Below are 55,702 nucleotides of genomic sequence, written 5' to 3' on the forward strand. Positions count from 1 at the left end.
CCAGCCTTGAGCCCGTCTGATCGCAGGTCTACTTCCCTCCCAGTTGCTCTTGGATGTGAGGGCGATGCGATCGAGCAAAGCTCGGGCGAAACAAGCCGCGAGGTCGTGAAGTCATGTCTGGCAAGATCGTAGGATGGGTAGAGCGAAGCGAAACCCATCGTCCTTCCGCGAGGAGGATGCGTGATGGGTTTCGCTTCGCTCTACCCATCCTACAAGCGCTGCGTGCCACAACCTCGATCTCGTAGGGTGGGCAAAGCGCAAGCGTGCCCACGTCCTGTTGCTGATGGAAGGAGATCGTGGGCACGGCGCAGTGCGCCTTTGCCCACCCTACGCCGCCGCTGGGATGTGCACTGGAGCATCGCAACGACAAACGTGGAGAGAACTCGTGCCACACGCCGCTCTCGTGCCCTGACATTGACGCGCCATGACTCGAACGGATCACACGTGCTGGCCGCCGTTGATGTGGATCTCGGCGCCGTTGACGTAGGAGCTGGTGTCCGTGCACAGCACGTAAATGATCTTGGCGACCTCGTCGGGCGTGCCGAGGCGGTGCATCGGGATCTGCTGTTCGACGATCTTCTCGGTGCCCGGCGACAGGATCGAGGTGTCGATCTCACCCGGCGCGATCGCATTCACGCGCACGCCGACGCGGCCGAAATCGGACGCCATCTCGCGCGTCAGCGCGGCGAGCGCGGCCTTCGAGGTGGCGTAGGCGGCGCCCGCGAAGGGGTGCACGCGCGAGCCGGCGATCGAGGTGACGTTCACGACCGAGCCCTTGGCTGCCTTCAATTCCTCGATCAGCCCGCGCGCGATCATGATCGGCGCGAAGAAGTTGACGTGGAAGACATGCGTCCAGGTGTCGAGATCGGTATCGACCGAGCCGAGCCGGGAGCCGCCCGGGCCCTTCGGCGAGATCGCGGCGTTGTTGACCAGCGCATGCAGCGTGCCGCCCTCGAGCCGGTCGCGGATCTCGGCGATCGCGCGCGCGGTGTCCTCGGGATTGCCGAGATCGACCTGGATGTGGTCCTCGGGCCCGGCGTCCCACGGGCAGTCCTCCGGGAAGGGATGCCGCGAGCAGGTGATGACGCGCCAGCCCGCCGACGAGAAGCGGATCACGGTGGCGTGGCCGATCCCGCGGCTGGCTCCAGTCAGGAGCAGCGTGCGGCGCGGCGCATTGGACGAATGCGGCATGGACATCTTTCAGGTCGGCCCAATCTTACGGATACATCCGCGTCTTGGACCACGGTTGGCCGGCCGCGTCACGGCGAAATTCGATGCGGTCATGCAAGCGGAACGGGCGGTCGTGCCAGAACTCGATCCGCGAGGGCGTGATGCGCCAGCCGCTCCAGCCCGGCGGCCGCGGCACTTCGCCGATGACGTGTCTGGCCGCGACCTTTGCGATGGCCTGCTCGAAGGCGAAGCGGCTCTCCAGCGCCTCGGACTGCTTGCTCGCCCAGGCCCCGATCTGCGCCTGCTTGGGCCGGGTGGCGAAATAGGCGTCGGCCTCAGTGTCGGTCACCGGCGTCACGTTGCCGCGGATGCGGACCTGACGGCGCAGCGACTTCCAGTGAAAAAGTAAAGCGGCCTTAGGATTTGCGGCGAGTTCGCGGCCCTTCTGGCTCGCGATGTGGCTGTAGAACACGAAACCCTCGGTATCGAAGCCTTTCATCAGCACCATGCGCACATCGGGCAGGCCGTCAGGGTCGACAGTTGCAAGCGCCATCGCGTTCGGGTCGTTCGGCTCACTCTTGATGGCTTCGTTCAGCCAAGCATCGAACAGCGCAAAGGGCTCGTCGGCGGCGGTGAAATCACCGGATGTTAAGGGTGTCTGGTGTTTCATCGAGGTCGTGTCGGTCATGTCTGGAGTCCGAGTTGCGTCCCGCGGCCCAAAACGCGTTGTTGTCCGCTACCGCCCTATATAGGGCATGGGGACGCGTTGGCCTATCGGCGATCCGGCCGTCCGGCGTTGCCCTGACGATCATTCTCATCGGGCTCGGCACCGGCGGCTGCAGCTTTTCCCGCGGCGACAAGAGTGCCTACGCCAAGGCCGACGACAGTGACCTGACCGGTTCGATTGCGACGCCGGCCAGGGACGCCCCGCCGACCGAGACCGATCTTGCCTTTGCCCGCAACGCCGCTTCCGACGTCCTCAGCAAGGGCGACAAGGATTCCAGCCAGCACTGGGAGAATCCGGACACCGGGGCACGCGGCTCGGTGACGCCGATCGCGCAATCCTATGCCGCTGAGGACGGCCGCAAATGCCGTGATTTCCTGGCGAGCTACGTCAACGGCAAGACCGAGAGCTGGCTCCAGGGCGCCGGCTGCCAAAGCAGCCGTGGCCGTTGGGAGATTCATACGCTAAAGCCGTGGCGGAGCTAGGATTCGTTCGCCTGACTAGTTGCAAAAATGCCACTCCGCCCCCACATGGATGGCAGGTGGGGCGGGGAGCCCTTTGAACAATTCGATTTCTTGAAGGAGACGTGACGGATGCGCGACCCCTATGAGGTCTTGGGGGTGCCGCGGAGCGCCAGCGCTGCCGCGATCAAGAGCGCCTATCGCAAGCTTGCCAAGAAGCATCATCCCGACAGCAACAAGGACGACCCGAAAGCCGCCGAGCGCTTCTCCGAGATCAACTCGGCGAACGAGATCGTCGGCGACGAGGACAAGCGCAAGCAGTTCGACCGCGGCGAGATCGACGCCGAGGGCAAGCCGCGCTTCCAGGGGTTTCCGGGCGGCGGCGGGCCGCGCGGCCGTGCCGGTCCCGGCGGGTTCGAAAGCTATTCGTTCCGCTCCGGCGGGGGCCCCGGCGCGGGCGGGGGCGCGTTCGAGGACATCCTCAACAGCATGTTCGGCGGCGGGATGCGCGGCGCGCGTCCCGGGGCCGGCGGTGCCGGGCAGTTCGAATTTGACACCGGCGGGGTCGGGCTCGATCTCGACGTCAACGTCGCCATGTCCGTCTCGCTGGAGGAATCGGTCGGAGGTGGCGAGAAGCGCGTCCGGCTGCCGACAGGCAAGGAGCTCAACGTCAAGATTCCGGCTGGCGTCACCGAGGGCCAGCAGATCCGGCTCCGGGGACAGGGCGAGAGCGCGCAGGGCCATCCGCCTGGCGACCTCCTGATCACCATCAACATCGCGCCGCACCCGTTCTTCAAGGTCGACGGTGCCGACCTCAGGATCGACCTGCCGGTCACGCTCTACGAGGCGGTGCTGGGCGGCAAGGTCCGCGTGCCCACCCTCGGCAATGCCGTCGAGCTTTCGGTCCCCAAAAACACCTCCAGCGGCCGGACCTTCCGCCTCAAGGGCAAAGGTCTGCCAAAATCTGGTGGAACCGGGGATCTCTTCGTCACCATCAGGATTATGCTACCGGATGGGAACGACGCCGAGCTTGAAGCATTGATGGAGAAGTGGCGGGACCAGCACCCCTACAATCCACGTAGCGGGCTTGGTTAGGCGTTCGAACTAAAGGGGTTCTCCTAAAGGCCTAGGGCATCGTCCGGGAGATGATGCCCATCATATGCCGGAGGCGTGGTAGCGCTTCATGCACTCGACGTGTCGGCTGTCCGGCGGGGCAGCCGATAAAAAGGTGCGGCCTCGAGAGGGGGACCAGCGCGGTACCAAAAACCCCAATCGAGGCCGCCCGCGTCGATCGGCGGATCGAACGCTACTCATAATCGCGTGATCACCCGGTGCGATAATGAGACGCGCCGATGTCTTGATTCCAAATTTTCAATGACGGAATCTAGGCACCGCGCCTTTTGAAGCACGCCCAAGCGAAGCTTGGGCTATGGCGGGTTGTCTAGGTACCGTTTTTCTCGGCCTGATCGTAGACGGCCTGCGCCACCTTGGTCAGCCGCTCGCGGTCGCCGCCGCCGCTGACGACGTAGCCGACGCCGCGCTCGGCCCAGAACAATGCGCCGTCCTTGTCCGTCCTGGCGTAGCGCATTTGCGTCGCACCATTCTCGGTCTTGGCGGTGTAGATCGTGTAGCGCTCGCCCGACGTGCCCTCATACATCAGGAACGAGGCCGGGCCGCTCGGGCCCGGCAAGAGCCGGCCCCCGACGAGCTTCAGCCCGCTCGCCTCCAAATTCGGCGCGAACACGGTCCAGCCGCAGCGCCGGGTCAGCCAGGCCTGCAGGTGGTCGCGCTCGTTGCCGCCGACCTCGACGGGGTGGCGGACCTCGACGACATAAAGGCGGTGGGCGTCGAGCGCGTCCGCCGTAAAGCTCTGGAAGGCCGAGGGCGCGCTGGCGGCGCCATGCGCGACCCAGCCAGCCGAGCCGCCGGCCACGAAAGCGACCAGCACGGCCGCGGCGGCGCCATAGAGCCATTGCCGCGGCCGGCGTTCCAGCCGCTCGAGCTCCAGCCGCGCCGGCACCGGCTCCTGGGCGATGGAATCGTAGCGCGCGTGCAGCATCTCCGCCATGGACCGCCAGGACTGCACCCGTTCGGCGTCCTCGGGGTGGGCGGCAAGCCAGGCCTCGACATCGGCGCGGCGCTCGGCCGGCAGCTCGCCGTCGACATAGGCGTGCAGTTCGTCCTCGGTCACTGGGATATTGCGGTCGTTCATATCGATCGTCTCTGGCTCTGTGGCCCTAAAAGTCGTTCAAAGCTCAACTTCGTTCGCTGCACCGGAAAGCTGCAGGCGAAACACACGCGATGCATCAACCCTGCCATCATTTCACCCGCCTGAGCGCCGGGCGCTCGCCCTCCAGCGAGGCCTTGACGTGGGCGCGGGCGCGGGCGAGGCGTGACATCACGGTGCCGATCGGCACGCCCTGGATGTCGGCGACCTCGCGGTAGCTCATGCCCTCCAGCATCACCAGCAGCAGCACCGAGCGCTGCTCCTCGACGAGCGTCGCCAGAGCCCTCTCGATGTCGCGCCCTTCGGCTTCGGTGCCGCTGGCATCCGGGTTGTTCTCCGTCAGTTGCATGAATTGCGGCCGCCTTGCCAGCGAGCGCCGCCGATTCTTGTTGAGATTGGTCAGGATCGTGTAGAGCCAGCTCCTGACGTCGCCTCCGAGAAACAAGCGCTCCGAACGCAGGGCCCGCACCAGCGTGTCTTGCACCAGATCGTCGGCCGCGTCCGCATCGCGCGTCAGCGCGCGGGCGTAGCGGCGCAACGCCGGGATCATGGCTTCCACACTCTGGCGAAACGCACTCATTGCGGTCTTGACGTCCTGATGTCGGGCGCGAGCGCCCATAGCGATCATAACACCCGAATGGAACGGCTATTCCGGCGCTCGAAACAGCGTTAACGCGGCGTATTAGGGCTGTACCGCAGGGGAGGGCTGGTGTACCTCCAGACCTTACCAAGAGTGCGACGGGACGTTCAAAAATGGCGCAGAATTCAGGTCTGATGCAAGGCAAGCGCGGCGTGATCCTCGGCCTTGCCAACAACCGCTCGATCGCCTGGGGCATCGCCAAGGCATGCCACGCCGCCGGCGCCGAGCTCGCCTTCACCTATCAGGGCGATGCGTTGAAGAAGCGCGTCGAACCGCTCGCCGCCGAGATCGGTGGTCTCGTGCTCGGCCATTGCGACGTCACCGATGCCGCGACCATCGACGCCGCGTTCGCGGTGCTGCAGGAGAAGTGGGGCAAGATCGACTTCCTGGTGCACGCGATCGCCTATGGCGAGCAGCTCGACGGCCGCTACGTCGACACCACGGCAGAGAACTTCTCCAAGTCGATGCTGATCTCCTGCTACTCGTTCACGGCGGTGGCGCAGCGCGCCGAGAAGCTGATGACGGACGGCGGCTCGTTGATCACGCTCTCCTATTACGGCGCCGAGAAGTGGATGCCGCATTACAACGTGATGGGCGTGGCCAAGGCGGCGCTCGAAGCCAGCGTGCGCTATCTCGCCGCCGATCTCGGCGAGAAGAACATCCGCGTCAACGCGATCTCGGCAGGTCCGATCAAGACGCTCGCGGCGTCCGGCATCGGCGACTTCCGCTATATCCTGAAGTGGAACGAGAACAATTCGCCGATGCGGCGCAACGTGTCGACCGAGGACGTCGGCGGCAGCGCGCTGTATCTCCTCTCCGACCTCTCGCGCGGCGTCACCGGCGAGGTGCATCACGTCGATTCCGGCTATCACGTGCTCGGCATGAAGCGCCCGGACGCGCCGGATATCTCGTTCGGCGGGAAGGACTAGCCTTCGAAACGCGATGCCCGTGCCCACGATCTACTATCTTCGCCACGGCGAGACCGAGTGGAACGCGCTCGGCAGGCTTCAGGGCACCAAGGACATTCCGTTGAATGCGCGCGGGCGCGGCCAGGCCGTACAGGCAGGCAGCATTCTCGCCGACCTGTTCAAGCGCGAGGGGCGCGACAAGGCTTCGTTGCCTTACGTGTCGAGCCCGCTCGGCCGTGCGCGCCAGACCATGGAACTCGCACGCGGCAAGCTCGAACTGCCGGTCGCCGACTATGGGCTCGATGATCGGCTGCGCGAAATCGGCTATGGCAGCTGGGAAGGGCTGACGCTGGCCGAGAGCGAGGCGACTGATCCCGACGTGTACGCCCGGCGCCTCGCCGACAAATGGACCGTGGGCCCCGCCGGCGGGGAGACCTATGCCGACGTCCAGGTCCGCGTGCGCGCCTGGTACGACCAGCTGCAGACCGACACCGTCGCGGTCGCCCATGGCGGGACATGCCGGGCCTTGATGGTTTCGCTCGGGCTGGAGACCCCGCTCAGCGCTGCCGAGCTCTATATCGAGCAGGGCGCGGTCTACGTGTTTCGCGACGGGCGGCTGGAGAAGTTCAGTTAGGGGCGAGGCATTGCCCCACCCTCCGCCGTCAAGCCCGGCCATGACGAGCTTGGCGGGCATTTGACCCTCTTTTCAGGGCGAGTTAAGTCAGCACTGACTTACGAGCCTGCGAGCAGCAATGTCCTTCAACACCTTCGGCCACATGTTCCGCGTCACCACCTTCGGCGAGAGCCATGGGGTGGCCATCGGCTGCGTGGTCGACGGCTGCCCGCCCATGATCCCGCTGACCGAGGCCGACATCCAGGGCGACCTCGACCGCCGCCGGCCCGGCCAGTCGCGCTTCACCACCCAGCGCCAGGAGCCGGATCAGGTCAAGATCCTGTCCGGCGTGATGGCGCATCCGGAGACCGGGGTGCAGGTGACGACGGGCACGCCGATCGGACTCCTGATCGAGAACACCGACCAGCGCTCCAAGGACTATTCCGAGATCAAGGACAAGTTTCGGCCCGGTCACGCCGACTTCACCTATGAGGCCAAATACGGCCTGCGCGACTATCGTGGCGGCGGCCGCTCCTCGGCGCGCGAGACCGCGACGCGGGTCGCCGCCGGCGCCATCGCGCGAAGGGTGCTGCCCGACGTGAAGGTGCGCGGCGCGCTGGTGCAGATCGGTCCGCACAAGATCGACCGCGCGAAGTGGGACTGGGACGAGATCGCCAAAAATCCGTTCTTCTGCCCGGACAAGGACAAGGCGGCATTTTTCGAAACCTATCTCGACGGCATCCGCAAGAGCGGCTCCTCGATCGGCGCGGTCATCGAGGTCGTTGCCGAAGGCGTGCCGGCGGGCCTTGGCGCGCCGATCTACGCCAAGCTCGATTCCGATCTGGCGGGTGCGATGATGACCATCAATGCCGTGAAGGGCGTCGAGATCGGCGCCGGCTTCGGCGCGGCGGAATTGACTGGCGAAGAGAACGCCGACGAGATGCGCACCGGCAATGACGGCACGCGCTTCCTGTCCAACCATGCCGGCGGCGTCCTTGGAGGCATTTCCACCGGACAGCCGATCGTGGTGCGCTTTGCGGTGAAACCGACCTCGTCGATCCTGCAGCCGCGCCTCACCGTCGACCGCCACGGCGCCGATACCGAGATCTTCACCAAGGGGCGCCACGACCCCTGCGTCGGCATCCGCGCCGTCCCGGTCGGCGAAGCCATGATGGCCTGCGTGCTGGCGGATCATTTCTTGCGCGACCGCGGGCAGGTGGGGCGCTAGCAAACGGTCTGCTTGTCGCGGTACTAGCCCACCGCCCAGCTTGACGATCCCGCAACTTCGTCCGCAAATGCGGGCATGCAAAACTCCGAGCTCCACCGTATCACCAACTGGCTGATCGACGGCGCGAGGTCGTCCGGAACTCCGGCCGAGATGATCGCCGACGTTTGCGAGCATCTGGTCGCGGCCGGCCTGCCGCTGTGGCGGTTCGGCATCTTCATCCGCACGCTGCATCCTGAAATCTTCGGCCGCAACTTCATCTGGCGGCAGGGCCAGGAGGTCGAGATCGGCACCGTCGATTTCGCGATCCTGGACACGCCCGAATTCGCCGCTAGCCCGCTCCGCATCGTCTTTGAGCAGGGAGTGGAAGTTCGCGGCCGCATCGGCGGTCACGACGGCGGGCGGTTTCCGATTCTCGACGATCTGCAGGCCGAAGGGGCGACCGACTATCTCGCGGTGCCCATGCCGTTTCTCGACGGCTCGGTCCACGCGACGAGCTGGGTGACACGGCATCCCGGCGGCTTCACCGACGATCATGTCGCAGCCATCCGCTCCATCGTGACGCCGCTGGCGCGCGTCAGCGAGATCATCAGCCTGCGCCGCACCGCCGAGATGCTGCTGGACACCTATGTCGGCAACCGCGCCGGCGCGCGCATCCTCGGCGGCCAGATCCGCCGCGGCCACAACGACACCATGCAGGCCGCGATCTGGCTGTCGGATCTGCGCGGCTTCACCGCGCTGTCGGACCGCCTGCCGCCTGAAACGGTCGTCCAGATCCTCAATCATTATTTCGACTGTCAGGTCACCGCGATCCGGGGCCATGGCGGCGAGGTCCTGAAGTTCATGGGTGACGGCCTGCTCGCGGTGTTCCCGATCGACGAATATGTGGGCGATGCCACCCATGTCTGCTCGCGCGTGCTGGAGGCCGCGCACGAATCCCGCGCCAGCGTCGAGGCGCTGGCCTTTCCGGTCGGCGACGTCGTCGAGCGCTTCCGCTTCGGCGTCGCGCTCCACGTCGGCAACATCCTCTACGGCAATATCGGCGGCGGCAACCGGCTCGACTTCACCTGCATCGGCCCCGCCGTCAATCTCGCGGCACGGCTCGAGAAGATCACGAGCCGCCTTGGGCGGACGGTCGTCGCCTCGGAAGGCTTTGCCAATGCCTGCCGCCACGATTGGCGCGAACTCGGCGAGTTTCCGATCGCCGGATTTTCCAAGGCGCAGCGGGTATATGGGCTCGGCGAAGAGACGCCGGTGGCGATGGCGTGACGCGGCGGCAGACGTGATCGTCCGCCGCCGCGCCGGCGCGCGTTAATAAGCCACCTTCATCGCCAGCGTCGCGATCACGATCATGATGGCACCGCCGACGCGGGTTGCGATCTGGGCGAAGGCCATCAGGCCCATGCGATCGGCTGCGCCGAGGATGGCGACGTCGCCGGTGCCGCCGAGCCCGGAATGACAGGCGGTCACGATCGCGGCCTCGACCGGATACATGTTCAGCCACCGGCCGACGAAAAAGCCGGAGGCGACCATCGCCAGCACCGTCGTGGTGCAGACCGCGATGTAGCCGGGATTGAACGAAGCCACGAGCTGCTGCCATGACACCAGCAACGTTCCCATCGCGACCAGGATCGCGAAGGTGAGGTTGGTCGACATGAACTTGTTGATCTGGTAGGCGCCGAGCTCCATCTCCGCCGGCAGCAGCTTTGTCAGCTTGAGCGCGACCGCGGCGATAATCATCAGGATCGGGCCGGGGATGCCGGTATGGGGCGCAAGCACCATGCCGAGCACGAACAGCACGCAGGACAGCACGATGCCCGCGCCCAGCAGGGCGAGGTCGATGGGCTGATCGGCTCGGGCGGGGCCGAGAATGTCGTTGTCGCCGGTCTTCACCAGCATGCCCTGACCGTTGAGGTCGCGGCGCTTTTCCCCCAGACGCGCGAGCAGCCCGGCTGCGACGATGGCGACGACGTTGCCGAGCAAGGCGGCGGGCACCATCTGCGCCACGAGCTCTGCTTGCGGCCGGTGCAGCATCTCCGAATAGGCGATCGACAGCGGCAGCACGCCTTCGGCAAGTCCGCCGCCGATGATCGGGATGATCACGAAGAAGAATGTCTCCTTCGGGCTATGGCCGAACAGCAGCCCGACGGTGATGCCCCCGGCGATCGCACTCAGCGTGCCGATCAGCAGCGGCACGAACATCCGGATGAAGCCTTGCACCAGGACGCGATGGGGCATGCCGAGGATCGAGCCTGCGACCAGACAGGCGATGAAGAAATACTGGAAATTGGCGGTGCGGAATGTCGTCGCGACCGCCTTGAGCGCCGGCTCCGGCATCAGCCCGTAAGCGACCAGCGCGGCCGGCACGAACAGGCACAGGATCGCGGTGCCGCCGATCCGGTTCAGCACCGGAACGGTCTGGCCGAGCTTGCCGAGCAGGAAGCCGATCAGCATCAGCACCGAGAGGCCGCCGATCACGTCGTTGGGAAGCTTGCCGGTGTAGATGGCAGCCGCGCAAACCAGTACGGCCGCAAGATAGACGGTGATCGGCAGCGGGCCGATCTTGAGCGCGGCGCGCGCAGACGACTGAGCGGCCTGCACCGTGTCGTCGAGTTTCATGGTGGTGTCGGTCAAGGAAGCCTCCCTCTGCTGTTTCGTTTTGATTGCCCCTGTGTTCGCTCAGAACCAGGGATTGTCCGCCCAGCGCCGCCTCTCGAAAGCGCCGATGTCGTCGGCAAAGACGAGCGTGGAGCTGATCGCGTCGCGTCCGGTGAGGAACGCTTCCTTCCGCGCGGGCTCGATCGGGAAGGGCACGGTGCCGCCGCCGTCGATGCGGATCAGCTGCTGTTCGAGGTCGATGCTGAGGCGGTTGCTCGCGGGGTTTGCGACGATGTCGGCGATCCCGCCGACGGTGGCTGCGTCGAGACTGATGGTCAGCAGGCCGTTATTGGCGCAATTGTCGCTGAAGATGCCGGCGAAGGTGGTGCCGATCAGGGCGCGGATGCCGAGCTGCTGGAGCCCCCAGACCGCATGCTCGCGGCTCGATCCGCAGCCGAAATTCGCGCCAACGACGAGAAAGCAGGTCTCGCGATAGCCGTCCCGGTTCAGGATGAAGTCGGGGTTCGGCCGGCCCGCATCGAAACGCAGCAGGTTGAAGGCGCCCTCGCCGAGGCCGCTGCGATCGACGCCCTTCAGAAACATCTTCGGCATGATCACGTCGGTGTCGATGTTGGGCGTCCTCATCGGCGCGGCAACGCCGGACACGCGGTGGAACGGCGTCATGGCGCGTCTCCTCCGAGCAGCTCGCGCACGTCGGTGATGCGGCCGGTGACGGCGGCGGCCGCGACCATTGCCGGGCTCATCAGATGCGTGCGCGCACCGGGGCCCTGACGTCCCTCGAAATTGCGATTGGTGGAGGAGGCCGAGCGCTGCCCGGGCGCGAGGATGTCGTCGTTCATTGCAAGGCACATCGAGCAGCCGGACTGCCGCCACTCCACGCCCGCATCGATCAGGATTTTTGCGATGCCTTCGGCCTCCGCCTGCGCGCGGACCTGCGTCGAGCCTGGCACGACGATCGCACGGACGCCCGAGGCGACGTGGCGGCCCCTGAAGATTTGCGCGGCGTCGCGCAGGTCTTCGATGCGCGAATTGGTGCAGGAGCCGATGAAGGCGAAGTCGATCGGCACCGACTGGATCGGCGTTCCCGGCGCGAGACCCATATAGGCGAGCGCCCGCGTGGCGGCCGTCTTGCGGTCCGCGGCCGGGTTGGTGTCGGGGTCCGGAATGAGATCGGTGACGGGGATCGCCTGGTCCGGGCTGGTGCCCCATGTCACCAGCGGGGCGACCTCGCCTGCGTCGATCGTCATCTCGCGGTCGAACCGAGCGTCCGCATCGGAACGAAGCTGCAACCACGCCGCTGTCGCGCGATCCCACATCTCGCCCTTGGGCGTGCGCGGGCGTCCCTTCAGATAGTCGAGCACCTTATGGTCGGGCGCGATGACGACACCGCGCGCGCCGGCCTCGACGATCATGATCGACATCACGATGCGTCCCTCGACGCTCATCTCCGCCACGGCGGGGCCTGCGAACTCCACCGCATAACCGGTGGCGCCGTCCGCGCCGATGCGACAGATGATCTCCATGACGACGTCCTTCGGCGTGACCCCGAGAGGCGGCGAGCCGGTCACGTTGATGCGCATCGTCTTCAGGCGGCGATAGCGGACGGTCGATGTGGCGAGATAGTGCTCGATGTCGGAGGTGCCGATGCCGTAGCCGAGCGCACCGAAGGCGCCATAGGCGGTGGTGTGGCTGTCGCCGGCGGCGATCACCATGCCGGGCATCACGAGGCCCTGCTCGGGCGCGACGACATGCTCGATGCCCTGGCGCGGATCGAGAATGTCGAAATATTCGATCCCGAAATCGCGGGCATTGTCGGCGAAATAGTCGACCTGCCGCGCCGCGTCGGCGTCCGGCATCTGCCGCGTGCGGCGGGCCGCGGTCGGATTGACGTGGTCGACGACCATGAGCGCCGCGGCGGGGTTGCGCACCTTCCGGCCGGTGGCGCGCAAGCCCGCAAAGGCCTGCGGGCTGGTGTATTCGTTCAGGACGGTGCGATCGACATAGAGCAGCACGAGCCCGTCGTCGTCGAGCCTGCGCACCACATGCGCGTCGATGAGCTTGTCGTAGAGCGTGCGCCCGGACATTCCGCCTCCATGGGAGTTCTGACTTTCCCCGACCGTGCAGGCGGCCCTTCTGGAAATCCAATGTCAGCTCATGATATGATTATGCAGAATTTGCATAAGCGAGGCGGGATCATGGAGATCAACTGGCTGCACGATTTCATCGCGGTGGCGGCGACGCGCAGCTTTTCACGCGCCGCAGAGCAGAGGAATTCGTCGCAGCCGGCGCTCAGCCGCCGGATCAAGGCGCTGGAGCTGTGGGCAGGCGCTGCGCTGTTCGAGCGCACGACGCATGCGGTGAGCCTCACGGCCGCGGGCGAGGCGTTCCGCCTCACCGCCGAGGACGTCATCCGCCGGCTTTCAGCGGGCCGTCTGGAGGCCCAGGAGCTGGCGCGGGGCTCGTCGGACGTACTCAAATTCGCATCGACCAACGCGCTGTCGCTGACCTTTTTCCCGGACTGGCTGCGCGGAATCGAGACCGAACTTTCCTTCGTGCCGAGCGTCCAGCTCGTCGCCAACCACATGGAGGCGTGCGAGCGCATGCTGCTGGCCGGCGAGGTGCATTTCCTCCTGTGCCACCATCATCCGGCCGTGGTCGCAGCGGTGACGACACCGCAATTCCGCTCGGCGCATGTCGGCGACGACCGTCTGATCCCGGCATCCGTGCCTGTCTCGAGATCGGGCAAGATCCCGCGCTTCAGGCTTCCCGGAACCGAGGCCGCGCCGACGCAATTCCTCAGCTTCCGGCCCGAGTCCGGGATGGGAAAGATCCTCGAAGCGGTCCGTTCGACCTCGCCGCTGAAGCCGCAACTGAAGCCGGCGTTCACGTCACATCTTGCAAAGCTTCTCGTCACCATGGTCCAGGCCGGCCGCGGCATGGCGTGGCTTCCGGAGAGCCTGATCGCCGACCAACTCGCATCGGGCGAGCTGGTGAGGGCCGGCGGACGGGAATGGGAGATTCCGATCGAGATCCACGTGTTTCGGCCGAGATCGCGGCTGACGCCTGCGGCGGAGGCATTCTGGAAACACGTTCAGGAGCATCCACCCGAACGCAGCCCGGGCAAGGCGGCGCGCGCCCGACGCGGCCGCTAGCGCCGCTACTCCTCGGGCTCTGTCGTGAACAGCAGCGGATAGCCCTTGGCGCGGCCGGCGTCGGTGGCGCGCGTCGCCTTGGTCTCGGCGACGTCCTTGGTGAACACGGCAACGACGCAGGCGCCGAGCTTGTGGGCGGTGATCATCACCTTGTAGGCCTGATCCTCGGTCATGCGGAACTCGGCCTTCAGGATCATGGTGACGAATTCGCGCGGCGTGTAGTCGTCGTTGATCAGGATGACCTTGTGCAGCTTCGGTCGCTCGACCTTGGTCCTGGTCCGCGTCTTCGGCTTGGTGACGGTGTCGTTCATTCCGCCTCCTGGACACGGTGGGCTGGGGTTGCTGCCGGAGCGATCAGCTCGCGGCTTTCTCACCATATTGCAGGACCTGCACCTTCTCCAAGGTGATCAGGCCGCTCGACATCATGCCATCCAGGATGGGCAGGAATGCGTTGATGTTGTCCTCACTGTCGACGATCTCGATCAGCAGCGGCAGATCCTCCGACAATCGCAGGATCTTGGAGGTGTGCAGCCGGCTCGACTTGCCGAAGCCCATCGGGCCGCGCAGCACGGTGGCGCCGGCGAGGTGTCGCTCGCGCGCCGTCATCACGATCGCTTCATAGAGCGGCTTGCCGTCGAAATGATCGCTCTCGCCGATGAAGATCCGGAGCGAAACTGCCTGATTGGGAATTTGCATGCTCAGCTCCTTGTCAAGCGATTGTAGCGGTTCGCCATCATATGGCCGATCCATACCGACACCAGCCAGCAGATCACGGATGCGGCGATGTAGGCGAGCGCGGTGTATTTCATGCCGCCGTGGAACAGGCGGAAGGTCTCGAGGCTGAAGGTCGAAAAGGTGGTGTAGCCGCCGCAGAAGCCGGTCATGACGAACTGCCGGTGCTCGGGCCGCGCCAGCATGCGGCCGTCGGGGCCGGTCAGCGTCGCGTAGAAGCCGATGATCAGCGAGCCCGTGGCGTTGATGAACAGCGTCGCGAAAGGAAAGCCCGGACCGGTGTCGAGCGCCAGCCCGACCAGATAGCGCGTCAGTCCGCCGACGACGCTGCCCGCGGCAACCCAGGCATACAGCATCGCAGTGCGCCAGCGCTCGGAGGAGGGAGAGTTCATCGCACGCTAGCCTCCAAGGCTGTCCGCAAGGAGGAAACCGCAACTGACGGCGGCAAGGCACAGCCCGACCGAGAACACGACATTGCCGAGCGCATGCATCGGCTCGCCGCTGCGCGCAAGCGTCAGCGTCTGCAGGCTGAACGAGGATACCGTGGTGTAGCAGCCGAGAAAGCCTGTTACCGCAAACAGCCACGGATTCGGCGTCGCGAAGATCGAGCCCGGATGGGTCGCCAGCGCGCCGAAAATGCCGATCAGGAAGGCGCCGGTGACGTTGATGGTCATGGTGCCCCACGGAAAGGTCTCGCCCAGCCGCCGCGCGATCGCACCGGAGACGAAGTAGCGTGCGCAGCCGCCGAGGACGCTGCCGATCATGATCGCGATTGCTCCGCTCAGCACGATGAACGGCCTCCCGTCATTGTTTGTCCTCCGTGGCCAGTCCATTGCCGACCGCGAGCAGCCCCAGCAGTGAAACCAGCGCGAAGCCGAGCCCTGCGAGGAACGTTCCGGCCGGACCATAGGCGTCCCACAACGCGCCCGCGATCACGCTCGCGGCCAGCAGGGCAAGGCCGGTGAACAGGTTGAAATAGCCGAATGCGGTGCCGCGCAGGCTGGGCGGTGCGGCGTCGGCAACGAGGGCCGAGAGCAGGCCTTGGGTCAGTCCCATATGCAGCCCCCACAGCACGACGCCGAGAGTAAGGCCCGCCAGACTCGGCAGCAGCGCGAGCGCGAGATCGGCCCCAGCGAGGAAAACGAGGCCCAGCGCGAGCAGGCCGGTCCGGTTGATGCGGTCCGAGAGCGCGCCGGCCGGATAGGCGGAGAGCGCGTAGACGATGTTCATCAGCACCAGCACCGCCGGCACCCACATCGCATTGAGCCCGATGTTCTGCGCGCGCAGGATCAAAAAGGCTTCGCTGAAGCGCGCGAGCGTGAAGACGACGCCGACGGCGACGACGCGCCAATAGACCGCGCCGAGCTGGCGCATCGCGGCGAGATTGAGCGGGTTCTTGGCAGGCTCCCGGCCCGGGTCCGGATCCGGCTCGCTCACCGCGAACGTGATCAGGCCGAAGGACAGGAAGGCCGGCAGCACGGCAAACCAGAAGACGAGGGCGAAATTGTCTGCCGTCCACCACATCAGGCCGATCGCCATCAGCGGCCCGACGAAGGCGCCGATGGTGTCGAGCGATTGCCGCAGGCCGAAGCTCGCGCCGCGCAGGCCGACGGGCGCGATATCGGCGATCAACGCATCGCGCGGCGCGCCGCGGATGCCCTTGCCGACGCGATCGACGAAGCGCGCCGCCACCAGCCATCCGACGCTGGGCGCAAGCGGGAACAGCGGCTTGGTGAAGGCGGCAAGGCCGTAGCCGAGGGCGGCGAGCAGCTTGCGCCGGCCGAGCCAGTCCGACAGCGCGCCGGAAAAGATCTTGGTGATCGAGGCCGTCGCTTCCGCCATGCCCTCGATGAAGCCGACGGTCAGCGTCGAAGCGCCGAGCACGGTGACGAGATAGACCGGCAGCAGCGCGTGGATCATCTCGGAGGAGACGTCCATCAGCATCGAGACGAAGCCGAGCACCCAGATCCCCCTAGGCAGCGCGCTACGTGCAGTGTTCGGTGTCGTCGTCGTCACGTCTTCGCCTTTAGTCACCAGACAACAAAAAACCCGCCACCGGCGGGTTTGTCCATGCTCCCGCCGAAGGCAGGGGCCCAATGATTGCCCCTCCTCAAGCAGGAGTCATCAGCCCACTACGGTCCAACATTCGGGTTCAAGGCCGCCGGGCGGTTATCGGGGGACTCCATCCCCATCTGTGCAGCCAACCTAGCACGGAAATCGGGCTGGACAAGTGGTGCGAGAGCTCTGTCCCGTGACGTGTCGCTCCCGCTTCGCGCATCGTGAGCCCGATCGTGCAAGCGAGTGGGCGTGTTCCGGCGGCGCGAGCGCGGCAATATGGCGGCAGCTTTGCGCAAAGCGCGTGCACTCCTAACCCGCAGATTCCTAACTCGAATGTGAAGCACAAGCGATCTTCGCGCTTTGCGGCAAGGCGATTGCATGTCACCATCACGTCATACGACGGGAGGCTGCGATGCGCTTGCTGTTCTCGATCGGGGCTGTACTGGTTGCCGGCGTGTTTGCCGGAGGGGACGTCGCGGGCATCGCGGCACCGGGGCCGAAATTCGAGCCGCCCAAAACGCAACCGCAGCGGCTTGCGGCCGACAGAGATGCGCAGACGGTCGACGTCGAGCTGATCCTCGCGGTCGACGTGTCCTATTCCATGGACATGGACGAGCTCGCGATCCAGCGCGAAGGCTATGCGCAGGCGATCCAGTCGAAGGAGTTTCTCCAGGCGCTGAAGCTCGGCCCGAACGGCCGGATCGCGGTGACCTACTTCGAGTGGGCCGCCTCGAGCGACCAGAAGATCATCATTCCCTGGCGGCTGGTCGACGGCCCCGAGACGGCCGATGCCGTCGCCGCCGAGATCATGAAGACGCCGATCCGGCGCGCCTCGCGCACCTCGATCTCCGGCGCGATCATGTTCGCGATGCCGCTATTCGACGAGGATCCCTACCGGGGCCTGCGCCGCGTCATCGACATTTCCGGCGACGGCCCCAACAACAATGGCGGCCCGGTCACGGTGGCGCGCGATGCCGCGCTGGAGAAGGGCATCGTCATCAACGGCCTGCCGATCATGGTCAAGGAGCCGTCCTACTCGACCATGGATATCGACAATCTCGATCTCTATTACGAGGACTGCGTCGTCGGAGGTCCCGGATCGTTCGTCATCACGATCAAGGACCGCGACAAGTTCAAGGAGGCGATCCGCACCAAGCTGCTGATGGAGGTGGCCGGCCGCACGCCCGAGCGTCCGGTGATGCGTGTCGCCGACAAGGAGCCACGCGTCAACTGCCTGATCGGCGAGAAGATCTGGTCGGATCGCTGGGGGCGCTGAGCGGCCTGAAGCGCCGACCTTGGTTGCTACCGTTTCTCGTGACGTCGATCGCAATGATGCGCAAGGTCGCAGTCGGCTTTGTGGCGGATTAGCCACAAACCGGGCGAGCCGCGTTCAAGCCGGTTCCAACTCGATTGCCGGCCGTTGCAAAGCAACCTAAGAGTTGAGTGTTGGTTTCTCTTCGTTTCCCATCCCGCACACGCAATTGCCGCATCATTGCCTGCACACATCGCTTCGAAAATTGGCGCCGTAGCCACCCGCTGCGTGGCGATCGCCGCCGCCTGCGCTTCCGTCTCGATGCTGCTGACGGCACGGGCCGAAGCCGCATGCACGCCCGCGGCCGGAAACGACGTGTCGGCCGTCTGCACCGGCGCGACCGCGGGCGGCTACGGCGGTGCCGGTTTCACCAATCTGAACGTCACCGTGGACATCGGCGCCACGGTCACGGCGGGGGCTGCGAGCATCACGTTCAATACCGGGAGCCTGCTCAATCGCGGCACGGTCAGCGGCGTCACGTCGGGCGTTCTCGGCGCCACGGCCACGATCACCAATTCCGCCCTGATCTTCGCGAGCGGGGGCACCGCTATCGATCTCAGCGGCAGCCTGACGTTGACCAATTCCGGATCGGTGCAAGGCAGCCAGAACGGTGTTCGCGCGGCAACTGCGACCATCGCCAATTCCAGCCTGATCGTCGGCACGTCCGGCCAGGCGATCAGCCTGAGCGGCTTTGGCGACATCACCAACAGCGGCAACATTTCCGGCAATTACGGTATTGTCTCGTTTGCCACCGTCAAGCTCACGAACAGCGGATTGGTGTACGGCGACAATGCCGCCTTGGCGGCGAACGGCGCGACGATCGACAATAGCGGTACGATCCTGTCCGGCGGCACCGCCGTCGATTCCGCAGGCGCAACGATCGCCAATCGCGGCACGATCAGCGGCGCCAGCATCGGCATCGCCACTTCCGGCTTCACCTTGAACCTCGACAATTCCGGAAGCGTTTCGGGCCAGTTCGGCATCTTCACCAACGTCGGCAACATCGTCAATTCGGGCACGATCAGCGGCACCGGCGGCACCGCCATCGAGGCATTCGTCAACCTCGCGCTGGTCAATTCGGGCGTGATCAGCGGACAGACGACGGCGATCGTCGCGCCGACCGCCACCATCACCAATTCGGGCTCGATCGCCGCAGCCGCGGCGGCGGCGATCGATGTCACGGCCCTCACTTTGGCCAATTCCGGATCCGTCAGCGGCGTGACGTCAGGTGTTCACGGTGCCACGGCCAGCATCGCCAATTCCGGCTCCATCACCGCCAGCGGCGGCGCTGGCATCGATCTCAGCGGCAGCCTGATGCTGACCAATTCAGGCTTGGTGCGCGGCACTTCCGACGGCCTCAATGCCGCGAGCGCGACCATCGTCAACTCCGGCTCGATCGTCGGGAATTCGCGGGCCATCAACCTAGCCGGCGCCGGCGACATCACCAACAGCGGCAGCATTTCCGGCGGCTCCTACGGCATCGCCTCGTTCTCCAGCGTCAGGCTCGTCAATAGCGGCACCCTGTTCGGAGGCCTCTCCGCACTCTCGGTGAACTCGGCCACCATCGACAATTCCGGTACGATCCTCTCCAACTCGGTTGCGATCGATGCGGGGGGCGCCGCGATCAACAATTCCGGAACGATCGCGGGACGAGCCATTGCGATCACCGCCAACGATCTTACGCTCCTCAACACGGGCACGGTGTCCGTCAGCAATCCCGGCGCTTCAGCGATCTATGCGTTGAGGGCCGACATCAGTAATGCCGGCCTGATAGCGGCGGCGGACACCAGCAGCCTGGCGATTTCCCTGAGCTCTGCAGCGGATACGCTCACATCGTTCGCCGGCTCCCGGATCATCGGCCGCATCGATCTCGGCGGCGGCGCCGATCGGGTGGATTTCCGCGGTGGCAATTTCAACTATACGTTCAACTCGCTCGCGGGCGTGACCGTCAACTCGGCCGTGCCTTACATCGTGCAGGGATCGCGGGTCGTCACGGTCGATCCCACGCCGTTCGCGGCGACCAACCGCAACATCCTGGCGTTTTCCTCGGCAGTGACGTCGGCGCTGCCGCTGGCGGAGCCACCTCCGCCCGCCGTGGGGCCGGCGATGAGCTACGCCACGACGGTCAGATCTGCGCAGGCCGCGCGCGAGGCCTTCGCCGCGGTGATGACGCCGCAGGGGCCGACCGCCGTCTACGGCGGCGGGGTGACCCTGTGGGCGCGCGGCTTCGCCGGCGAGCGCGATCAATCGGCGACGGGTCCGCTGCTCCACACCGTCAATCGCTTCCAGGGCGGTTTCATCGGCGGAGACTGGCAGGCCAATCCGTTCTTTCGTTTCGGCGCATTCGTCGGCGCGGGCGCTATGCGGAGCACGGAAGATCTCAATCTCAATAGCGTCAGCTCGGATGTCGCGTTCGGCGGCGCCTTCGTCCGTGGCACGTTCGGTGACACCTTTCTCGACATGATGATCCAACTCGGCCGCCTGTCAGGACATAGCTCCCGCTTGGTCAGCAACAATCTGGCGCCCACCGGAATCGAGACCGCCCTGGGCGACTACGCCGGCCTTTACGCGATCCCCGAACTCGGGCTCGGGCGTCACATCGAGCTGGGCGAGATGGGTGGCACGATGTGGCGGCTAACCCCGGTGGGACGCATCCGCTATCTCGCCGGCAACCTCGGCGGCTACAACGAGAGCGGTTCGACGTCGGACCTGACGGTAGGCGAACGCCGGCTGTCGGAGCTCGAGGAGCGCGCTGAGCTGAAATTGTCGGGAACGCTCCGTAGCGCCGATTTTGCGGTGATTACCGGAAACCTCCGTGTTGGCGCGCTCGGCGCGCAACGTATGGGCGGTGCGGCGGTGAACGCCACGCTGCTTGGCCAGGCCATTCCGTTCGCAATGCCGGGCGCAGGCACGATCTGGGGTGTTCTGGGTGGGGGCGGCCTCGAACTCAGCCGCGGCGCGGCCAGCTTCTTCGTTTCCGGCGACTACCTGAAGGCGTCGGATTCGAGCGTGGTGTATGGCGGGCGCGGCGGGATGAGGCTCGCCTTCTAGAACACCGGTTGGGCCTACCCGAGATGAGATCATTTGCCTCACCGCAGCCGGCAGTTGAAATTAATCGATCGTTAACCGGCGTGGGTCCCTAATCGCGTGGTTTCTGTTCGTTTCCGTTCGGCATCCTGACATTGCCGAGGCGGACGAAAGCGGGTTTGTCAGGCCCGTCCCCGAGCAATCCAATGGCCATCGTCACATCGAGCACCAGTCAGATTTCGCCAGCCAACGAGCGCCTGTATCACCAGAGCGCTCTGATCGGCGACTGGAAGGGCAATTGGGTGGGCAACGGCAACCAACCCGTCGGCTTCAAGGTCGTGAACATCCGCGGTGCCCGGGCGCAGGTCGAATACACTCATAACGGGCACACCGAGCGCGGCTTTGCCGAGGTCCAGGGCACGCTCATTACCTTCGGCGGGGTCACGGTCGGCACCAAGGACGGCAAGAACATGGTGATGCTGTTCTCCTTCGGCGGCGCCGGCAAGCAGACCGCGAACCTGGAGAAGCAGGACCCGCCGGCCTCCGACAGCCGTCTCATGGGAAGCTGGGGCGGCTATTCCAGCGACAACGGCAAGAGCGCGAGCTTCAAGGTGCTGTCCGTGAACGGCAAGGAAGCCCAGGTCAGTGTCACCACCGATGGCGTCACCCGTCAGGGCACCGGTTACGTCTACAAGAACGTCATCATGTTCGGCCAGGCGCAGATCGCGACCGATGACGGGCAGAACGGCAAGATCATCTACCAGGTCGGCACCAAATCCTTCGTGGTGCCGGTGACGAAATATCCGCCCGCGGATTCATCGTCCTCGGTGGACAGGACCGCATAGCTCTCACGGCTGCGTCTTGCCGCCTTGCGTCAATGCTTTCAACTGCCGGTCGAGCTGTCGCATAATCGCGCAGGCCTGTGCGAAACCGCCTGCACCGATCAATCGCCAGACTTCATCGGATTGCTCCACAAGATCTGGGATCGTCAGCGGCAAGCCGGCGGCCTCCTGCAGCGCTCCCTTCTCGTTGATCAGGTAGCGCTCGTTCAGCGCGAACAGCACCTGCGCGACGCAGGCAAGCGATCTGTAGAGGCATCCCGCCACATGGGTCCGCTCGTTACGTGGGGCCGCGAGTTCGGCATTTTCGATGCTGAACAGGACTTCCCATTGGAAGCGTCGGATCAGGACGATACGCAGAGTCTCCGGATAGGGAAGTGCGATCGATTTGAGCCGGGCGATCATTCCGTTCGGATCATGCAGCGGCTGACAATATGCGATCTCGCCCATCCATATAGTTGAGCAGAAGCCATGAGGATGGCCGGGTTGGTAGGTCATGAGAACCTGACCGTCCCTGCAGGCCGACATGACCCGCTCGACATCATCGACGTTACGGTACAGCAGGTCGACCTTTCGTCCCTCGATCGAAAGCCAGGCTCCGCCCACAATCCACGATCCCCATTCGTTGATTCTGGTCACAATCGCGGCGTCGGGATCGTCGGCGATGCTCTTCACCACTGTCAGCAGTCGATCCGTGTCGAACCGAGCGGCGGAGCGGTACAGCCCGATGTCATAGTCGGAGGAGGAATGCGCAGTGCCGCGTGCGCGTGAGCCGCCGAGCACCACGGCCTGGACGCCAGGTACCGCGGCAAGAACGGGTGTGAGGCGGGTGAGCAACGGATCGTGCGACATAGGGCGCGGTTCCCCAAAAGACCTGCGGGCGTGAGGACGGCCCGGTCACTCCGCTGGCATTGATGATGGTCGAGGAGTATAGTTTTGCGGTGGTTTAGACGGTAGCCAAAATGTTCGACCTCGGACGTACATGCGCTCTTGCAGCTCTCGCCTTGCTCTGCCTCGGCGGGAAGGCGGTTCATGCGCAAGTCGCGCCGCTGCGATATTTCATACCGGGCGGACCGTTTGGCTTTGGCGGCAGCGACGGCCAGAGCTCCGATCCTTACGGCAGTTTTTCGGGTTTCAATACCGACGAGGCCGGCGGGCGCACCAATTTTGCGAACGGCTTCTTCGTCGGCAGCCAGCGCGGCAATCTCAATTGGAGCGGCCTCAGTCAGGCCGGATTCAATCAGGCCGGACTTGCCAATAATTTCAGCGCGCTGTCCTTTGATAGTACGCAGTTCGGCTACACCACCAAAAGCCTGGGCGGCATGCCTGTCACCTTCTTTGCGGGTGTCGATACGCTGAAATTCGGCAACGGCATCGGCAGCTCGGTTGCGCCGCTGACATCAGGCACGGCGCCCGGCACCAGCGCATTTGCGGGCGTTGAGTTCAAGCCGACCTCCAATCTCAGCCTGTCGTTCGGGGCCGGGTTCACCCAGCTGGACTCCGGCCGCATGGACAGCGACATCCGATCGAACATGCTGCCCGGCGAGTCGCCGGCCCTGAGCGGCCTTCGGCGTTAGGGTCGCATCACCAGCTCCGGCGGACGCCGCGGCGATCTCGGCAGGTCCGGACCGGCTCCGAAGCGCATCACGATGTCGGGGCGGCGTTCGCCAAGATCGAGCGAGGCCGCAAATTGCCGCCTCAGCGCCGCCACCTCAATCGGCTGGTTGACGAAGGAATATTTGAGTCCCAGCGCGGTCGCCTGCAAGCCGAAGCGCTGGCAGGCGCGGCCGACCGCGATCCAGTGCGACTTGTCGCTGCGATCGGCGGCGAGCACGAGGATGCCCGCGGAGCTGGTGAGCTGTTCGCGATACTTCTTGTTTTCGCCGCTCTCGGTGAAGAAGAGGTTCAGCAGCGACCGCGCCAGCCATGAGGGCAAAGAGGGATTTCCCGAGGCGGGCGCGAACAACCCGTCCATGGTCGCAAGTGCCTCCGCCTCGTTGAAGCGAATCCAGCTCACGAGCTCGCGCATGAAGGCCTTGTCGCGCATTTGCGCCGAATTGCCTTCGAGCACATAGTCGGTAACTCCAGAGATCGCGGCGCGCTCGGTCAGCAGGAGAGCCGTGACATCAGGTTCGCGGCAGGCATCTTCGAGCCGGCGCAAGGTCTCGGGCGTGGCCGGCTTGCCGTCGAACGTCGCGCGCGTGCATTGCCTGACCGGAATCGCGGCTGCCAACGCCGATGCGGCCGGCGGCGCTTGCTCGAGCGTGACCACGATTCGGTCGCCGTCGATGACCGGGTTGGCGCGCCAGCCCAGCGCGGACGCGGCGAGGATGAGGTTTTCGGCGGCGCAGCCGAGACTGACGAACAGGTGATGGTCGTCCGGATCGACGGCCGGACAGCGGCGCGAATAATCCGGCGAGATCGCGATTTCGTTGCCGCGTGCCGAGAAGATCCACGGCTGGGTGTTGTGGCTGTTGGCGGCGAGGGTGGCAAAGCGCACGAGCTCGCGATCCCGCGGCGCCGACTGCAGTGGAGCGCGCGACGCCGCTACCGCTTCATCGTAGGTCATGGCCGCAGCTGCAGCGGTGTCGATCGCTACCCCGGAAAGGCCGAGCGCGGCTGCGATGAACTGTCGTCGGTCAACCACGGACGTCCGCTCCACGTTGAATTGCGCAGGACGCTTTTAACGTCAGCGAACCTGGCGCGATTGACTGGCATCAAGCTTGGAGGACGCTTGCTCGATTATGAGCTTGCGGACTACCGCGTGAACCGCGCCACCAGCTCGACATGCGGCGTGTGGCGGAATTGATCGACCGGCACGACGGCCTCAAGCCGATAGCCGCCGTCGATCAAGAGCCGTGCGTCGCGGGCAAAGGTGGCGACGTTGCAGGACACGGCGACCACCACGGGCACCTTGCTGGCGGCAAGCTTCAGCGCCTGTGCCTGCGCGCCCTGGCGCGGCGGATCGAACACGACGGCGTCGAAGTCGCGCAGCTCCGGCGGCACCAGGGGGCGGCGGAACAGGTCGCGCGGCTCGGCCTTGATCGGCTTCAGGCCTGGCGCGCGCGCGGCTTTCGCCAGCGCAGCAACGGCTCCGGCATCGCTGTCGTAGGCAGTGACGCGGGCCTTCTCGGCAAGCCGCAATGCGAACGGCCCGACGCCGCAGAAGAGGTCGAGAACTTCCTTGGCCTTGCCGATGCGCTCAGTGACGAGCGCGGCCAGCGTTTCCTCGCCCGCCACCGTCGCCTGCAGGAACGAGCCCGGCGGCAGCGTCACCTCGGCGCGGCCCATCTTCACCGTCGGCGGCAGGCGTTGCAGCACCAATTCGCCATGCCGCGTCAGCCGCGCCAGGCGGTGCTGCTCGGCGACGCGCGACAGCGCCGTGACCAGCGCGGTGGGCAGCGGACCGGAGCCGCGCACGTCGACGTCGAGGCCGTTGGCGGTCGCGGTGACCTGGATGTCGAGCGGCTTGGTCACCGGCATCTTCGACGTCAGCGGCTCGGCGATCGCCCAGGCGGCCTCGAGCGCGCCGTCGAGCGCGGGATCGAGGATGGGGCAGCGATCGATGGGAATGACGTCGTGCGAGCTCGTCGCGGAAAAACCGACCTTGAGGATGTCATGCGTGCCGAAGCGGCCGTGCAGGGTGATGCGCCGGCGTCCGGCGCCATGGGCATCGACCAGCGGCGCGACCTCGCAATCGATGCCGGCCTGCGCCAGCGTCTCCACCACGATGCCGCGCTTCCAGGCGTGATAGGGCTCGGCCGCCCAATGCTGGATGGCGCAGCCGCCGCAGACGCCGAAATGCGGACAGAACGGCGCGATGCGTTCCGGGCTTGCGACCTCCACGGCGAGCAGCTTGCGTCGATCAGGGTGATGTCCGATGACGTGATCGACCTCGACGGTCTCGCCGCCGAGCGTGTAGGGCACGTAGAGCGCATCGCCCGCGGTCACGCAGACGCCATCGCCGCGATGGCCGACGTGATCGATGGTCAGACGCTCAACCACGGCGCGCACCCAGGAAGAATTCGATGTTGCCGTCCCCGCCCGATATCGACGACGGGAACACCTTGATGTCGGTGCAGCCGAGCGAGGCGGCGAAGGCGGCGATGTCGTCGCAAATCTCCTGATGCACGGCGGCATCGCGGACGATGCCCTTCTTGTTGTGTTTCCGGTCGGCCTCGAATTGCGGCTTGATCAGCGCCAGCAGGCTCATCGGCGCCGCGGCGAGGGACAGTGCCACCGGCAGCACGGTCTTGAGCGAGATGAAGCTGACGTCGATGACGACCACATCGGGCCGCGCCGGCAGCCGCTTGCCTTCGTAGCTGCGGATGTCGGTCTCCTCCATCGACACGATCTTGGAATGACCGCGCAGCGAGGCATGCAGCTGGCTGGTGCCGACGTCGATCGCGAACACCAGGCTCGCGCCGTTCGCCAGCAGCACCTCGGTGAAGCCGCCGGTGGAGGCTCCGACGTCGAGGCAGACATGGTCCTCGATCTCGATGGGGTAGCGCTCCAGCGCGCCGGCGAGCTTGACGCCGCCGCGGGAGACATAGGGATGGGCGGGCTCGGCCTGGATCACCGCGTCCTCGGCGATCGTCTCCGAGGGCTTTGCCACGGGCTTGTCGTCGGCCGTGACCAACCCGGCCTCGATGGCCGCGCGCGCCCGCGCCCGGCTCTCGAACAGGCCGCGCTCGACCAGAAGAACATCCGCGCGCTTGCGGGCAGGGGACATCGGTTCTCTCAACAGGGACTGACGCTTATGGTGCGATCAATCGCCCGGCCGCCATCCGGACGCAAGTCTCGAACGCGGCCAGATCGTGCCAGACGTCGATCGGCATGGTGGCTGGCGTCACCAGCGGGCAGCCGTGCAGCTCCAGTGCATGGATCATCATGAGGTTGTCGACGAGGCCGAAATCCTCGACCGTCAGCCCCTGGGCATCGACCAGTCGTCCGTCTTCGGAGGTGACGTCCATGAAGCGCGAGACACGGTCGGCGTAGGTGGCGCCATCGTTGGAATAAGCGAGGCAGAATTTGCGGCGGCCGGCCATGTAGCCGAGCTCGTAGACGGTACCGGGATCGGCCCCGGCGCCGCGGAACGGGGTGAGGTTGGCAATGATGGCATCAGCCGCATCCATCATCGCCTCGTTGCCGCAAAAAATCTGGCGCGCAGCATCGGGCGCGACGAGATCGATGGCGTTGTCGAGGGGATAGAGGCCGGTGAGGCCGTAGCGGCCGCAGATATCGACCTTGCGCCGGCCGATCTCGATCGCATCCGGCAGGAACACGTCGGGGCCTGCCAGATAGATCTTCATGGAGCCAAAGCCGGAAAAATTTGGATCGAGGTGCGAGCCGCAGTGCGCAGTTTCTCCTCCCTCTCCCGCTTGCGGGGGGAGGGGTTGGGGTGGGATGTCTCCACAAGCGAGAACCCCAAGAGGACAGAGCTCTCACCCGCGCCTGCGGCGCGACCTCTCCCGCAAGCGGGAGAGGTGAAGAGAGCAGCCTTAGGCGAGCTTGACCGTCTCGGCCTTGACGTCCTTGCCGAGCGCCTCGAACACCTTGGCGACGATGCCCTTGGCGTCGAGACCGGCGCGGCCGTACATCGCGGCGGGAGTGTCGTGGTCCTGGAACACGTCGGGCAGCACCATCGAGCGGAACTTGACCATGCCGGTGTCGAGCACGCCCTGATCGGTCAGGAACTGCGCGACATGCGAGCCGAAGCCGCCGATCGAGCCTTCCTCGATGGTGATCAGCACGTCGTGGTCACGGGCAAGCTTGAGCACCAGCTCGGTGTCGAGCGGCTTCATGAAGCGCGCATCGGCAATCGAGGTCGAGAGGCCATGGGCGGCGAGCTCGTCGGCCGCCTTCTCGCATTCGGCGAGACGGGTGCCGAAGGAGAGCAGGGCGATCTTGCTGCCCTGGCGGATCATGCGGCCCTTGCCGATCTCGAGCGGAATACCGACCTCGGGCATCTCGACGCCGCGGCCTTCGCCGCGCGGATAGCGCAGCGAGCTCGGACGGTCGTTGATCGCGACCTGGGTCGCCACCATGTGCACCAGCTCGGCTTCGTCGCTAGCTGCCATGATCACCATGTTCGGCAGACAGCCGAGATAGGCGTTGTCGAACGAGCCGGCATGGGTCGCGCCGTCGGCGCCGACGAGGCCGGCGCGGTCGATCGCGAAGCGGACGGGCAGGTTCTGGATCGCGACGTCGTGCACGATCTGGTCGTAGCCGCGCTGCAGGAAGGTCGAGTAGATCGCGCAGAACGGCTTGTAGCCCTCGGTCGCAAGACCGGCGGCGAAGGTCACCGCGTGCTGCTCGGCGATGCCGACGTCGAAGGTGCGGTCGGGGAAGGCCTTGTTGAAGATGTCGACGCCGGTGCCCGACGGCATCGCCGCGGTGATGGCGACGATCTTGTCGTCCTTCTGGGCTTCCTTGACGAGGCTCTGGCCGAACACGTTCTGGTAGGCCGGCGCGTTCGGCTTGGCTTTGGCTTGCGTGCCGGTCGCGACGTCGAACTTGACGACGGCGTGGTACTTGTCGGCGGAGGCTTCCGCCGGACCGTAGCCCTTGCCCTTCTGCGTCACGACGTGGACCAGGATCGGGCCGGTCTCCATGTCGCGCACGTTCTTCAGAACGGGCAGCAGATGGTCGAGGTTATGGCCGTCGATCGGGCCGACGTAATAGAAACCGAGCTCCTCGAACAGCGTGCCGCCGTCCATCATGAAGCCGCGGGAGTATTCCTCGACGCGGTTGGCGCGGTTGGCAATGATCTTGGGCAGGCGCTTGTTGATCTGCTTGGCCGCCTCGCGCAGCGTGCGATAGGTCTTGCCGGAGTAGAGGCGCGACAGATAGGCGCTCATGGCGCCGACCGGCGGCGCGATCGACATGTCGTTGTCGTTGAGGATGACGATCAGGCGCGAGTTCATCGCGCCGGCATTGTTCATGGCCTCGTAAGCCATGCCCGCCGACATCGAGCCGTCACCGATCACGGCGATAACGTTGTTCTTGCCGCCCGAGAGGTCGCGCGCGACGGCCATGCCGAGGCCGGCCGAAATCGAGGTCGAGGAGTGCGCCGCGCCGAACGGATCGTAATCGCTCTCGCTGCGCTTGGTGAAGCCGGAGAGGCCGCCGCCGGTGCGCAAGGTGCGGATGCGGTCGCGGCGACCGGTGAGGATCTTGTGCGGATAGGCCTGATGGCCGACGTCCCAAATCAGCCGGTCGCGCGGCGTGTCGAAGACGTAATGGATCGCGGTGGTGAGCTCGACCACGCCGAGACCCGCGCCGAAGTGACCACCGGTCACCGAGACGGCATCGATGGTCTCCTGCCGCAGCTCGTCGGCAACCTGGCGAACCTGCTCGATCTTGAGCTTGCGCAGGTCTTCCGGCGTCCGAATGGTGTCGAGAAGCGGCGTCTTGCTATATGCGTTCACGGCGATTTCCAATTTGTCAGCGCCGGAAGGTCATTCCGGTGCGCGATGGGTTTGCACAATATCGGCGCAGCGCGAGTCCTCAAACCGTCGGAGCCACCTGCATGGGGCCAAGCTTCTTCTTCAAGCTGACAACCCCGTCTTCAAGCTTAGGTAAGCTTAAGTGCGCTCCGGTTCAGTCTCTGTGATCCCTGTCACTTAGATCGGCTTCGTCCGTCCCAGCCAATTTCATTAGCAGTTTGAAGCGCTTGTCGTCGGTAATCGGTGCCCACGCAAGGCTTGCAAAAAGCCACACTCCGCGCAGCTTTACACCAAAGCTTGGGCCAAAGCCAACCCGCCGGACCGATTAGGGGTATGCAGGTGCAACTGCCGGGCCAGAGTGGTTAACCGCGGGCGGGGACCGGGGGTTCCTGGCCTGCCCGGTTCTTTGGCGGCTTTTTGGACCGAATGAGCGCCTTTTTGGTCCGCGAAGAGGGCTGATCCGCAACTGGGGTCCAGGCCCGTCCGGATGGAACCACGGCCTGCCGGAAGGCAGGGCACCGTGCAATCACGAAAGCGAGACGGACGGCGGTGCCTCGCCGCGAAGAAATTTCACGGAAACGCGGTCGGCAACGGATTGGGAAGGGGCGGCCTACTGGACGTCGAGCGGAGCCGTGCCGGCGGCCTGACCGCTGGCATCGGTGGTGATCTTGTCGACGCGCGCCTCGGCCTGGCGCAGCAATTCCTCGCAGCGGCGCTTCAGCGCCTCGCCGCGCTCGTAGATCGTCACGGATTCCTCGAGCGGCACCTTGCCATCCTCGAGCCGCTTCACGATCGTTTCGAGTTCCTCGATCGCGCGCTCGAAGGTGAGCCTGGAGACGTCGACTTGGGTGTTTTCGGCCATATCCGTTTCCGATCGCCCGATTCGCTTGACCCGCAGTGAAGGCGGGTTTTGCGGGCTTAATGTGGCGGGTGCGTCAAGCGCCCATCAGGGCGCCGACATGCGCCGTAACAGATTCTTTCAGTCCTTGCAGGTCATAGCCGCCCTCGAGCACGGACACAACGCGTCCTCCCGCGGTCTTGTCGGCGAGATCCATTAGCTTGCGCGTCACCCAGGCATAGTCCTCCGCGCGCAGATTCAGCGAGGCCAGCGGATCGCGGTAATGCGCGTCGAAGCCGGCGGAGATGACCACGAGCTCGGGGCTGAATTTTTCGAGCTGCGGCAGGATCAAATTCTCGAACGCGGAGCGGAATTCCGGTCCGCCGTCCTCGGAGGCGAGCGGCGCGTTGACGATGGTGTCGTGATCGCCCCGCTCGCCCTTGGCGCCGGTGCCCGGAAACAGAGGCATCTGGTGCGTCGAGCAATACATCACGGTGGGATCGGACCAGAAGATGTCCTGCGTGCCATTGCCGTGATGCACGTCGAAATCGACGATGGCGGCGCGCTTGATGCCGAATTTGCGCTGCGCGTGGCGCGCGGCAATCGCGACATTGTCGAAGAAGCAGAAGCCCATCGGCTTGCCGATCTCGGCGTGATGTCCGGGCGGGCGCACCGCGACGAAGGCGTTGCGATGCTCGCCGTTCATCACCGCTTCGGTCGCTGCGACCGCGCCGCCGACGCCGCGCATCACCGCTTCCCACGTGCCGGGGGACATCGAGGTGTCGCCGTCGATATAGACCTGCCCGCTGCTGGGCGCGATGTGGCGCAGCTCGGTGACGTAATGCTCGTTGTGGCAGAGCGTGACGAGATCGAGGTCGCCCTCCGGCGCCAGATCGCGCGCCAGGAACTGGAAGCGCTCATGCGACAGCGCTTCTTCCACGGCACGCAGGCGATCGGGCCTTTCAGGGTGTCCCGGTGGGGTGACGTGGTCGAGGCAGGCCTTGTGGGAGAGAAGAAGCGTGCTCATCAGGTCGGCCTCACAGGAAACGGGCTCTTGTCGTCGCTTGACGCATCCGGCGCCAAAACGCAACGCCTGACACAATCTATGCGCTTGGATGGCAATGGCAAAGGGGCGAGCCGGCCCGATTGATCCGGATCAATTCACCCGCAGGATACGGGTGGGCGGTAGCGGACCGATCGGCCCGTGCGCCCGGAAGAACGCGAACAGCGCGTCCGCGTCGTAGCCGCCATATTGCGGCGAGGTGCCCTGTTTGGCGACGGTAAAACCGTCGCCGCCGACGGCGAGGTAATCGTTGAGGGTGATGCGGTAGCCGCTTCCAGGTTCGATCGGCCGGCCGCTCAGCATCATCCGCTCGGGTATCACGCGCTCACCGAATGGCTTGGACGCATCCCAGGCATAGCTGAATCCGTTCGAGACCTGGAGGATCCGCGGCCGCTTCGGGTCGAGCCATTGCTGCTCCAGCATGTCCTTGAGCTGGCTGCCGGTCAGCGTCATCGTGACGAGGCGGTTGCGGAACGGCTGGCTGGCGAAGACGTCTCCGAAGGATATCGCCCCGTTTTCTTTCGGCACGATATCGGTGCGTATGCCGCCGGGATTGGTGAGCGCGATGACGGCGCTGCCATCCTTGGCCGACCTGGTCGCGGCAAGCTGCGCGTCCGCGATGACGTCGCCGAGCGCGCTTTCGCCGGCTTCATTCGGCATGCGCGACAGCGTCTCAGTCACCGATCCCGCCGGCCGGTTGGCGATCGGCGCGGATACCCGGTCGTAGGCGTCGATCAGCGCGGTCTGCTCGGGATCCTTCGCGAGCGAAGCGTTGGCGACGAGCATATTGTCGGCCTTGGCGCTGACGATGTCGCGCGTGCCGGGATCGAGCTTGAGGTCGATCGCGGTGACCAGCGTACCGTATTTGTCGCCGCTGGTGACCAGCCGCCCGTCGATGTCGCAGACATAGGCGCGGTGGGTGTGGCCGCTGACGACCACGTCGACGGCGCGGTCGAACTTCTTGACGATATCGACGATGGGCCCCGTGATCCCTGGGCATTCGTTGTAGTCGCCGGCGGGCTCGCCGCCCTGGTGGATCAGCACCACGATCGCTTCGACGCCGCGCGCCTTCAACTGCGCGACCTGCGCGTTCACCGTCTCCGCTTCGTCGCGGAATTCGAGCCCGGCGATGCCCGCGGGCGAGACGATGCCCGCCGTCTCCTTCAAGGTCAGCCCGATGAAGGCGACGGGGATGCCGTCGAATTCCCTGATCTCGTAGGGCGGCAGCACGCTTTTACCGGTCGCTGTCTCCACGGTGGACGCCGCGAGATAGCGGAATTTGGCGCCGGTGAAGGGATGTGGTCCCTGGCAGCCGTCGACCGGATGGCACCCGCCGTTCTGCATCCTGAGCAGCTCGGCCTTGCCCTCGTCGAATTCGTGGTTGCCGACGGAGGTGATCGCAAGCCCCATCATCGAGAGCGCCTCGATCGAGGGCTCGTCGTGAAACATCGCCGACAGGAACGGGCTCGCGCCGATCAGATCGCCGGCGGCGACGAAGATCGTGTTCTTGTGTCCTTCGCGCAGCTGCTTGACCAGCGTCGCCATGTATTCGGCCCCGCCGGCCGCGACCATCACCTTCTTGCTTTTGTCCTCGGGATCGCTGATGCGGATGCCGCCCGGCGGCGGGCGCAGATTGCCGTGGAAGTCGTTGATCGCAAGGATCCGCAACTCGACGGCGGCGGCGGTCTGGGCCGCAGCGGGGAGGGCAAAGGTGAGCGTCAGCGCGAGAGCGGCAAGGATGGATCGGTATCGCATGGAACCAGATTAGTCGGTCCGCGCGAAGATTTCACGAAGCATTGTCGTGAACGTGCGGGATGAGAGATCTGTCCTCAACCACGGTCTCGTAGGGTGGGCAAAGCGGAGCGTGCCCACGTCTTAAGGCGTGGGCACGGCGCAAGTGCGCCTTTGCCCACCCTGCGATTCTGTTGGCTTGGCGCGGGTTCGCCCTACCGCTTCTTCCGGTTCGCGAACGCGTTGAACGCAGCCACCGCTTCGTCCGACTTCAGCCGCTCGCCGAACAGATGGCCTTCCTGGTCGATGCGGCGGGTGAGCTCTTCGGCCGGCGCGCGCAGCAGCTTGCGCGAGGTTGCGACCGCCTCGGCCGGCAGGCGGCAGATATCGCGCGCCACCTTGCGCGCCTCGACCTCCGTATGTCCCGGCGACACCACGGAGTTGACGAAGCCGGCGGCATGGGCCTCCGCGGCGGAGAAGGTCCGCCCCATCACCAGCATGGCGAAGGCGCGCTGATAGCCCATCGTGTTCGGCATCAAGAGGCTGGCTGCGCCGACCGGCACCAGGCCGAGATGGATGTAGGGTGCGGAAAAGGTCGCAGCGTTCGAGGCGAGCACGTAGTCGCAATGAAACAGCATCACCGTGCCCATGCCGATCGAGGCGCCGTCGACGGCCGCGATGATCGGCTTGACGTTGAGGGCGAGCGAATAGAGAAACTTGGCGCCTTCCGACAGCGTCTCCGGGCGCGATGTGTCGGCGTGCATGAAATCGTCGATGTCGTCGCCGGCGGTGAACACGCCGGAGCCGCCGGTGATGATCATGCAGCGGATATCGGGGTTGTTCTGCGCGGTGTCGATCGCGCGACCCATTTCCCGGTACATGTCCTGGGTGATCGCGTTCTTCTTGCCCGGGCGTCGCAGGGTGATCACACGCGTTCCGCGCTCTTCGGTGACGACGATGTTGCCGTTCGGCATGAGAACTCCCTGCGAGTCGCCGCGACGCTTGCCGCTTTGCGAGCCTCGCCGAGCATCAGCCTACATCATCCCGCAGGCGTGCCAATGCGCTGGGTCAAAGTTTTCGCCGCCGGATTTGGCGAGGCCGCGCATGGCAGCCGTCGCCGTCACGCATCGCAACAATCGGCTCCAATGTTTCGTTTGAAAAACCGCTGGTTGTGGTGCACGATCCCGTGGTTCCATTTGACCGATTGCCCGATCGATGATTGTCGCGGCCTGTTCGTGGACCGGCTCGATCCGCGCCTTGGCTGCGCGGCGTCGATGACGAGCCAGGCGGCGGCGCTGCTCGTTCTCCTGCAGAGCGCGAGCCCGACCATGCTGCTGCTGTGCTGCGCCGTTTATGGCTTCTCGATCGGCAACATGATCACGTTCCCGCCCCTGATCATCCAGCGCGAGATCGGCGCAGGCGCCTTCGCAGCTGCTATGGGATTGGGCACCTCGATCAGCGGCGTCGTCAGCGCCTTCGGTCCAGGGCTCGTCGGCGTGGTGCGCAGCCTCACCGGCAACTGCACGACGGCTTTTGCGCTGTGTGTCGCGCTCGATCTGGTGGCCGCCGGCCTCGTGCTGTGGCGGCCGGGGAGGAGGCTGGAAGATTCTCACACTCTATCACCGTCACCCTGAGGTGGCCGCTTCTTCAGCGGCCCTCGAAGGGCGACGGCCCGGCTGCGATATCTCGGCCGCTCATCCTTCGAGGCTCTCCATGCGACGCTTTGCGTCGCATGGCTCGCACCTCAGGATGACGGACTTACCCCAGCAGCACCGCATCCGCCGCCGCGACCGACTCCGCGCTCTCCGTCACCGTGCGCTCGAGCGCGCCGGCCTGCACGGTGATGTTCTCGGCGAAGAAGCGGGCGAGCGAGACATAGCGCGCGGCGTCCGTGTTGCCGTCGGCTTTCGCGGCCAGTGCCTCGGAGGCGAGCAGGCAGCCGCCGAGCGTCGCGCCGAATTGCTGCAGATAGGGCGTTGCGCCGGCCAGCGCCTCGTTCGGCGCAGACGTCACGCGCTCCAGCAGCCATTTGCTGCTGCGCGTCAATGCGTCGAGCGCTTCACGCAGTTTTGCCCCGGTGGTGCCGAAGGCGGGATCGTTGGAGGCTTCAACCTGTTTGACGGTGGCCGCGAGCTCGTCGAGCAGCGCCCACACCGAGGCGCCGCCGTTGGCCGCCAGCTTGCGCGTGACGAGATCAATCGCCTGGATGCCGTTGGTGCCCTCGTAGATCGCGGTGATGCGCGCATCGCGATAATGCTGCGCGGCACCGGTCTCCTCGATGAAGCCCATGCCGCCATGGATCTGCACGCCGAGATAGGCGACCTCGTTGCCGATGTCGGTGGAATAGCCTTTTGCCATCGGCGTCAGCAGCGCCGCGCGCGCGGCGGAATCGGCGCGCACCTTGGGGTCCTTGGCGCGGGTCGAGACGTCGATCGCGACCGCAGTGGCATAGCAGATGGTGCGCGCGGCGGCGGTCTGCGCCCGCATCCGCATCAGCATGCGCTTGACGTCCGGATGCACGAAGATCGCGTCCGAGCCGTCGCCCTTCTTGCCGACCGCGCGGCCCTGCTTGCGCTCCTGCGCGTAAGACAGCGCCTGCTGATAAGCGCGATCGGCAACGCCGACGCCTTCCAGGCCGACGCCGAGGCGGGCCTGGTTCATCATCGTGAACATGCAGCGCATGCCCTGGTTCTCTTCGCCGATCAAAAAGCCGATCGCGCCGCCATGGTCGCCCATGGTCATGGTGCAGGTCGGCGAGGCATGCATGCCGAGCTTGTGCTCGACGCCGGAGGCGAAGATGTCGTTGCGGGCGCCGAGCGAGCCGTCGGCATTGACCATGAACTTCGGCACGAGGAACAGCGAGATGCCCTTGGTCCCAGCGGGCGCGTCCGGCAGGCGCGCCAGCACGAAATGCACGATGTTGTCGGTCATGTCGTGCTCGCCATAGGTGATGAAGATCTTCGTCCCCTTGATGCGATAGGTGCCGTCGGCCTGCTTCTCGGCGCGGGTGCGCAGCGCGCCGACGTCGGAGCCGGCCTGCGGCTCGGTCAGCTGCATGGTGCCGGTCCATTCGCCGGAGACGAGCTTTTCCAGATAGATCGTCTTCAGCTCGTCACTGCCATGCGCATCCAGCGCCTCGATCGCCGAGGCCGTCAGCAGCGGGCAGAGGCCGAAGGCGACGTTGGCGGCGCTCCAGATCTCGGTGCAGGCGGCATTGATCGCGATCGGCAGGCCCTGGCCGCCGAAATCTTCCGGGCCGGACACCGCGTTCCAGCCGCCCTCGGTCCAGCGCTTGTAGGCGTCCGGCCAGCCCGGCGCGGTCGTGACCTTGCCGGCATCGAGCTTGATGCCGTGCTCGTCGCCGACTTTGTTCAGCGGGGCGAGCACGTCGGTTGCGAACTTTCCGGCTTCCTCCAGCACGGCCGCGGCGATATCCGTGTCGAAATCACCGTAATGACCGGCCTCCACGGCGGCCTTGAGGCCGGCGCCATGGTTGAGCGACAGCAGCATGTCATTGATCGGCGCGCGGTAGGTCATGGTTCACTCCCGTGGACAGATATTGCCGCCGTATTCCCATGAAACGGGAGAGGTCTCAATGGGTGCGATACGGCACCGCATCGGAATTCTACCCGCCCCTATAATCCCCATAATAAGGTGTGGCGCGGCTCCCGGCCGGCACCTGTGGTATTTTGCCCCTTCAGGCGGTTGAAATGCCGCTTCTCTCCCTATAGACCGGCAACACTCGAGGGAATCTGCGGTAGCCCGGTCTTCCGCCGTTCCCCGCTGATGGGGCGTAGCCAAGCGGTAAGGCAGCGGATTTTGATTCCGCCATTCGGAGGTTCGATCCCTCCCGCCCCAGCCAGCAGCTCCGCGGGTCCTGAAATTGCTGGCGCAACGCCTTGCTGGGGATCTGCTGCACCGATCTGCAACACGTTGCCGCTGGCACCGGGGCGCTCTGTCGGCTTTTGCCATGCTCGCAGCTGGAGGCTTGCCGCTGGCTCGAGAACCCTGTTGCAACTCTGCATGAGGCACGAGGCGCTGCGAAGGGGCGAAGATTGATCAATCGCAAATCGAGTTGGCGGTCCGGCGCATAAGCTTTCGCGACGACCGGTGGGGCGGCAATCGCCGGGGGCCGAAGCGCTCTCCGGAAGGTGGTCGCGCTTACGAGGGGATCGCCCCCGCTGCCGGACGATCGGGGAAAGGCCTGGCCGCATGAGCTTCAATTTCGTCTCCGAGCAAGTGCCGGGCGCGCGCTCATCGGCCGCAAAATGGATTGGATGGACAGCCGCCGCATTGCTTGCCTGGGGCACGCTCTACAGCCAGCTCATTCCATTCTCGCGGTGGGTCGTCGCATCGACGGGCGTCGATCCGAACAGTCAACTCGGCCAAGCCATCAGCTTCTTCGCCTATGACACGCCGAAGGTGCTCATGCTGCTCACGCTCGTCGTGTTCGGCATGGGCGTGGTGCGCAGTTTCTTTTCGCCGGACAAGACGAAGGCGCTGCTTGCCGGCAAGCGCGAGGGGGTCGGCAACGTGCTGGCGGCGTCGCTTGGCATCGTCACCCCCTTCTGCTCTTGCTCCGCCGTTCCGCTGTTCATTGGCTTTGTCAGCGCCGGCGTGCCGCTCGGTGTCACCTTTTCGTTCTTGATCTCGGCGCCGATGGTGAATGAGGTGGCGCTCGGCCTCTTGTTCGGGCTCGTCGGATGGAAAGTGGCGCTCACTTATCTTGGCTTCGGGCTCGCGGTTGCCATCGTCTCCGGCTGGGTCATCGGTCGGTTCAAGCTCGAGCATTGGCTGGAGGAGTGGGTCCGCAACGTCCGTGCCGGCGCGGCCGATCTTCCGGCGGAAGAACTCTCGGTCGTCGATCGTATCAAGGCGGGCGTTGATGCCGTCCATGAGATCGTCGGCAAGGTCTGGCCGTGGATCATCGCGGGTATCGCCGTCGGTGCCTTCATCCACGGCTATGTGCCCGAGGATCTGCTGGCGACCATCATGGGACGAGGGGCGTGGTGGTCGGTGCCCGCCGCGGTCGCGATCGGCATCCCCATGTACTCCAATGCTGCCGGCATCATCCCGATCGTCGAGGCCCTGCTCGCGAAGGGAGCAGCGCTTGGAACCGTTCTGGCGTTCATGATGTCGGTGATCGCGCTGTCGCTGCCCGAGCTGATTATCCTGCGTAAGGTCCTGACGATCCGGCTGATCGCCGTCTTCGTCGGGGTCGTCGGCACCGGCATTCTCGGTGTCGGCTTTCTGTTCAATCTCCTCTTCTAGCCATTACGGAGAAGGATCATGAGGGAAGTGAAGGTTCTCGGCCCCGGCTGCAAGCGCTGCGTCGCGACGGCCGAGATGGTTCAGAAGGAGGCGGACAAGCTCGGTGTTCCCGTCGAGATCGAGAAGGTGACCGACTATGCGGCCATCGCCGGCTACGGCATCGCCGCGACACCGGGCGTCGTCATCGACGGCAAGGTGATGCATGCAGGCGGCCTGCCGAAGCCCGAAGATCTGGCGCGCTGGCTGACATCCTAGCTCCAGCGCATCGCGCCTAGAACCGAGGATCATTTGATGGACGACATTCTACGCGCCTCGGCAATTTCCGATCTTCTCAATCGCGAATGCTTCTGCATTACGCTCGACCACGACGCCCTGTGCCGGGAGGTGGAAAGGGAAGCAGGCGATCGCGAGATCTGCGTGAGCCTTGCCAAAGAGCGCCCAAACCTCTTCTCGAATGCGCCCGTATTTCTGTCGGAGGCGGTCACACGAGAGATGGCTCGGGTCGTTCGCGCGATCGAGACCGTGGCGGAAGTGCCGGCCTATCGGGATGCGTCGTTGTCCTGGGCTCCTCCGATTGCTGCAAGGAATTTTGGCCCGCGAGGATCCTTCATGGGTTACGACTTCCATGTCGGTTCTAGCGGCCCCAAGTTGATCGAGGTGAACACGAATGCGGGCGGCGCCTTTCTCAATGCCCTGCTCGCCAAGGCGCAGCGCGCCTGCTGCCGTGAGGTCGAGACCGGACTGATGAGGTCTCACCTCGATGAATTCGAACCCGCCGTCTTGCGCATGTTCATCGATGAGTGGATCAGCCAGCGAGGGAAGGGCAGGCCTGGACGGATTGCCATCGTCGACGACGATCCGGAGGGGCAATATCTGTATCCGGAATTCCTGCTGGCAAGACAGTTCTTCCTGAGGCACGGCATCGATGCAGTCATCGCGGATTCGCGTGCTCTGGCTTACGCCGACGGTGAGTTGAGGTTGGGCGACCGGACCATTGATCTCGTCTACAATCGCGTGGTCGATTTCGCCCTTGAGAAGCCTGAGCATGCGAATCTGCGGGCGGCCTACCTTGATGGGGTTGTCGTTGTGACGCCCAATCCGCACGTGCATGCCCTGTTCGCTGACAAGCGCAATCTGGCGCTGCTCTCCGATCGGGCGCTGTTGAAGTCGTGGGGAGTTCCGGCGGATGCGCTTCAGGCTCTCGCCGGGGTCCCGCGCACCGTTCTCGTCACATCGGAGAACGCAGAACACCTCTGGACGACACGCAAGAACTGGTTCTTCAAGCCGGCGACGGGCTATGGCAGCAAGGCGGTGTATCGAGGCGCCAAAGTCACCAAGGGTGCATGGGCCGAAATTATCCAAGGCGGATATGTCGCCCAGGAGTTTGCAGTACCGAGCGAACGTATTGTCCGGCTGGACGGAATGGCTCAACCTCGCAAAATGGATGTTCGGCTCTACTTCTACCATGGCCAGGTATTGCTGACGGCAGCTCGTCTCTATCAGGGGCAGGCGACGAATTTCCGGACACCCGGCGGTGGGTTCGCGCCGGTCTTCGTGGTTTGAATGCGATCCGGAAGGTCGCCGAGGGCGAGATGACGTTGGGTTGAGCCGCACCAGCTAGCCCAACGCGGCCGACAGCTTGTGCATCACACGGTCGAGCACCTTCACCTCCGCGGCGGTCAGCGCGCCGAGCAGCTCGGTCTCGCGCGCCAGCGCGAAAGGCACGATCTTGCGATAGAGCGCGCGGCCGGCCGGCGTCAGCGAGACGATCAGCTCGCGCCGGTCGTCGGGATGGTGCTTGCGGCTCGCGATGCCGCGCGCTTCCAGTCCCTGGACGGCGCGGCTGACCTGCATCTTGTCGAGCGTCGTCAGCGGACCGATCTCCTTGGTCGCAATCTCCGGGCGTGCGCCGAGAATGGCGAGCACACGCCATTCCTGCCGCGTCAGCGCAAAGCGCTCGGAATAGACCTCGGCAACGGCCAGCGACACCTGCTCGGCGAGACGCGCCAGCCGGTAAGGAAAATAACGCTGCAGGTCGAGCTCGCCATTATCCTGCGCCGCACCGCGCTCGGTCGCTTCCTGCCCTCGCGACTCGCCCGAACGTCCCATCACGCCGCTTCCGCCTCGCCGGTCCATGGCAGATTCTTCCGAGCCGGTTGATCCAGATCAAATCCAGAAAATAGTAACATCTGATACGAATTTCGCAACGGCAAAACCAGGGAGCGAAAATCATGAAGATCGAGAAGATCCATCACGTCGCCTATCGCTGCGTCGACGCCAAGGCCACGGTCGAGTTCTACAAGAAGGTCATGAACATGGATCTGCTCGGCGCCATCGCCGAGGATCGCGTGCCTTCGACCAAGGCGCCGGATCCCTACATGCACATCTTCCTCGATGCCGGGAACGGCAACATCCTCGCCTTCTTCGAGCTGCCGAACTCGCCGCCGATGGGCCGCGATCCCAACACGCCGGACTGGACCCAGCACATCGCCTTCCAGGTCAAGGACCTTGCCGAGCTCGATGAGGCCAAGGCGCGCGCGGAAGCCGCCGGCCTCGATGTCGTCGGCGTCACCGACCACGCCATCTTCAAATCGATCTATTTCCGCGATCCCAGCGGCCACCGCCTGGAGATCGCGGCCTGGACGGCCACGCCGGAACAGATCGAGCGCATGAAGTCGGTCGCGCACGAGATGGTCGAGGAATGGTCGCGCACCAAGCGTCCGCCGCGCCACACCGCCTGGATGCACGAAAAGGAATTCGCGGACGCGCATTGATCCCCGGCACGTGCATCAGGAAGCGAACATGACGAGCTACATCTATCCGAAGTTCGGCTATCGGCGTTCCCGGGAGCAGGCCGAGGGGATCGTGAAGCGGCATCCGATCGTGGTGGTCGGCGCGGGTCCCATCGGCCTCACCGCGGCGCTCGACTGCGCGGCGCGCGGCCAGCCGGTCGTGGTGCTCGACGACAACGACACCGTCTCGATCGGCTCGCGCGCGGTCTGCTATGCCAAGCGTCCGCTCGAAATATGGGACCGCCTCGGCTGCGCGGCGCCCATGGTCGAGCGCGGCGTGAGCTGGAATGTCGGGAAGGTGTTCTTCCAGGACGAGCTGTCCTACCAGTTCGATCTGTTGCCCGAGGCCGACCACCAATGGCCGGCCATGATCAATCTGCAGCAATATCACCTGGAAGAGATGCTGGTGGCCAAATGCCGGGCCAATCCGCTGATCGAGCTGCGCTGGAAGCACCGTCTCCTCAGTCTCAAGCAGGCCGCCGACCATGCGACGCTGGCGGTGGAAACGCCCGACGGCATCTTCACCATGGAGGCGCAATGGGTGATTGCCTGTGACGGTGCCAACTCCGACGTGCGGAAGATGGTGGGTGCCGAGTTCACCGGGCAGTTCTTCCAGGATCGCTTCCTGATCGCCGACGTCGCCATGAAGGCGGACTTCCCGACCGAGCGCTGGTTCTGGTTCGATCCGCCGTTCCATCCCGGCCAGTCGGTGCTGCTGCATCGGCAGGCGGGCAACATCTGGCGCATCGACTTCCAGCTCGGCTGGGACGCCAATCCCGAGGAGGAGAAGCGGCCCGAGCGGGTAATCCCGCGCATCCGCGCCATGCTCGGCGAGGACACCGAGTTCGCGCTCGAATGGGTCTCGATCTATCAGTTCGCCTGCCGGCGCATCGACAATTTCCGGCAAGGCCGGGTGCTGTTCGCGGGCGACGCTGCACATCAGGTCTCGCCGTTCGGTGCCCGCGGTGCCAATACCGGCGTCCAGGACATCGACAATCTCGCCTGGAAGCTCGCGATGGTGCTGCGCGGCGAAGCCTCGGAAGCGCTGCTCGACAGCTATCACGAGGAGCGTGCCTATGCCGCTGACGACAACATCCTGAACTCGACGCGGGCCACCGACTTCATCACGCCGAAGACGAAGCCGAGCCGCTACTTCCGCGACGCGGTGCTGGAGCTCGCCCGACATCACGGCTTTGCGCGGCCGCTGGTCAACAGCGGCCGGCTCTCGACGCCGACCCCTTACGTGACGTCGGCGCTCAACACGCCCGACCACGGCGCCGTGCCGGGCGGCTTGCGGCCCGGCACGAATGCGGCCGATGCGCCGATCACGATGGATGGCAAGCCGGGCTGGTTCCTGCATTGTCTCGGCGACGGCTTCACGGTCGTGGCCTTCGGCAAGGTGAGCGACAAGACGGAGATCGCCGTGGGGCCGTTCACGGCGAAGCTCATTCTCGTCGGCCGCGACATCGAGGATCCCACCGGTGTCCTTGCGCAGCGCTATGGCGCCTCGCCCGGGACCACCTACCTGTTCCGCCCGGACCAATATGTCGCCGCACGCTGGAGCGGATTCGACGAAGCGAAGATCACGGATGCGGCGCTGCGCGCCTCCGGGCACGACACCGCCGACCGGACGGAGCTTGCGGCATGATGCTCAACCTCTCACCGAACATCGCCGATCCCGACGACTTCTACGCCGAGCTGATCAACAACCAGCGCGATCTCGACGAGGAGCAGGCGCTGCGCATGAACGCCCGGCTGATCCTGCTGCTCGCCAATCACATCGGCGACCGCGAGGTGCTGAAAGAGGCGATCGGCTGCGCCCGCACCGCCGGCGGTTAGGTCAGCCTCATCGGCAGAAGAGGTCGCGTGGGGGCCGCCGGCAGTGCCGGCGGAGGTTCCGTTGCGCGATCTCGCCGCTTTCTTGACTTGGCTCAAGGTACATTCGGCAAAGTTCGACAACCTCTTGGAGCCCACACAGGGCCGGAGGACGTGCCATGCTAGGTCGAACCGTTGCTGCAGCGTTGCTGTTCGCCATCCTGGGCCATCCGGCTTTGGCTCAATCGTCGGCGGACCATCAGGGCCATCATCCCGGACAGGAGCAGGCGCCGGCGTCGCCGCAGGCGAGTCCTCCTGCCAACCCACCCGTCGAACGGCAGAGCCCGACGCGCGGTGGAGACATGATGGGAATGATGGGGCGCGGAATGATGGGCATGAAGGGACAAGGCGCGATGGGCGCTGACGCCATGGCGCCGCCGGTTGCCTTCCGCATCATCTTCGCCCTGATGGATGCCGATGGCGACGGGACCGTCTCGCTGCCCGAGTTTCAAGCCGCGCACGAACGAATTTTCAAGGCCATGGATCGCGACAAGGACGGCAAGCTCACGCCGGACGAGATGATGACGTTCATGCACCGGAACAAGAGCGCCGCCCCGCAGCAATAGCGCGTGGAAAGCGAAGGGCGGGCGCGCCAAGCCATGTTGTTTGCAAACCATGTCGTTTGATCGAATCTTGCGATGGGCTCTGGTTGCGATCGCAATCGCAGGTTTGGCTGCAGGTATCCTCGCGCGAGCGGCGGGCCGGCCTGATCTCGCCGATGCCGCGTGGGCGATCGGCACGGCGCCCGTGATTGCGGGATTGGCGGTCTCGATCGTCCAGGACCTCCTGCGAGGCCGCGTCGGCGTGGACGCGATCGCGCTGCTGTCGATGAGCGCGGCGTTGGCGCTCGGACAGCCGCTCGCAGGCGCCGTGGTCGCGCTGATGTATTCCGGCGGCAACGTGCTGGAGGAGATCGCGATCGCACGGGCGGAGCACGATCTGCGATCGCTGGTTGACCGGGCGCCGCGGCAGGTCCATCGCAAGTCCGGCGTGCGGATCGAGGATGTTCCGATCGAGGACGTCGCGGTCGGCGAAGAACTGCTGGTGAAGGCCGGCGAGATCGTGCCGGTCGACGGTGTCGTTGCGTCGGCCTTCGCTGCGATCGACGAGTCCGCGGTGAGCGGCGAGCCTATTCCGGTGGAGAAGAGGCGCGGAAGCGCCGTTCTGTCCGGCTCTCTGAATGCGGGCGAGACCTTCCAATTGACCGTGACCGCGGCGGCCAGCGAGAGCACCTATGCGGGCATCGTGCGCATGGTGACTGCGGCGCAAACGGCGAGAGCTCCCTTCGTGCGTCTGGCGGACCGGTATGCGCTGATCTATCTGCCGGTAACGCTCGTCATCTCGTTTGTGGCATGGCGCATCTCCGGCGACGTGACCCGCAGCCTTGCCGTGCTGGTGGCCGCGACGCCGTGCCCCCTGATCCTGGCCGCACCTGTCGCCTTCATCGCCGGGGTGGCGCGAGCGGCCCGCCGCGGCATCCTGGTCAAGGGCGGCAAGGCGCTGGAGGCCTTGGCCCGTGCGCACACGGTGCTGTTCGACAAGACCGGCACCCTGACGGTGGGCGGGGCGCGATTGCTGTCCGTAGAGGTTGCGCCGGGCGAGGATCCGGATGAGGTCCTCATGCTCGGGGCCTCGCTCGAGCAGGCCTCGCACCACGTGCTTGCGAAGGCCGTCGTCGCTGCGGCCCTCGCCCGGGGGCTCACGCTGAAGCCGCCGGAACACGTCAAGGAGACCATGGGCTCCGGCCTCAGCGGCCGGATCGACGGACGCCAGGTCATGGCGGGTTCGCGGGAGATGGTGCTCTCGCACGCCGAGCTCTCGCCATGGGAATTGCGGGCGATTCGACGTGCCTCGTGGCGTTCGGCGCTGATCGTCTTCGTCGCGGTGGACGGGCGTCTCGTCGGCGCGTTGCTGCTCGCGGACGAATTGCGCGCCGATACGCCGCGTGCGATCCGGCTGCTGCGCGATGCCGGCATCGCGCGGATGGTGATGGTCACGGGTGATCGCGCCGCCGCGGCGCAGGCCATCGGGGCAGCGCTGGATCTCGATGCCGTGCTGGCCGACCGCGTTCCCTCGGACAAGGTCGAGGCCGTGCGGAGCGAACAGCGGCTGCATCCGACCATCATGGTCGGCGACGGCATCAATGACGCCCCGGCACTGGCCGTGGCTGACACGGGGATTGCGCTCGGCGCACGCGGCGCAAGCGCCTCCTCCGAGGCGGCAGATGTGGTGATTCTCACCGATCGGCTCGATCGGGTCGGCGAAGCGATCGTCATCGCGCAGCGCGCGCGGCGCATTGCCCTGCAAAGCATCTTCGTCGGAATGGGGCTGTCGCTGGCGGCAATGGCGGCTGCCAGCCTTGGCTGGCTCGATCCGGTACCCGCCGCGATCGTTCAGGAGGTGATCGACGTGGCCGTGATTCTGAACGCATTGCGAGCGCTGAATCCGCCCCACCCGAGGGGCGGTCCGCGCCTCACCGCGGAGCAGGGGCTGACGTTGCATCACGATCATCAGGCCCTGCTCAGGGATCTCGATCGTCTCCGCCATATCGTCGATGCGCTGGACGATGCGGTGCCCGAATCCGCCGCCGCTTTGATTGGTGAAGCCGACCGACTGGTCCAGGGCAGCGTCGTGATGCACGAGCGCGAGGATGAGGACAGCGTCTATCCGAAGCTCACGGAAGTCTTGCGCGACCGCCACGGACTCTCTGCCATGAGCCGTGCGCATCGCGAGATCCTGCATCTGGCGCGGCTGCTCGCCCGGATCGCGGAGGACCTGCCGTCGGAGAAAATCGACCGCTACCTTATTCGGGACGCTCAGCGCGTGATCGAGGCGATCGAAACGCTGGTGCGCATGCACACGGCCCAGGAGGAGGATATCTACGAGGCCGTCGCGCCCTAGGCGACAGCCGCTTGTGTCGCTTCCCAACTTGCCCTGCCAGCCAGTCCCTGTAATCTGGTCAAAACAACAGGGAAGGGTTCGATGGGAGGAGTTCTGGAGGGCGTGCGTGTGCTCGATTTCGGGCGCTATATCGCAGGTCCCTATTGTGCGACCTTGCTGGCCGAATTCGGCGCCGAGGTCATTCGTGTCGAGAAGCGTGACGGCAGTGAGGATCGCTTCGTGGCGCCGGTCGGCGAGAACGGCGAAGGCGCGCTGTTTCTCCAGGTCAACCGCAACAAGAAGTGCGTCACGCTCGACCCGATGAAGCCGGAAGGGCAGGAGGTGATGCGCCGGCTGATCGCGACCGCGGACGTTGTGGTCGCCAATCTGCCGCCGCAGACCTTGCGCGCGATGAAGCTCGACTACGAGTCCCTGAAGGCGATCAAGCCCGACATCATCCTGACGACGGCAACCGCGTTCGGCGGGCCGGGGCCCTGGTCCGATCGCGTCGGCTTCGACGGCGTCGGGCAGGTGATGTCGGGATCGGTGTACATGACGGGCGCGGGCGATCCGCCGTATCGCGCCGCGGTGAACTGGGTCGATTTCGGCACCGCGCTGCATTGCGCGTTCGGCACGCTTGCCGCGCTGATCGAGCGCGGCAAATCAGGGCGCGGGCAGGTCGTCGAGGGCGCGCTGCTCGCAACCGCGTTGTCTTTCACCAATGCGACGCTGATCGAGCAGGCGGTCATCAACGTCAATCGCGTGCCGACGGGCAATCTCGGCCAGACCGCAGCGCCCGCGGACATCTACCGCACCAGGGATGGCTGGGTGCTGTGCCAGGTCACCGGCCATCCGCTGTTCAAGCGCTGGGCGCGGCTGATGGGCGAGGAGGAGCTGTGGCTGAAGGATCCGCGTTTTGCCGACGACATCAGCCGCGGCAACAACGGCGCGGTCATCAGCGAGCGGATGGCGCGCTGGTGCGCCGAGCGCACCACGCAGGAGGCCGTCGATACGCTGGGCGAGGCCATGATCCCGACCGGGCCCGTGCTCTCGCCGCAACAGGCGCTGGATCATCCGCATATCCGCGCCGCCGGCTTCATGCAGGACGTCGACTATCCCGGCCTGCCGAAGCCTGCGCCGGTGACACGGGCGGCCGTGCGTCTCTCGGAGACGCCGGGCGAGATCGCGCACCGCCCGCCGACGCTCGGCGAGCACACCGATCTCGTGCTCGGAGAGCTCGGTTACAACGAAGCCGAGATAGCGGCGCTTCGGCAAGGCGGGATCATCTAGTTCGACGCGAGCGCGGCCTTCGCCACCTCGGCCATCCAGCCCGACGCTACGGGCAGGATTGCGTCGTTGAAATCGTAGCGCGGGCCGTGCAGCTCGGCGCCGTCGCGCAAGGGCCCGTTACCGATCCAGACGAAGGCGCCCGGCCGCTGCTGCAGATAATGGGCAAAATCCTCGCCGGCCATGCTGGGGGCGAGGTCGCGGCGCAGCTCGGCGCGCACCTTCTCCGCGGCGATGCGCGCAAGGCCGGCCTCATCAGGCGTGTTGACCACCACGCCGACGCCCCAGACGATTTCGGGCGTCACCTTGACGCCGAAGCTGGTTGCGACCCCGGCGCAGCTCCGTTCGATGCCGTCGAGGATGACGTCCTTCACAGCCTCGCGGTGGTAGCGCAGCGTGCCGCGGATGGTCACGCGTCCGGCGATCTGGTTCGGCGCGGTGCCGCCTTCGATGGTGCAGAGCGACAGCACGGCGGTGTCGAGCGGATCGACGCTGCGCGCGACTACCGATTGCAGGGCCACGATCAGATGACCGGCCGCCACCACCGGATCGCGCGTCAGATGCGGCATGCCGGCGTGCCCGGCATGGCCCTCGATGGTGATGGTGATGCGGCCGCCCGAGGCCATGACGACGCCGTCGTGCACGGCGACGGTGCCGGCGGCAAGGCCCGGCCAATTGTGAAAGCCGAACACGCGCTCCATCGGAAAGCGGTCGAATAGGCCGGCCGCGACCATCGCGCGCGAGCCGCCAAAGCCTTCCTCGGCCGGCTGGAAGATGAAATCGACCGTGCCGCTCCAGCTGGAGTCGGCCGCGAGCAGCGCGGCCGCGCCGAGCAGCGAGGCGGTGTGTCCGTCATGGCCGCAGGCATGCATCACGCCCGATGTCTTCGAGGCGTAGGCAAGCCCGGTATCCTCGGTGATCGGCAGCGCATCCATGTCGGCGCGCAGGCCGACCCGCCTTTGCGCGTGCCCGCGGGTCAAGGTCGCGACGACGCCGTGGCCGCCGATGCCCGCCTCGAAGGGAATGCCCAGCTCGGTGAGCTTGTCCTGCACGAAGGCAGCGGTGGCTTGTTCCTGGAGCGACAGCTCCGGGTGCGCATGCAGGTGTTGGCGCCACGCGGTCAGTTTCTGGTGCAGCTCGGGTGTCAAGGTCGCGGTCTCTCGCACAATGTCGGTTGCCGCCACCATAGCGGATTATCCGCGGCTCGCATCCCGCGTTGGGGAATGGCTCGCGTGCAGGCACATCGTCATGGCCGGGCTTGACCCGGCCATCCACGTCTTCCGCTCGGCACAAAGAACGTGGATGCCCGGGACAAGCCCGGGCATGACGGAGCTCTACGCCGCCAGCGTCGCCAGCCCCTTCCAGTCGAAGCTGATCCCGTGTCCCGGGCGATCCGGCGCCAATGCCTTGCCGTCCTCGAGCACCAGCGGATGCGCGATGTACTTGTCGAGGCCGAACCCGTGCGCCTCAAGGTAAGAGCGGTTCGGGCAGGCGGCGAGCAGATGCACGGTGATGTCGTGCGCACCGTGGCTGGTGACGGGCAGGTTGAAGGCCTCCGCCAGCCGTGCGATCTTCATGAAGGCGGAGACGCCGCCGCAATTGGTGACGTCGGGCTCGGGATAGGACACCGCGCCGCTGGTGATGTAGTTCTTGAACTCCCACAGCGAGCGCAGATTCTCCCCTGCCGCGATCGGCACGCCGCCGGCCTGCATGATGCGCGCATGCCCGGCGACGTCGTCGGGAATGATCGGCTCTTCCAGCCAGGTGAGGTCGTAGGGCACGAAGGCGCGGGCGGCGCGGATGGCCTCCTCGACCGTCCACTTCATGTTGGCATCCGCCATCAGCGGAAAACCGTCGCCGAGATGTTGTCGCATCGCGGAGACCTTGGCGACGTCGGATTTCAGGTCCGGCCGGCCGACCTTCATCTTGATGGCGCGAAAGCCCTTGGCGAGATTGCCGTCGGTCTGCGCGAGCAGTTCCTCCACGGAGAGATCGAGGTCGATGCCGCCGGCATAGCAGGGCACGCGCGCGTCGAAGCCGCCGAGCAATCGATACAGCGGCAGCTTGGCCCGACGCGCCTTCAAGTCCCACAGCGCGATGTCGAGCGCCGAGAGCGCCAGCACCACCGGCCCGCCGCGCCCCCCATAATGCAGCGCCCACCAGACGTGATGCCAGATCGCCTCGGTATCGTCGGCCTCGCGGCCCTCGACCAGTGGCGGGATCTCACGCTTGAGGATGTCCGCCGTCGCTCCGCCATTGCGCCCCACCGTATAGGTGTAGCCCACGCCCTCGGCGCCGTCGGCATCGCGGATGCGGCAGGTGATGAGCTCGAACGCGGTGATCTCACCATGGGTAGAGTCGGACAGCGTGACGGGGAGGGGGATCCGGTAGAGGGCGGATTCGATATTTGCGATGCGCGGCATGGGGCCTCCCGATTTTTCTTTTTGCTTCGTAGGGTGGGTTAGCGCAGCGTAACCCACCATGCTTCGACGTTTGCCGAACGAAGTTGGTGGGTTACGCCTTCGGCTAGCCCACCCTACGGACTTCTCACCGCATTGTCGCAACGTGCAGCGCCAGCGCGCAGGCGCGGTCGTATTCGTCGAGGTTGATCCATTCGTCCACCGTGTGCGCCTCGTTCTGGCCGGCGCCGAAGGTCACGGTCGGAATGCCGTGACGGACCATCCAGTTGGCGTCGAGGCCGCCATTGGCGGTGCGGACGTTCGGCGTGCCGCCGACCGCGGACACGGCCTCGACCGCGCGCTTGATGACGGGCTGGCTGTCCTTCATGCGGAACGGAAAATAGTCGGTCTCGGCCTTGAACTTGACCTTGCCGGACTTGCCTTGTGCGTTCGTCACCTTCCTGGCCGCCTTCTCGAACGCGGTCTTGTAGGCCTTGGTGATCTCCTTGAAGAACTTGCCGTCATGGCTGCGGCATTCGCCGCGCACATGCACGTAATCGGTGACGACATTGGTGGCATCGCCCGCGGGGCGGCCCTCGCCGCCGGTGACGGGGCCGACATTGCTGGTGCCCATCCGCGCGCTTGCGCCCTTGCCCTTCACCACCTTGCCGAACCAGCCGCCGGCCTTCACGTCGGCCAAAGCCAGCGCCATGATCATGGTCGAGGAGATGCCGCGCTCCGGCGCGACGCCGGCATGCGAGGCGCGGCCGAAGATCTCGACAGTCCAGCGATCGGCGCCGACCGCACCGATCACGACGTTCGAGGCCGAGCCGCCGTCATAGTTGAAGGCCATCACGGGCGAGCCGAGCTCGTCCAGCTTGACGTGGCGCGCGCCGTAGAGCCCGCTCTCCTCGCGGACGCAAAACAGCAGCGTGATCGGCGGGTGATCGAGCTTCTGCTTCTCGAGCTCGGCCGCCAGCGTCACCAGCACGCCGCAGCCGCAGCGATTGTCGCCGCCGAGCGCGGTCTTGGCCTCGTTGACGATCTTGCGGCCCGATTTCTTCGGCTTGGCGCCGGCGCAGAGCGGCACAGTGTCCATGTGGGTCATGAACATGATGCGCGGCTGGTTGTGCAGCGCGCCGCGGCCGGGCAGGTCGACGATGAGGTTGCCGGTCTCGGTCGGCACGGGAATGCGCGTGTTGGCATCGTCGAGGCGGATCGCCTCGGCCGGCACGCCGGCCTCCGTCAGCGCGGCCGTGAGCTCGCGCCCGATCGCCGCCTCCTGTCCGGTCACGCCCTCGACGGCGAGGAAGCGCATGAGGCGGTCGGTGGCGGCTTTGGTGTCGACAGGCATGAGTTCATTCCCTTGATGCGCGATGCTTGTCAGCATCCCCCGCAGCACGCGGTTGTGCAAGGCGGCCTCGACGCATGAAGTCTGGCGCTGCGTTGCCAGGTGCGCATGGTCCCGGAAGCGGCCTCGACCTCGCCCTGGGGCCGGGCGAGGGATCGGCCGACGCGGGCATGGCGTCGCGCGCATAATGTGTCCGGATGTTGCTGTCTGGTGACAGCTTCGGCCGCGATTCGCCTCTAGCCTAAGGTGTTTTCTGGCGCCGCGGCACGCCAAGACCTTGCCGAAACATATTGGGGGCAATGATGCGGATCGCGGCCATTGCGGGAAGTGCCTTATTGTTCGGTGTCGGGGCGGCGAATGCCGCGGATATGGCGGTCAAGGCGAGACCGATGCCGGTCGCCGCACAGGCCTTCAGCTGGACCGGCTTCTACGTCGGCGCCAATGTCGGTGGCGCCTGGACTCCCAGCAGCGGCGGCAGTGATGGCGGATTGCTGTTCCCTGGTTTTATCGTCCTTCCTCCGGTCGCAGCCGTGCCGACACTTGTCCCTGGTCAGATCGGCACCCTTGCTGGTGATGGCCGCCGCAGCGGTGTCATCGGCGGCGGGCAGATCGGCTACAATTGGCAGGTCCAGCAGTTCGTGCTCGGCGTCGAGGCCGACGTGGTCGGCACCGGCTTGAATGGGTCCAGCGCCAGCGCATCGCGCACCTTCGGCGCCCCGCTCTTTGCGCCTGCCGTGACCCAGACGGTGACGGTCGATTTTGGTCATATCGACTGGATGGCCAGCTTCCGCGGTCGCGCCGGCGTCACGGTGGATCGGACGTTGTTCTACGTCACTGGCGGTGCCGCCGTCGCCGAGATCGGCGGTTCGCGAACCACCGTCGTCAACGGGCCGGGCATTGGCATCCCGGCGGGAACGTTCACGGCAACGAACGGCGGCTCGACCACGCGCTGGGGCTGGACCGTCGGAGGCGGCGTCGAATGGGCGTTCAACCCGAACTGGAGCCTGGCCGGCGAATACCGCTACACCGACTTCGGCAGCCGCAGCGTCACCTTCACCGTTCCCGACGGGTTGGGCGGCGTGTTCGCAACGGGCACCTCGAGTTCCCGCCTGACCGTCGAACAGGCTACCGTCAGGGTCAATTATCGCTTCGGCGGGCCGGTGGTCGCGAAGTACTGATCGGGCCCCACGGCGGCCGCGAAGCTTGGGGATGGCGTGAGCGAAGTGCTCAGCTCGTCCCGCGCAGCGGCGATGTATAGGCCAGGAAAACCAGCACGCCGAATGCCAGCATCGCTGCCATGAACAGCAGCACCGCCGGCAGCCCGGCGAAGGCGGCCACTGCACCGGTGACCGACTGCATCAGGGCGGTGCCGAGGAAAAAGGCGAGGTTCACCGCGGCCAGCGCCTTGCCCGCGGTTTGCGCGTCCACCAATTGCCGGCACATGCCGAACAGCAGCGGCTGTGCGGAGGTCGCAAGCCCGATCAGCACGAACAGCGCGAGATCATATCGCGGCGGCATGACCGGCACGCCAAACAGCCAGGCAACCGCATAATGCGGTGCGCCCAGCGCCATCAGAGCAACCAGCACGGCCGCGACTGCATGCGTGCCGGCGACGAGGTCGCGGCGGCGGCCGACCTTGCGGTCGATCATGCCCATCAGCAGCGGGCCCGCGATCATCGCCAGCGTGTAGGCGCCGAGCTGATTGCCGGCCTCGACCCGCGACAGGCCCTTGATCTCCATCAGCCATGGCCCGCCCCACAGCCCGCGCAGCACCAGCGAGGTCGCCAGCGACACCATCGCGAGCGCGATCAGCCCGCGCAGGGGCCGCGACAGGCCGAGCCTGAGCACCTCGATCATCTGCGACAGCGGCGAGGACGAGTCCTTGTGCTCGGCCGGCTGGTTCGGCACCAGCACGAACACCGCCAGCGCCACCGCGACGCCGCCGAGCGCCGAGATCCAGAACCCCGCGCGCCAGCCATATTGATCGACCACGAAGGCCAGCGGGCTCGCCGACAAGAGCATGCCGATATTGCCGATCGAGAGGATCGCGCCGGACCAGAGGCCGAAGCGCGCCGCAGACAATTGCTTCGCCGCCAGCGTCATCGGACACATCAGCATGCCCGAGGTCGCAACCCCCAGCATGAACTGTCCGACCGCAAAGCTCGCAGCGTCGGTCGCAAACCCCGACGCAATCGCGCCGACCACGGTTCCCGCAAGCAGGCTCAGCGATACCGGTCGCACGCCGAAGCGGTCCATCGCCGCGCCGACCGGGATCTGCGACGCGGCAAAAGCGAAATGATAAACCGAAGTGAGGCTCGCCAGCGCCTGCGGCTCGAGATGGAAATCCGCGGCCATGAGGTCGAGGCTGATTGCGGGAATGGTGCGCAGCAATGTCGAGAGCATGTGGCCGCAGGCGAGCGCGACGAGCGCAAAAATCAGTGCGCGGGTCGCATGTCCCGCGTCGTCGGTGGTGGCAGTCTCCATGAGTGTTTCGTCCCGGCAACTTTGGGATGGAATACGAGGTGGCAAGGGAACAGCCAATCTTGGCAGCTGAGGCCTCCATCTCATTCCGAAATGTGGTGTGTTAGTCGCGCGCTCTAGGTCCGCTCGAACGAGGGACGCTCGCTTTCGCGGACACCACCAAGCACTGATCTGAGCTTCGCCGCCTACCCTCTCTCAAGGTGACGCCAAATTGTTTACAACAATGAAGGCAGCGTTCAACTCTCTTTCCGAATAAGCTCAGCACCTTAATGTCTTGATCTCGTCTAGTTTATCTCTAACTCGAGCGCGGTAGCTCCAGCAGTGTCGTTCTGCAATAGTCGCCTCAAGCGCGCGCAGTAGCTAGATCTCAATCTAGGGGAACCTTAATGTTTTGCGCGTGATCGTCATGATCTTCTCATATCGGTGCCGTAGCGCTCCCTGTATCCCCAAAGCGCCACGTGAAGCAACATTTCAAATTACGTGAAGATCTCCGTATACCGCTTAAAATGCTTTTCAAGTTCGGGAAGCTTTCCCTTGGACATGGCTTCAAACGTTTCAGACGTCATCAACCTCATGAATGCGTCGTAGGTCAGACGAAATTCCGCGTGAACCTGTGTCACCAATTTTGTGAACAAGTGGAAGCCAAATCGCGACACCATTTTGCCCCAGCAATGCTGCAGGGTATGCGAGTTGGAGACCATAATTTTGCGCCTTGGGCGGCGCGCATAGCCGGCCCCAATTAGCATTTGACGCGCTCTCTCATGGGAAAATCGAGGGGGCGTTGCATTAAGGTCGATCGAAGCAAGAGGCTTGTTCCTATCAAAAATAGGTTTATGGCCACGAAACGAAAGAGCGATTTCGCTCTCGCACCAAGGCTGTACGTCCTTCTTAAAGCGAGCCATTTCATTCGAGATGCTCGTCAAAATTTCCTGGCCTCTAGCATCACGTGGAAAAAATCGAAGAAAAACACCTTCCAATGCAATCTCTGAGATCGCGTCATTCTCCCAACTGTATCCGTAAGTATAAGCTACCCTACTCTGGGTCAGCTCACGCTGACAATGCCAGTCGAAATCTCGGTCAAAGCAAACGATTGCCGTGGCTATGGAATGCGTTGTGGCGTCCTGTGCGATCAGTTTTAGCGTCGATTTACTGCCAATCGACTTGAAATGGTAAGTCCGCTTCGCACCAAGAAAAGATGCCGTGCGACGCCAAAAATCGCAGTCCAATGTGGATTCGTCGCCGCCGCCAGAAAGAGCCGCAGTTACTCCCAATGGCTCCCCGCCTTCGCAAAATACGATCGAGTCTACGCGAAAAAACAGATGGAGATTGGCTATCCCGCTCGGAGTCCGACGAAAGCTCATGGGATTATAGTCTCCATGTCGAACGTCTTGTCCGCCAGAGAGCCAACGATGTCAGGCGAATGTGTAGCCGCAATGATTTGCGCGTGTTCATTGAGAGCGCGCAAGCTAGGTACAAGCTTCTCCTGCCAACTCACATGTAACGACAGCTCAGGTTCGTCCGCTATATAAACTGAGGGGCGTTGGCGCTGCAGGAGAACCTCGCTGAGCAAGATGAGAAGCTGCTTCTCTCCGCTGGATAGCATTTCGGCGGTCAACGCTTTTCCGCTGCGGCTAATGAAGACAAGTTCATTGCTGTCGCTAATCTCAACTTTCTTTCTCTGAAGTAGATCGTTGACGATCGTAATAAATTGATCTCGCTGGGCGAAGATAACCTTTAGTTGCTCTTGTAGTTTGTGCCATCGCTCTGTTACCTCGCTTATCTTTCTTAGGGAAACAAGAAGAGCGAAGTCTTCGGCGGTTATTCCTTGATCTGTCGCCTTATTGAGAGCGGCTTGGGCTCGTTCAAAGAACGACTTAATGAGCTTGTCTATCCCAGAATTCTGAACGTGTAGTTCCTTGAAGATCTCGGCCATCGTCATTTCGTGTTCTTGGGATCGGCCGACTTCGTTCCTGTCGAAAATCTGGCCGACGCTAGGGAGCTGAAGTAAGGAAACGAAAATGTATTCTTGGAATTCTCGGACTTTGTCGTCCTTTTGTTTGGAGAATGTCGCGAAGTAGCGGACCAGCTCGTTCGATAAGGTTTCAAGCTTTCTATCGACCATCGATTCATAAGCGCGAGCGTCCCGCTCCGAATAGTCGGAAATGGCGCGGTGGACCGATAACCATTGGACTTGGACCAAATCTGATAGAAGTTTGGACAACGCGGGAGATCGTCGTCGATGAGCCTCGGTGGTCCATCGGCGAACGACACGATCGCCTCGGAGTACGACCTCTTCGGGGTCGCCCATCACGAATCGAGCTTCTTCGCCAGCTTCGGTTTTACGTATGCGCCATTCGATGGCGGTATTGGAGCGTTCGTTTGCTACAATCTTCGTGACAACTATGGACGGCGATTTTTCTTCTTTTGTCGAATTCAGTATGATGGTGATTTTCTTAAAGGGAATTCGCGCTAGCGTCGGAAGATCAATCGTGAGCGCAGCAGCAATCAGATTGATTAGTGTTGTTTTGCCCGTACCGTTCGGGCCAATGAAGAAGTTGACATCGGGATCGAGCCTGAGC

General features: G+C 64.9%; 51 protein-coding genes, 1 tRNA gene, 1 pseudogene and 1 riboswitch (1 of these 54 cut by a window edge). Of the genes and pseudogenes, 23 read left to right on the forward strand and 30 right to left on the reverse strand.

Annotated elements, in window-relative coordinates:
- Window positions 1–438: 438 nt before the first annotated feature.
- Together Q0743_RS06040 and pdxH are read right to left on the reverse strand one after the other, a co-directional pair.
- On the reverse strand, window positions 439–1,191 hold the full coding sequence (locus tag Q0743_RS06040; protein ID WP_298240664.1) for an SDR family NAD(P)-dependent oxidoreductase: 753 nt from the start codon (window positions 1,189–1,191) through the stop codon (window positions 439–441).
- 25 nt (window positions 1,192–1,216) lie between these two features.
- Window positions 1,217–1,858, reverse strand: a complete 642-nt coding sequence (gene pdxH, locus Q0743_RS06045; RefSeq protein ID WP_298240665.1) for a pyridoxamine 5'-phosphate oxidase — start codon at window positions 1,856–1,858, stop codon at window positions 1,217–1,219.
- Here pdxH and Q0743_RS06050 point away from each other — a divergent pair.
- Window positions 1,816–2,379: an RT0821/Lpp0805 family surface protein gene (locus Q0743_RS06050; protein WP_367184851.1), complete on the forward strand. Its 564-nt coding sequence runs from the start codon at window positions 1,816–1,818 to the stop codon at window positions 2,377–2,379. The two genes, pdxH and Q0743_RS06050, sit on opposite strands and share 43 nt — an antisense overlap.
- 108 nt (window positions 2,380–2,487) lie before the next feature.
- A complete protein-coding gene (locus Q0743_RS06055) occupies window positions 2,488–3,450 on the forward strand; it encodes a DnaJ C-terminal domain-containing protein (RefSeq protein WP_298240667.1) in 963 nt (320 codons plus the stop codon).
- 346 nt (window positions 3,451–3,796) lie between these two features.
- On the opposite strand, the gene Q0743_RS06060 is transcribed toward Q0743_RS06055, so the two are convergent.
- Complete coding sequence (locus Q0743_RS06060; RefSeq protein ID WP_298240668.1) at window positions 3,797–4,567, reverse strand: anti-sigma factor; 771 nt, start codon at window positions 4,565–4,567, stop codon at window positions 3,797–3,799.
- A 106-nt stretch (window positions 4,568–4,673) separates the two neighbouring features.
- Window positions 4,674–5,162 carry a sigma-70 family RNA polymerase sigma factor gene (locus Q0743_RS06065; RefSeq protein WP_097659779.1) on the reverse strand — a complete coding sequence of 163 codons (489 nt, stop codon included), beginning with the start codon at window positions 5,160–5,162 and terminating at the stop codon, window positions 4,674–4,676.
- A gap of 173 nt (window positions 5,163–5,335) precedes the next feature.
- Here Q0743_RS06065 and fabI point away from each other — a divergent pair, with 173 nt between their 5' ends.
- From fabI to Q0743_RS06085, 4 genes are all read left to right on the forward strand, one after another.
- On the forward strand, window positions 5,336–6,151 hold the full coding sequence (gene fabI, locus Q0743_RS06070; RefSeq protein WP_298240669.1) for an enoyl-ACP reductase FabI: 816 nt from the start codon (window positions 5,336–5,338) through the stop codon (window positions 6,149–6,151).
- A 13-nt stretch (window positions 6,152–6,164) separates the two neighbouring features.
- Complete coding sequence (locus tag Q0743_RS06075) at window positions 6,165–6,764, forward strand: histidine phosphatase family protein (RefSeq protein WP_298240670.1); 600 nt, start codon at window positions 6,165–6,167, stop codon at window positions 6,762–6,764.
- Between the two features lie 118 nt (window positions 6,765–6,882).
- A complete protein-coding gene (aroC, locus tag Q0743_RS06080) occupies window positions 6,883–7,971 on the forward strand; it encodes a chorismate synthase (protein ID WP_298240671.1) in 1,089 nt (362 codons plus the stop codon).
- Between the two features lie 75 nt (window positions 7,972–8,046).
- Window positions 8,047–9,237, forward strand: coding sequence for an adenylate/guanylate cyclase domain-containing protein (locus tag Q0743_RS06085; protein ID WP_298240672.1), 1,191 nt, complete (start codon window positions 8,047–8,049; stop codon window positions 9,235–9,237).
- 42 nt (window positions 9,238–9,279) lie between these two features.
- On the opposite strand, the gene Q0743_RS06090 is transcribed toward Q0743_RS06085, so the two are convergent.
- Genes Q0743_RS06090 through leuC form a run of 3 tightly spaced genes read right to left on the reverse strand, consistent with a single transcriptional unit; the run spans window position 9,280 to window position 12,671 of the window.
- The gene (locus Q0743_RS06090; RefSeq protein WP_298240673.1) at window positions 9,280–10,602 is read right to left on the reverse strand and encodes a 2-hydroxycarboxylate transporter family protein; all 1,323 of its coding nucleotides are present in this window, start codon (window positions 10,600–10,602) and stop codon (window positions 9,280–9,282) included.
- A 45-nt stretch (window positions 10,603–10,647) separates the two neighbouring features.
- Window positions 10,648–11,250 (reverse strand): 3-isopropylmalate dehydratase small subunit, encoded by a 603-nt coding sequence (leuD, locus tag Q0743_RS06095; protein ID WP_298240674.1) that lies wholly within the window; start codon window positions 11,248–11,250, stop codon window positions 10,648–10,650.
- Window positions 11,247–12,671, reverse strand: a complete 1,425-nt coding sequence (gene leuC / locus Q0743_RS06100) for a 3-isopropylmalate dehydratase large subunit (RefSeq protein ID WP_298240675.1) — start codon at window positions 12,669–12,671, stop codon at window positions 11,247–11,249. Before leuC ends, leuD begins: the two co-directional genes overlap by 4 nt.
- Before the next feature lie 81 nt (window positions 12,672–12,752).
- Here leuC and Q0743_RS06105 point away from each other — a divergent pair, with 81 nt between their 5' ends.
- Window positions 12,753–13,739: a LysR substrate-binding domain-containing protein gene (locus Q0743_RS06105; RefSeq protein WP_298240676.1), complete on the forward strand. Its 987-nt coding sequence runs from the start codon at window positions 12,753–12,755 to the stop codon at window positions 13,737–13,739.
- A gap of 5 nt (window positions 13,740–13,744) precedes the next feature.
- Here Q0743_RS06105 and clpS read toward each other — a convergent pair whose 3' ends face one another.
- The 5 genes from clpS to Q0743_RS06130 are packed head-to-tail and all read right to left on the reverse strand — an operon-like array spanning window position 13,745 to window position 16,487.
- The gene (clpS, locus tag Q0743_RS06110; protein WP_298240677.1) at window positions 13,745–14,050 is read right to left on the reverse strand and encodes an ATP-dependent Clp protease adapter ClpS; all 306 of its coding nucleotides are present in this window, start codon (window positions 14,048–14,050) and stop codon (window positions 13,745–13,747) included.
- Between the two features lie 43 nt (window positions 14,051–14,093).
- A complete protein-coding gene (locus tag Q0743_RS06115) occupies window positions 14,094–14,435 on the reverse strand; it encodes a DUF190 domain-containing protein (RefSeq protein WP_100179236.1) in 342 nt (113 codons plus the stop codon).
- A 2-nt stretch (window positions 14,436–14,437) separates the two neighbouring features.
- Window positions 14,438–14,863 (reverse strand): fluoride efflux transporter CrcB, encoded by a 426-nt coding sequence (gene crcB / locus Q0743_RS06120; RefSeq protein ID WP_298240678.1) that lies wholly within the window; start codon window positions 14,861–14,863, stop codon window positions 14,438–14,440.
- A gap of 6 nt (window positions 14,864–14,869) precedes the next feature.
- Complete coding sequence (gene crcB, locus Q0743_RS06125; protein ID WP_298240679.1) at window positions 14,870–15,304, reverse strand: fluoride efflux transporter CrcB; 435 nt, start codon at window positions 15,302–15,304, stop codon at window positions 14,870–14,872.
- Window positions 15,276–16,487 (reverse strand): MFS transporter, encoded by a 1,212-nt coding sequence (locus tag Q0743_RS06130; protein WP_298240680.1) that lies wholly within the window; start codon window positions 16,485–16,487, stop codon window positions 15,276–15,278. The genes crcB (Q0743_RS06125) and Q0743_RS06130 overlap by 29 nt, the downstream gene beginning before the upstream one ends.
- A gap of 92 nt (window positions 16,488–16,579) precedes the next feature.
- Window positions 16,580–16,670: riboswitch (Fluoride riboswitch) on the reverse strand.
- Between the two features lie 271 nt (window positions 16,671–16,941).
- On the opposite strand from Q0743_RS06130, the gene Q0743_RS06135 reads away from it, so the two are divergent.
- From Q0743_RS06135 to Q0743_RS06145, 3 genes are all read left to right on the forward strand, one after another.
- Window positions 16,942–17,805: a DUF1194 domain-containing protein gene (locus Q0743_RS06135; protein ID WP_298240681.1), complete on the forward strand. Its 864-nt coding sequence runs from the start codon at window positions 16,942–16,944 to the stop codon at window positions 17,803–17,805.
- A gap of 264 nt (window positions 17,806–18,069) precedes the next feature.
- Window positions 18,070–20,892 (forward strand): autotransporter domain-containing protein, encoded by a 2,823-nt coding sequence (locus tag Q0743_RS06140; protein ID WP_298240682.1) that lies wholly within the window; start codon window positions 18,070–18,072, stop codon window positions 20,890–20,892.
- A gap of 182 nt (window positions 20,893–21,074) precedes the next feature.
- Complete coding sequence (locus Q0743_RS06145) at window positions 21,075–21,713, forward strand: hypothetical protein (RefSeq protein WP_298240683.1); 639 nt, start codon at window positions 21,075–21,077, stop codon at window positions 21,711–21,713.
- Between the two features lie 3 nt (window positions 21,714–21,716).
- On the opposite strand, the gene Q0743_RS06150 is transcribed toward Q0743_RS06145, so the two are convergent.
- Entirely contained in the window at window positions 21,717–22,559 is an 843-nt protein-coding gene (locus Q0743_RS06150; RefSeq protein WP_298240684.1) for a nucleotidyltransferase domain-containing protein, read from the reverse strand.
- 110 nt (window positions 22,560–22,669) lie between these two features.
- Between Q0743_RS06150 and Q0743_RS06155 the strand changes: the two genes are divergently transcribed.
- The gene (locus Q0743_RS06155) at window positions 22,670–23,284 is read left to right on the forward strand and encodes a hypothetical protein (protein ID WP_298240685.1); all 615 of its coding nucleotides are present in this window, start codon (window positions 22,670–22,672) and stop codon (window positions 23,282–23,284) included.
- Here Q0743_RS06155 and Q0743_RS06160 read toward each other — a convergent pair.
- The 9 genes from Q0743_RS06160 to Q0743_RS06200 all read right to left on the reverse strand — a co-directional run bounded on the left by Q0743_RS06160 (window position 23,281) and on the right by Q0743_RS06200 (window position 33,761).
- Window positions 23,281–24,354, reverse strand: coding sequence for a Tat pathway signal protein (locus Q0743_RS06160; RefSeq protein WP_298240686.1), 1,074 nt, complete (start codon window positions 24,352–24,354; stop codon window positions 23,281–23,283). The genes Q0743_RS06155 and Q0743_RS06160 overlap by 4 nt on opposite strands.
- A 110-nt stretch (window positions 24,355–24,464) precedes the next feature.
- Window positions 24,465–25,712 (reverse strand): methyltransferase, encoded by a 1,248-nt coding sequence (locus tag Q0743_RS06165; RefSeq protein WP_298240687.1) that lies wholly within the window; start codon window positions 25,710–25,712, stop codon window positions 24,465–24,467.
- Entirely contained in the window at window positions 25,705–26,439 is a 735-nt protein-coding gene (locus tag Q0743_RS06170; RefSeq protein ID WP_298240688.1) for a TlyA family RNA methyltransferase, read from the reverse strand. Before Q0743_RS06170 ends, Q0743_RS06165 begins: the two co-directional genes overlap by 8 nt.
- Window positions 26,440–26,464: 25 nt before the next feature.
- The gene (locus Q0743_RS06175; RefSeq protein ID WP_298240689.1) at window positions 26,465–27,019 is read right to left on the reverse strand and encodes a nucleoside 2-deoxyribosyltransferase; all 555 of its coding nucleotides are present in this window, start codon (window positions 27,017–27,019) and stop codon (window positions 26,465–26,467) included.
- 189 nt (window positions 27,020–27,208) lie between these two features.
- On the reverse strand, window positions 27,209–29,137 hold the full coding sequence (gene dxs / locus Q0743_RS06180; protein ID WP_298240690.1) for a 1-deoxy-D-xylulose-5-phosphate synthase: 1,929 nt from the start codon (window positions 29,135–29,137) through the stop codon (window positions 27,209–27,211).
- Window positions 29,138–29,765: 628 nt separating this feature from the next.
- Window positions 29,766–30,017 carry an exodeoxyribonuclease VII small subunit gene (locus tag Q0743_RS06185; protein WP_014497196.1) on the reverse strand — a complete coding sequence of 84 codons (252 nt, stop codon included), beginning with the start codon at window positions 30,015–30,017 and terminating at the stop codon, window positions 29,766–29,768.
- A 73-nt stretch (window positions 30,018–30,090) separates the two neighbouring features.
- On the reverse strand, window positions 30,091–31,020 hold the full coding sequence (locus tag Q0743_RS06190) for a histone deacetylase family protein (protein ID WP_298240691.1): 930 nt from the start codon (window positions 31,018–31,020) through the stop codon (window positions 30,091–30,093).
- A gap of 129 nt (window positions 31,021–31,149) precedes the next feature.
- Window positions 31,150–32,811 carry a bifunctional UDP-sugar hydrolase/5'-nucleotidase gene (locus Q0743_RS06195; protein ID WP_298240692.1) on the reverse strand — a complete coding sequence of 554 codons (1,662 nt, stop codon included), beginning with the start codon at window positions 32,809–32,811 and terminating at the stop codon, window positions 31,150–31,152.
- 191 nt (window positions 32,812–33,002) lie between these two features.
- Window positions 33,003–33,761 (reverse strand): enoyl-CoA hydratase-related protein, encoded by a 759-nt coding sequence (locus Q0743_RS06200; protein WP_298240693.1) that lies wholly within the window; start codon window positions 33,759–33,761, stop codon window positions 33,003–33,005.
- A 252-nt stretch (window positions 33,762–34,013) separates the two neighbouring features.
- Here Q0743_RS06200 and Q0743_RS06205 point away from each other — a divergent pair.
- A pseudogene (locus tag Q0743_RS06205) lies at window positions 34,014–34,421 on the forward strand (MFS transporter); the annotation flags it as partial.
- A gap of 124 nt (window positions 34,422–34,545) precedes the next feature.
- Here Q0743_RS06205 and Q0743_RS06210 read toward each other — a convergent pair.
- Entirely contained in the window at window positions 34,546–36,324 is a 1,779-nt protein-coding gene (locus Q0743_RS06210; RefSeq protein ID WP_298240694.1) for an acyl-CoA dehydrogenase, read from the reverse strand.
- Between the two features lie 250 nt (window positions 36,325–36,574).
- On the opposite strand from Q0743_RS06210, the gene Q0743_RS06215 reads away from it, so the two are divergent.
- The 4 genes from Q0743_RS06215 (at window position 36,575) to Q0743_RS06230 (ending at window position 39,621) form a co-directional block, all read left to right on the forward strand.
- A tRNA-Gln gene (locus tag Q0743_RS06215) sits at window positions 36,575–36,649 on the forward strand.
- Between the two features lie 350 nt (window positions 36,650–36,999).
- The gene (locus Q0743_RS06220; RefSeq protein ID WP_298240695.1) at window positions 37,000–38,058 is read left to right on the forward strand and encodes a permease; all 1,059 of its coding nucleotides are present in this window, start codon (window positions 37,000–37,002) and stop codon (window positions 38,056–38,058) included.
- A gap of 18 nt (window positions 38,059–38,076) precedes the next feature.
- Window positions 38,077–38,313: a thioredoxin family protein gene (locus Q0743_RS06225; RefSeq protein WP_298240696.1), complete on the forward strand. Its 237-nt coding sequence runs from the start codon at window positions 38,077–38,079 to the stop codon at window positions 38,311–38,313.
- 36 nt (window positions 38,314–38,349) lie between these two features.
- Window positions 38,350–39,621, forward strand: a complete 1,272-nt coding sequence (locus tag Q0743_RS06230) for a hypothetical protein (protein ID WP_298240697.1) — start codon at window positions 38,350–38,352, stop codon at window positions 39,619–39,621.
- Window positions 39,622–39,675: 54 nt separating this feature from the next.
- Here the strand turns inward: Q0743_RS06230 and Q0743_RS06235 are convergent, their stop codons facing one another.
- Window positions 39,676–40,194, reverse strand: a complete 519-nt coding sequence (locus Q0743_RS06235) for a MarR family winged helix-turn-helix transcriptional regulator (protein WP_298240698.1) — start codon at window positions 40,192–40,194, stop codon at window positions 39,676–39,678.
- 95 nt (window positions 40,195–40,289) lie between these two features.
- On the opposite strand from Q0743_RS06235, the gene Q0743_RS06240 reads away from it, so the two are divergent.
- From Q0743_RS06240 to Q0743_RS06265, 6 genes are all read left to right on the forward strand, one after another.
- The gene (locus Q0743_RS06240) at window positions 40,290–40,832 is read left to right on the forward strand and encodes a VOC family protein (protein WP_298240699.1); all 543 of its coding nucleotides are present in this window, start codon (window positions 40,290–40,292) and stop codon (window positions 40,830–40,832) included.
- 28 nt (window positions 40,833–40,860) lie between these two features.
- Entirely contained in the window at window positions 40,861–42,498 is a 1,638-nt protein-coding gene (locus tag Q0743_RS06245; protein WP_298240700.1) for an FAD-dependent oxidoreductase, read from the forward strand.
- Window positions 42,495–42,689, forward strand: a complete 195-nt coding sequence (locus Q0743_RS06250) for a DUF2783 domain-containing protein (RefSeq protein WP_298240701.1) — start codon at window positions 42,495–42,497, stop codon at window positions 42,687–42,689. The genes Q0743_RS06245 and Q0743_RS06250 overlap by 4 nt, the downstream gene beginning before the upstream one ends.
- A 155-nt stretch (window positions 42,690–42,844) precedes the next feature.
- The gene (locus Q0743_RS06255) at window positions 42,845–43,291 is read left to right on the forward strand and encodes an EF-hand domain-containing protein (RefSeq protein ID WP_298240702.1); all 447 of its coding nucleotides are present in this window, start codon (window positions 42,845–42,847) and stop codon (window positions 43,289–43,291) included.
- A 49-nt stretch (window positions 43,292–43,340) separates the two neighbouring features.
- Complete coding sequence (locus tag Q0743_RS06260) at window positions 43,341–45,626, forward strand: heavy metal translocating P-type ATPase (RefSeq protein ID WP_298240703.1); 2,286 nt, start codon at window positions 43,341–43,343, stop codon at window positions 45,624–45,626.
- Window positions 45,627–45,707: 81 nt separating this feature from the next.
- Entirely contained in the window at window positions 45,708–46,895 is a 1,188-nt protein-coding gene (locus Q0743_RS06265) for a CoA transferase (protein WP_298240704.1), read from the forward strand.
- Here Q0743_RS06265 and Q0743_RS06270 read toward each other — a convergent pair.
- The 3 genes from Q0743_RS06270 to Q0743_RS06280 all read right to left on the reverse strand — a co-directional run bounded on the left by Q0743_RS06270 (window position 46,892) and on the right by Q0743_RS06280 (window position 50,645).
- On the reverse strand, window positions 46,892–48,040 hold the full coding sequence (locus Q0743_RS06270; RefSeq protein WP_298240705.1) for an amidohydrolase: 1,149 nt from the start codon (window positions 48,038–48,040) through the stop codon (window positions 46,892–46,894). The genes Q0743_RS06265 and Q0743_RS06270 overlap by 4 nt on opposite strands.
- A gap of 186 nt (window positions 48,041–48,226) precedes the next feature.
- A complete protein-coding gene (locus Q0743_RS06275) occupies window positions 48,227–49,315 on the reverse strand; it encodes a mandelate racemase/muconate lactonizing enzyme family protein (protein ID WP_298240706.1) in 1,089 nt (362 codons plus the stop codon).
- Between the two features lie 124 nt (window positions 49,316–49,439).
- Window positions 49,440–50,645 (reverse strand): M20/M25/M40 family metallo-hydrolase, encoded by a 1,206-nt coding sequence (locus Q0743_RS06280; protein WP_298240707.1) that lies wholly within the window; start codon window positions 50,643–50,645, stop codon window positions 49,440–49,442.
- Window positions 50,646–50,944: 299 nt separating this feature from the next.
- Here Q0743_RS06280 and Q0743_RS06285 point away from each other — a divergent pair, with 299 nt between their 5' ends.
- Entirely contained in the window at window positions 50,945–51,820 is an 876-nt protein-coding gene (locus Q0743_RS06285; RefSeq protein WP_298240708.1) for an outer membrane beta-barrel protein, read from the forward strand.
- 49 nt (window positions 51,821–51,869) lie between these two features.
- Here the strand turns inward: Q0743_RS06285 and Q0743_RS06290 are convergent, their stop codons facing one another.
- From Q0743_RS06290 to Q0743_RS06300, 3 genes are all read right to left on the reverse strand, one after another.
- On the reverse strand, window positions 51,870–53,126 hold the full coding sequence (locus Q0743_RS06290) for an MFS transporter (RefSeq protein WP_298240709.1): 1,257 nt from the start codon (window positions 53,124–53,126) through the stop codon (window positions 51,870–51,872).
- Between the two features lie 473 nt (window positions 53,127–53,599).
- Complete coding sequence (locus Q0743_RS06295; protein ID WP_298240710.1) at window positions 53,600–54,484, reverse strand: DUF4435 domain-containing protein; 885 nt, start codon at window positions 54,482–54,484, stop codon at window positions 53,600–53,602.
- Window positions 54,481–55,702, reverse strand: the 3' portion of a protein-coding gene (locus Q0743_RS06300; protein ID WP_298240711.1) for an AAA family ATPase. The gene runs 95 nt beyond the window's last position; the window shows 1,222 of its 1,317 coding nt (coding positions 96–1,317); its start codon lies off the right edge, out of view; its stop codon occupies window positions 54,481–54,483. The genes Q0743_RS06295 and Q0743_RS06300 overlap by 4 nt, the downstream gene beginning before the upstream one ends.

Origin of the sequence: uncultured Bradyrhizobium sp., from assembly GCF_936943645.1 — a bacterium.
Classification (GTDB): domain Bacteria; phylum Pseudomonadota; class Alphaproteobacteria; order Rhizobiales; family Xanthobacteraceae; genus Bradyrhizobium.

Bases quoted from the DNA above. Each gene is read 5' to 3' on its own strand.
- Q0743_RS06040 (WP_298240664.1), bottom strand. From the start codon at position 1,191: ATGCCGCATTCGTCCAATGCGCCGCGCCGCACGCTGCTCCTGACTGGA.
- Q0743_RS06050 (WP_367184851.1), top strand. From the start codon at position 1,816: ATGTTAAGGGTGTCTGGTGTTTCATCGAGGTCGTGTCGGTCATGTCTG.
- pdxH (WP_298240665.1), bottom strand. From the start codon at position 1,858: ATGACCGACACGACCTCGATGAAACACCAGACACCCTTAACATCCGGT.
- Q0743_RS06055 (WP_298240667.1), top strand. From the start codon at position 2,488: ATGCGCGACCCCTATGAGGTCTTGGGGGTGCCGCGGAGCGCCAGCGCT.
- Q0743_RS06060 (WP_298240668.1), bottom strand. From the start codon at position 4,567: ATGAACGACCGCAATATCCCAGTGACCGAGGACGAACTGCACGCCTAT.
- Q0743_RS06065 (WP_097659779.1), bottom strand. From the start codon at position 5,162: ATGAGTGCGTTTCGCCAGAGTGTGGAAGCCATGATCCCGGCGTTGCGC.
- fabI (WP_298240669.1), top strand. From the start codon at position 5,336: ATGGCGCAGAATTCAGGTCTGATGCAAGGCAAGCGCGGCGTGATCCTC.
- Q0743_RS06075 (WP_298240670.1), top strand. From the start codon at position 6,165: ATGCCCGTGCCCACGATCTACTATCTTCGCCACGGCGAGACCGAGTGG.
- aroC (WP_298240671.1), top strand. From the start codon at position 6,883: ATGTCCTTCAACACCTTCGGCCACATGTTCCGCGTCACCACCTTCGGC.
- Q0743_RS06085 (WP_298240672.1), top strand. From the start codon at position 8,047: ATGCAAAACTCCGAGCTCCACCGTATCACCAACTGGCTGATCGACGGC.
- leuD (WP_298240674.1), bottom strand. From the start codon at position 11,250: ATGACGCCGTTCCACCGCGTGTCCGGCGTTGCCGCGCCGATGAGGACG.
- leuC (WP_298240675.1), bottom strand. From the start codon at position 12,671: ATGTCCGGGCGCACGCTCTACGACAAGCTCATCGACGCGCATGTGGTG.
- Q0743_RS06105 (WP_298240676.1), top strand. From the start codon at position 12,753: ATGCAGAATTTGCATAAGCGAGGCGGGATCATGGAGATCAACTGGCTG.
- clpS (WP_298240677.1), bottom strand. From the start codon at position 14,050: ATGAACGACACCGTCACCAAGCCGAAGACGCGGACCAGGACCAAGGTC.
- Q0743_RS06115 (WP_100179236.1), bottom strand. From the start codon at position 14,435: ATGCAAATTCCCAATCAGGCAGTTTCGCTCCGGATCTTCATCGGCGAG.
- crcB (WP_298240678.1), bottom strand. From the start codon at position 14,863: ATGAACTCTCCCTCCTCCGAGCGCTGGCGCACTGCGATGCTGTATGCC.
- crcB (WP_298240679.1), bottom strand. From the start codon at position 15,304: ATGGACTGGCCACGGAGGACAAACAATGACGGGAGGCCGTTCATCGTG.
- Q0743_RS06135 (WP_298240681.1), top strand. From the start codon at position 16,942: ATGCGCTTGCTGTTCTCGATCGGGGCTGTACTGGTTGCCGGCGTGTTT.
- Q0743_RS06145 (WP_298240683.1), top strand. From the start codon at position 21,075: ATGGCCATCGTCACATCGAGCACCAGTCAGATTTCGCCAGCCAACGAG.
- Q0743_RS06150 (WP_298240684.1), bottom strand. From the start codon at position 22,559: ATGTCGCACGATCCGTTGCTCACCCGCCTCACACCCGTTCTTGCCGCG.
- Q0743_RS06155 (WP_298240685.1), top strand. From the start codon at position 22,670: ATGTTCGACCTCGGACGTACATGCGCTCTTGCAGCTCTCGCCTTGCTC.
- Q0743_RS06170 (WP_298240688.1), bottom strand. From the start codon at position 26,439: ATGTCCCCTGCCCGCAAGCGCGCGGATGTTCTTCTGGTCGAGCGCGGC.
- Q0743_RS06175 (WP_298240689.1), bottom strand. From the start codon at position 27,019: ATGAAGATCTATCTGGCAGGCCCCGACGTGTTCCTGCCGGATGCGATC.
- Q0743_RS06185 (WP_014497196.1), bottom strand. From the start codon at position 30,017: ATGGCCGAAAACACCCAAGTCGACGTCTCCAGGCTCACCTTCGAGCGC.
- Q0743_RS06190 (WP_298240691.1), bottom strand. From the start codon at position 31,020: ATGAGCACGCTTCTTCTCTCCCACAAGGCCTGCCTCGACCACGTCACC.
- Q0743_RS06195 (WP_298240692.1), bottom strand. From the start codon at position 32,811: ATGCGATACCGATCCATCCTTGCCGCTCTCGCGCTGACGCTCACCTTT.
- Q0743_RS06200 (WP_298240693.1), bottom strand. From the start codon at position 33,761: ATGCCGAACGGCAACATCGTCGTCACCGAAGAGCGCGGAACGCGTGTG.
- Q0743_RS06210 (WP_298240694.1), bottom strand. From the start codon at position 36,324: ATGACCTACCGCGCGCCGATCAATGACATGCTGCTGTCGCTCAACCAT.
- Q0743_RS06220 (WP_298240695.1), top strand. From the start codon at position 37,000: ATGAGCTTCAATTTCGTCTCCGAGCAAGTGCCGGGCGCGCGCTCATCG.
- Q0743_RS06225 (WP_298240696.1), top strand. From the start codon at position 38,077: ATGAGGGAAGTGAAGGTTCTCGGCCCCGGCTGCAAGCGCTGCGTCGCG.
- Q0743_RS06230 (WP_298240697.1), top strand. From the start codon at position 38,350: ATGGACGACATTCTACGCGCCTCGGCAATTTCCGATCTTCTCAATCGC.
- Q0743_RS06235 (WP_298240698.1), bottom strand. From the start codon at position 40,194: ATGGACCGGCGAGGCGGAAGCGGCGTGATGGGACGTTCGGGCGAGTCG.
- Q0743_RS06240 (WP_298240699.1), top strand. From the start codon at position 40,290: ATGAAGATCGAGAAGATCCATCACGTCGCCTATCGCTGCGTCGACGCC.
- Q0743_RS06245 (WP_298240700.1), top strand. From the start codon at position 40,861: ATGACGAGCTACATCTATCCGAAGTTCGGCTATCGGCGTTCCCGGGAG.
- Q0743_RS06250 (WP_298240701.1), top strand. From the start codon at position 42,495: ATGATGCTCAACCTCTCACCGAACATCGCCGATCCCGACGACTTCTAC.
- Q0743_RS06255 (WP_298240702.1), top strand. From the start codon at position 42,845: ATGCTAGGTCGAACCGTTGCTGCAGCGTTGCTGTTCGCCATCCTGGGC.
- Q0743_RS06260 (WP_298240703.1), top strand. From the start codon at position 43,341: ATGTCGTTTGATCGAATCTTGCGATGGGCTCTGGTTGCGATCGCAATC.
- Q0743_RS06265 (WP_298240704.1), top strand. From the start codon at position 45,708: ATGGGAGGAGTTCTGGAGGGCGTGCGTGTGCTCGATTTCGGGCGCTAT.
- Q0743_RS06275 (WP_298240706.1), bottom strand. From the start codon at position 49,315: ATGCCGCGCATCGCAAATATCGAATCCGCCCTCTACCGGATCCCCCTC.
- Q0743_RS06280 (WP_298240707.1), bottom strand. From the start codon at position 50,645: ATGCCTGTCGACACCAAAGCCGCCACCGACCGCCTCATGCGCTTCCTC.
- Q0743_RS06285 (WP_298240708.1), top strand. From the start codon at position 50,945: ATGCGGATCGCGGCCATTGCGGGAAGTGCCTTATTGTTCGGTGTCGGG.
- Q0743_RS06290 (WP_298240709.1), bottom strand. From the start codon at position 53,126: ATGGAGACTGCCACCACCGACGACGCGGGACATGCGACCCGCGCACTG.
- Q0743_RS06295 (WP_298240710.1), bottom strand. From the start codon at position 54,484: ATGAGCTTTCGTCGGACTCCGAGCGGGATAGCCAATCTCCATCTGTTT.